Below are 56,930 nucleotides of genomic sequence, written 5' to 3' on the forward strand. Positions count from 1 at the left end.
GACCTGAGGCACCACCTCGCGGGGTCGAGGCTGCGCCCGGATCGGGGATGACGCCCGGAACAGCGGTGCGGCGGAGAGAAGCGACCGCGCGGGTGACGAGCGTCGCGTCCGGGTGGGCGGTGACCACCCGGAGCAGGGCCCGGTGGACGGCCCGGGGATCGACCTGGTGATCGCCCGGGATCCAGGCCGCGGCCGCGATGCGCGGGCCGAGGGAGGGTTCGCGGTCGCGGGCCTCGGCGACCGGGATCTCGCGGGAGCCCAGGCCGAGGTCGCGGTGGAGAGCCAGGCGGCGGCGGAGCAGGGCGGCGTCGTCGGCGTCGAAGGCGACCGCCAGCGTTCCCGAGGCGTCCAGGCCGAGGGCTCCCGGCGGGAGGCCCGCGGCTCGTTCCAGGACTGCCGCGAACTCCGGCCAGAGCCGGACGCTCCGGGCGCCGAACCGCGCGAGGTCCCGTTCCCCGAAGTCGGCTTCCATCGTCGGCCCGAGCATTCCGGCGGCGGCATGCGTCGCCCCGGCCCCCGGCGCCGGATCGAGCACCGTGACCGTCGCCCCGGCGTCCAGCGCCCGCCAGGCGGCGGCAAGTCCGATGATCCCCGCGCCCACGACGACGACGCCGGGCGCACGACCGTGTCCCATTGCTTGCTCCCTTCGCCGGCATGACCCGGATCAGGTTCGACGGTCGGCGCGCCTGCGCCCTCTCAGCCCCGCGGCGGGGCTCCCGTGCATGTGTGTGCAGCAACCATAACTCGCATCCGGCGTGGTTCCGGACGCGGGCGGCGCGGGCGCGGGGTGGTCACGCCCCGGGCCCGCGGGCCGGTCGCGCCTAGACTCCGGTGCCGTGGATCCCAGAACGCGGCTCGCCGACGCCCGGCTGTACCTGTGCACCGACGCCCGGGAGGCGTCCGGTGACCTCGCGGCCTTCCTGCACGCCGTGCTCGGGAACGGGGTCGACGTCGTGCAGCTGCGGGACAAGTCGCTCGACGCCGCGCGGGAGATCGAGCTGCAGGCGCTCGTGGCGCGGGTCGCGGCCGAGCACGGGGCGCTGTGGGCGGTCAACGACCGCGCCGACGTCGCGGGCCTGACCGGCGCGCCCGCCGTGCACATGGGGCAGGACGACCTCTCCCCCGCCCAGGTCACCGCCCTGCTCGGCGAGGGCCCGGCGCTCGGCCGGTCGACGCACGCGTTCGGCGAGGCGATGGCGGCCGAGGCGGATCCCCGGGTGGACTACTTCTGCGTCGGCCCGCTCTGGTCCACCCCGACCAAGCCCGGCCGCCCCGCCGTCGGCCTCGGCCTGCTGCGGGAGGTCGCGGACACGAAGCCCGCGACGCCGTGGTTCGCGATCGGCGGCATCGACGACGTCACGCGGGACGACGACGCCGGGCCCACCCGCCTCGACCAGGTCCTGGAGGCGGGCGCCCGCCGCGTCGTCGTCGTCCGCGCGATCACGCGGGCGGCCGATCCGGGCGCCGCGGCGGCGGCCCTGCGCCGCCGCCTCGACGAGGCCTGAGGTCAGGCGTTCCAGGCCTCGGTGAACTCCGCGAGGTTGATCTTGCCGTCACCGTCGCCATCGGCGTGGACGAAGATCGAGGTGAGGTCGTCCTTGGAGACGTCCTCGCCCTTCTTGGCCATCGCCTGGCGGAACTCGTCGACGGTGATGTGGCCGTCGCCGTCGCCGTCGAACTCGGTGAACGTGGCGGTCAGGTCGTCTTCGGCGGTCACTTCTCCGGTCACTGCGGCAGCCTCCTGAATTGTCCGGGAACGGTCGCAGGAAGGCTACCGCGTCCCGATGCCCGTCAGGATCTGGTCGACGAGGCGCTCGGCGAGATCGGGCGTGCGCAGGTGCGGGTAGTGGCCGTAGATCTGGATCGTCAGCAGCGGGCTGACCAGCCCCGCGGCGACGAGCATCGGATCGAGGTCGGCGCGCAGCTCGCCCCGCTCGATCCAGTACCGCACGAGCTCGATCCCGGCCCGGCGGCGCTCCGTCATCAGGCGCTCCTGCTGCGCGGCGAGCTCCGGGTTGTCCTCGGAGTCGATCATGATGCAGCGCAGGATCCGGCGCTCCCGGGGCGAGACGTCGGTGCGGACGGCCTTGAGCATGCGGATCAGGTCGTCGCGCACCGACTCGTGCGGCAGCTCGAACGCCGGCGGCGCCTTGATGCTCTCGACCGCGGCGGCGACCAGCTCCTCCTTGGTGGCCCAGCGCCGGTAGATCGTGGTCTTGGACGTGCCCGCGCGCGCCGCGACCGCCTCGACGGTGATCGCGCGCATCGAGCCGTGCTCGGCCACGAGGTCGAGCACGGCGGCGAGGATCGCGTTGCTCGCCGCCGTGCTGCGCGGACGCCCGACGACGGGCGCGGGGACGGCCGCGGAGTTCTCCGCTTCCGGGGACGTGGAGGTCATCGGACCATTTTCGCCTGCCGTTCGCCCGCCGGGACGGCCGACACGTCCGCGCCCGCCCGCGCGCCGTCGTCGTCCCGCGACGGCCTGCCGGAGAAGTACCGCCCGACGACGATCATCCCGAGCAGCGCGACCGCCGCCGAGACGTACGCCGTGGTGTGCATCGCGTCGACGAACGCGACGTTCGCGGCGGCCAGCAGCGACTCCGCCGCCTCGGGCGGCACCGCGCCCTCCGTGACCGCGCCGTACGTGGCGGTCAGGGAGGCCCGGGCGGCCTCGGGCAGCTCGGGCGCGACCTCCGCGATCCGGCTCTGGTACGCCTGCGCCATCACCGTGCCGAGCACGGCGACGCCGAGCGCGCCGCCCACCTGCCGCAGCGTGTTGCTGAGCGCGGAGGCGACCCCCGCCTGCTCGCGCGGCACCGACTGCATCATCACGTTCATCGCCGGCGGCATGAGATTCGCCATCCCCGCCGACTGGAGGAACATCAGCACCACGATCAGCCACAGCGGCGTGTCGAGGCCCACCTGGGCGATCGCGAGGAACACCCCGCCCACGAGCGTCAGCCCCGCGAGCCCCACGGCCCGGGTGCCGAACCGCTTGACGAACATGCTCGACAGCGGCGAGAACACGATCATCCCGGCCCCGAAGGACAGGAACATCAGGCCGGTCTGCAGCGGCGTCAGCCCGCGCACGAGCTGGATGTAGAAGGTCATGAAGAAGAACAGCCCGAGCATCGCGAAGAAGATCAGCGCGATCAGCGCCGACGCCGAGGCGAACCGCCGGTCCAGGAACAGCCGCGGGTCGAGCGACGCGTGCGGGGTGCGCAGCTCCCACCGGACGAACCCGGCGAGCCCCGCGACGCCGGCGGCGATCGTGCCCCACACCTCCACGCCCGCCCACGAGCCGGAGTCGCCCGCCTCGATGACGCCGTAGGTGATCAGCACGAGCGCGACGACCGACAGCGCCATCCCGACCAGGTCGGGCCGCCCCTGGCGCCCCTTCGACTCCGGCACCAGCCACAGGATCGCCACCAGGCCGAGCGCCACGATGGGGACGTTGATCAGGAACACCGATCCCCACCAGAACTCCTCCAGCAGCGCGCCGCCGACGATCGGCCCGAGCGCCCCGCCGATCCCGACCGCGCCGCTCCAGATCCCCAGCGCCTTGGGGAACTCCCGCTCGGAGAACACCGCGCGCAGCAGCGACAGCGTGGCCGGCCCCATCGCGGCCGCGCCCGCGCCCATCAGCGCGCGCCCCGCGATGAGCTGGTCCGGGTTCTGCGCGAACGCCGACCCCAGCGAGGCCAGGCCGAACGCCACCATGCCGACGACCAGCATCCGCTTGCGGCCGATCCGGTCCCCCAGCACGCCGCAGACGAACAGCAGGCCGGCGAAGACGAGGGTGTAGCTGTTGATCATCCAGGCGAGATCGCTCTGCGACGCGCCCAGCCCTTCGACGGGATCGGCCAGGGTCTTCAGGGCGACGTTGAGGACGGTGTTGTCCAGGACGGTGACGATGAGGCTCACGACGAGCAGCCCGAGGATGGCCCAGCGGCGGGGGTGGCCGGCGTCCTCGGGGGCTGGTGCGGGAGGGGCAAGGGTTCTGGGGTCGGTGCTCATGCGCACCACCCTACCTTCTTTCGATACGCGACGGTAGCGTTTCGAAAGGAGCGCGGCGGACCGTCTTGCCCTCGGGCCTCCCGCCGTGGTTGGCTGGCACCCCGAGACGAGAAACCGGTTTCCCGCTTCTCGCCGACGATGGCTCACCACCCAGGAGGCAACGATGCCCGCACGCCACCGCCTGTCCGCCCGCACCCGGGTCGCCGTCCCGGCGCTCGTGCTGATCCCGCTGGTCGCGGCCGGTTCCGCACCGGTCGCGCACGCCGCGTGCGGGCCCCGCCCGGACGCCGCCGTCCGGATCGTCGTGGCCGCCGACGGCTCCGGCGACGCCACCACGGCCCAGGAGGCCGTCGACCTCGCCCCGGCCCACTCGGCCGGGCGCGTCGAGATCGTGTTCGAGCCGGGCGTCTACGCCGGCCGGGTCGAGGTGGACGCCGCCCACCCGAACCTGAGCTTCGTGGGCGGCACGGGCGACCCGCACGACGTCGTCCTCACCGACGACCGCGCGGCCGGCACGCCCAAGCCGGGCGGCGGCACCTGGGGCACCACCGGCAGCGCGACGGTCACCGTCAAGGGCGCGGGCTTCCGGGCGCGCGGCGTCACGTTCGAGAACGCCTTCGACGAGGCCGCGCACCCGGAGTTCGGCGGGCATCAGGCGGTCGCCGTCAAGACGGCGGCGGACAAGGTCGTGTTCGACGACGTCCGGTTCCTCGGCAACCAGGACACCCTCTACCTCGACTCCCCGAGCGCGACGACCCCGGCGCGGGTCTACGTCCACGACAGCTACATCGAGGGCGACGTCGACTTCGTCTTCGGCCGCGCGACCGCCGTCGTCGACGACTCGACGATCCGGGCCCTGCCGCGCGACTCGGACCCGAGCGGGTACGTCCTCGCCCCCAGCACGTCCCGGGAGTTCGAGCGCGGGTTCCTGCTGATCGACTCGCGGATCGTCTCGGACGCGCCCGCGGGGTCGTACTACCTGGGCCGCCCCTGGCACCCGTCGAGCGCGCCGGACAACGACCCGCGCGTCGTCGTCCGCGACACGACGCTGGGCGCGTTCCTGAAGGAGGACCCGTGGACGACGATGTCCGGGTACGACTGGAACGAGGGCAGCGCCGCGGAGTACGACAACCACGGCGCGGGCGCCGTCGTGAACGAGCACCGGCCGCAGCTGTCGGACGCGCAGGCCGCGGACCACGAGATCGAGGACTACCTGTCCGGCTCCGACGGCTGGTCACCGCAGCGCTGAACGCGCCCCGGCGGAAGATCTCTCGTTCCCTCGGGTTGTCTTTTCGGGTCGCGGCGACAGATAGTGGCTGTTGACAATGGTGTCAACACGTTTGGAGCGAAAACATGTCGGCTGCCCAAGTCTTCGTGACCGAGATGCTGGGGACGATGATCCTCCTGCTGCTCGGCTGCGGCGTCGTCGCGAACGCCATCCTGCCCGGCACCAAGGGGTCGGGCGGCGGATGGCTTCTGATCAACTTCGGCTGGGGCCTCGGCGTGTTCGCCGGGGTCTTCGTCGCGTTCAGCTCCGGGGCGCACATCAACCCGGCGGTGACCCTCGGCATCCTGGCGAGCGGGGCCGCGGAGTTCGGCCCGGGGATCGCCGCGACCGCCGGGAACGCGGTGATCTACATCGCGGCCCAGCTGGTGGGCGCGATCCTCGGGGCGGCCCTCGCGTGGCTCGCCCACAAGCAGCACTTCGACCTGGAGGCGCCCGCCGCGACCAAGCTGGGGGTGTTCTCCACCGGCCCGGAGATCCGCTCGTACGCGTGGAACCTGATCACCGAGATCGTGGCGACGTTCGTCCTGGTGTTCGTGATCCTGTCGTTCGCGAACTGGCCCGGGGACCTGGGGCCGCTCGCGGCGGCGCTGCTCGTGGTCGGGATCGGCGCGAGCCTCGGCGGGCCCACCGGGTACGCCATCAACCCCGCCCGCGACCTGGGCCCGCGCATCGCGCACGCGCTGCTGCCCATCAAGGGCAAGGGTTCCAGCGACTGGGGGTACTCGTGGGTGCCCGTCGTCGGCCCGATCATCGGCGGCGTCCTGGCGGGCCTGCTGGCCCCCGCCGTAGCGTTCGCCTAGCAGACCTCGATGCCTCGAGCCCACGACGAAGTGAAGGAGATTTTTCATGGCTGACTACGTCCTCGCCATCGACCAGGGCACGACGAGCTCCCGGGCCATCGTGTTCGACCACGCCGGAACGATCGTCGCGACCGGGCAGCTGGAGCACGACCAGATCTTCCCGCAGCCCGGCTGGGTCGAGCACGATCCGGAGCAGATCTGGGACAACACGCGGCACGCCGTCGGGAACGCCCTGACCAGGGCCAACATCAACCACACCGACCTCGCCGCGGTCGGCGTCACGAACCAGCGCGAGACCACCGTCGTCTGGAACCGGCGCACCGGCAAGCCCGTGTACAACGCGATCGTGTGGCAGGACACCCGCACGCAGGCGATCGTCGACGCGCTCGGCGGCGACGCCGGGGCCGACAAGTACAAGAGCATCGTCGGCCTGCCGCTGGCGACCTACTTCTCCGGGCCCAAGGTGAAGTGGATCCTCGACAACGTCGAGGGCGCGCGGGAGGCCGCCGAGCGGGGCGACCTGCTGTTCGGCAACACGGACGCGTGGCTGCTGTGGAACATGACGGGCGGCGTCGAGGGCGGCGTGCACGTCACGGACGTCACCAACGCGTCGCGCACCATGCTGATGGACCTGGACACGCTGTCCTGGCGCGAGGACATCGCCGCGGACATGGGCATCCCGCTGTCGATGCTGCCGGAGATCCGGTCGTCGTCGGAGGTGTACGGCCACGGGCGCGCGCACGGCATGGTGCCGGGCGTGCCCATCGCGGGCATCCTCGGCGACCAGCAGGCCGCCACGTTCGGCCAGGCGTGCTTCGAGGTGGGCACGGCCAAGAACACCTACGGCACGGGCAACTTCATGCTGCTCAACACGGGCACCGAGAAGATCCCGTCGAAGAACGGCCTGCTCACCACGGTCTGCTACAAGATCGGCGACGCCGCCCCGACGTACGCGCTGGAGGGGTCGATCGCGGTGACCGGCTCGCTGGTGCAGTGGCTGCGGGACAACCTCGGCCTGTTCGCCGACGCGCCCGACATCGAGTACCTCGCGGGCAAGGTCGAGGACAACGGCGGCGCCTACTTCGTCCCGGCGTTCTCCGGCCTGTTCGCGCCGTACTGGCGCCCCGACGCCCGCGGCGCCCTGGTGGGCCTGACCCGGTACGTGAACCGCAACCACATCGCCCGCGCCGCGCTGGAGGCCACGGCCTACCAGACCCGCGAGGTCGTGGACGCGATGCGCGCCGACTCGGGCGTGGAGCTGACGGAGCTCAAGGTCGACGGCGGGATGGTCGCCAACCAACTGCTCATGCAGTTCCAGGCCGACCAGCTCGGGGTCGACGTCGTGCGCCCGCAGGTCGCCGAGACGACGGCGCTGGGCGCGGCCTACGCCGCGGGCATCGCCGTGTGCTTCTGGTCCGGGGAGGCCGACGTCACCGCGAACTGGGCCGAGGGCGCGCGCTGGACGCCGTCCCTGCCCGGCGAGGAGCGCGACCGGCTGTACCGCAACTGGAAGAAGGCCGTCACCAAGACCCTGGACTGGGTGGACGAGGACGTGCGGTAGTTCGCGGGAAGGGGGACGACGACGCCGGGGTGGCGGTGACCACCCCGGCGTTCGCGCTGCTCAGGACCGGATCAGGACAGCGTGATGTTGTCCAGCTCGGCGTACCCCGTCCCGCCGCCGAAGTTCGGCGATCCCTTCGCCAGGCGGATCATGTTGTACCCGGCCCGGAGGTTCACCTGGACCTGCACGGTGGAGAACTGCCCCCAGCCCGCCGTCGGCGGGTAGGACACCGTGGAGAACGCGCCGCCGTTGTAGGCCAACCCATGCGTCGACGTCGAACCGGTCCCGTTCGCGTACCGGATCGTCATCGTGTAAGTCCGCGCCGCCGGCACGTTCACCGTGAAGTCGACGAAGCTGTGCGAGCGCATGTCGGCGCTGCCGTCGATCCCGCCGACGTAGTACCCGTTCGACGCCGACGACGACGCCGTGGCGGGCCGGGCGTTGACGGGCGAGGCGTTCTCCGCCTCGTAGACCTGCTGCCACGACGTCGCCGGCCCTGCGGCCGGGGTGACGACGACCTGGTACGCGCCCTCCGCCGTCATCCCGTTGACCGGGACGGTGACGCCGCCGTTCGACACCGACATGGTCGTGCTCGACATGACCGTCGGCGCGGCGACATGGGTGTGCCGCCCGCTGCCCGGGACGGACCGCACGGTCACGCGGACCGAGGACCCGAAGGACGACAGGCCGTTGACGCGCACGGCGTTGTTGCCGGAGTCACCGCCCAGCACCACGTCGACGATCTTGCGCGAGGAGTCGTAGGCGGCGACGCCGTCGAGCCAGCTGGACGGCGTCGTGCGCACGACGTTGCCCGCCATCTGGCCGTACCAGCGGTAGGCCCAGTACGACGCCGTCGGCTGACCCTGCAACGTGAACAGGCCGTCGAACGTGCCGGCCTCGAACCAGTACGCGCGGTGCGCCTCCCGGGCGCCGTGCCGCTCGAGCACCGAGATCCAGTGCACCGCCACGCTCGGGATGTCCATCTGGTTGAGGGAGTTGTACTCGTTGATCGCGATGGGCCGCGGGCTGATGCCCAGGGATCGCTCGATGGCGCGGTAGTCGGCGACGTGGTCGTCGAAGGAGTTCCAGTCCATGTCGCCGAGCTCGTGCCAGACGATGACGTCCGGGACCGTGCCCGTGTTCTTCGCGTGGGTCAGGAACGCGAGCATGCGGTTGTGGCTGTAGTGCGAGTCGCTGGGCCCGACGATCGGCGTCACGGGGTCGAGCGAGCGGATCAGACGGTGGGTGCGGGTCCAGCCGTCGTGCCAGGACCCGGCCGCGGCGTCCCACGTCCAGTCCGGCTCGTTCCAGAGCTCCCAGCCCTGGATGTTCGTGGTCGACGTCGCCGCCAGGCGCTTGCCGACCATGGTGCGGACCTTCGACTCCCAGTCGCCCCAGCCCTGCCAGCGGTAGGGGAAGCTCGGGTAGATGTCGGGCATCCGGATGAACTGCTGGGCACCCGCGCGGGTGAGGTTCGCCGCGACGTGGAGCGAGTCGCAGCAGGGCTCCGTGGCGCCGTTGCCCAGATGGGTCGTGCCGGGCGCTGGCTGGGTGAAGCTGATGGGGCTGAGCGGGAGCAGCTGCTCGGTGGTAGGCCTCGTGTCGGAGCCGACGCCGTACAGGCCGCCCGCGCCCACGTGGGTCACGGGCCGGACGGTGCTCCCGACGTCGACGACGAGCGTGTTGCCCGCCGCGTTCGCCGCGCCGCCGGTCGGGACCAGGGCGGCGGCGAGCACGAGGGCCGTGACGCCGAGCGGTGACAGCAGGCGCCGGGCGACCCGGCGCGTTCGCGGCCCGTGGGGCCAGTCTCGTTTCATGGGGCGATCTCCTCGTTGAGATGCGAACAGGGATGGAGCAGTTGTGAACCGGTTCGACAACCCGGCTCGGTGCGCGACGCTAGTTTCGAACGCCGTTCGATGCAAGACCCTGGCAACCAAGCCGATCGAGGCTTGCGCGATTCCGGCGCGATGTGGTTGAGTGCGAACCGGTTCACAATGCGAACCGGTTCACATCCATCTGGAGGAGGAGCACCGTGGCTACCATCGGCGACGTCGCGCGGCTGGCGGGGGTGTCCCGCAGCACCGTCTCGTACGCGCTGTCCGGCAAGCGCGCGATCTCCGACCAGGCGCGCGCCCGCGTGGAGGCCGCCGTCGCCGAGCTGGGCTACACCCCGAACGCGGGCGCCCGGGCCCTGGCCACCTCCCAGACGATGGTGATCGGCCTGCTGGCGGAGTTCCTCGAGGACGAGTTCGCCCCGGCCATGCTGCAGTACATCCAGGGCGTCTCGAACACGGCCCACGAGCTGGGCTACGACATCCTGCTCGTCACGGAGGCCGAGGGGACGCGCGGCCTGAAGCGGATCACCGACTCGCGGATGGTCGACGGCGTCGTGCTGCTCAACGTGGCGGAGGACGACGGGCGGCTGCCCGTGCTGCGGGCCGCGCCCCAGCCGGGCGCGCTCGTCGGGCTGCCCGGCGACTGCACCGGGGTGGACGTGTTCGACCTCGACTTCGAGGAGACCGGCCGGCACATGCTCGAGCACCTCGCCCGGCTCGGGCACCGCGAGCTGATCCTCGTCTCGCAGCCGGAGCACGTCGAGCTGCGCGGCGGCGCGTACGTGTGGCGGCTGCGGAACGCGGCCGCGCGGGCGGCGCAGGCGCGCGGCATCACGCTGCACGCGGTCTCGGGCGCGTCGCGCCAGCCCGACATCGGCCGCGACCTGCACGCCGCCCTCGACGCCCACCCGGGCGCGACCGGCCTGATCCTCAACAACGAGGCCGCCGCGGCGGCCCTGCCGTCGGTGATGCACGAGCGCGGGCTCGCCGCGCCGCGCGACCTGTCGGTCGTGGGCCGGTACTCGGCCGAGTTCGCGAGCACGTTCTCCCTGCCGTACTCGTCCGTCGAGTCGGCGCCGGACCGCCTCGGCCGCATGGCCGTACGCCAGCTGGTGCGCCGCATCGAGGGCGAGATCACCCCGGACGACCCGTACGTCGTCCGCTTCGTCTCCCCCGAGCTCGTCGACCGCGGCAGCACCGGCGCGCCGCCCGCCGGCTGAGCCCTTCCCCCCGCCGGCCCGCGGCCCTGCCGCGCGGCCCCCGTGTTAACGCTCACCTGCCTTCCTGCTTCCCCGCACGAGATCCGGGCCGCAGGGCCCCTGTTCAAGGAGGAACACGATGTACCGAACCAGGCGCGCACGCCTGCGCACCCTGTCAGCCGGCGTCGCGGCGGTCGCCGTCGCCGGATCGCTCGCCGCGTGCTCCGGGGGCGACGACGCCGGTGGCGGCTCGTCCGACGCCGCCGGCGGGACCTACACCTGGTGGGACCCGTACCCGCAGCACGAGGACGGCTCCGGCTGGGCGGGGCGCGTGGCGGCCTGCGGCGAGGAGGCCGGGGTCACGATCGAGCGCACCGCCTACGACACCACCGCCCTGACCAACCAGGCGCTGCTCGCCGCGCAGGAGGGCACGTCGCCGGACGTCATCCTGCTGGACAACCCGGCGGTGTCCACGCTCGCCGACACCGGCATGCTGACCACCACCGAGGAGCTCGGCCTCGACACGTCCGCGATCGACGAGAACCTGCTCGCGGCGGGCGTCGTCGACGGCGCGACCTACGGCATCCCGATCGGCGCCAACACCCTGTCGCTGTACTACAACGCGGAGATCCTCGAGGACGCGCAGGTGGACCCGGCGTCGATCACCGACTGGGAGTCGCTGACCGCGGCGCTGGCCGACGTGAAGCAGGCCGGCAAGCAGGGCATCACGTTCGCCGGGATCGGCACGGAGGAGGGCTCGTTCCAGTTCCTGCCCTGGTTCTGGGGCGCGGGCGCCGACCTGCGCGAGCTCGACTCCCCCGAGGCCGTCGCGGCGCTGGAGCTGTGGAAGGGCTGGCTGGACGAGGGCTACGCCCCGCAGTCGGTCATCGGCAACTCGCAGAACACCACGTGGGAGGAGTTCCTCACCGGTGACTTCGCGTTCGCGGAGAACGGCACGTGGCAGGTGAACAGCGCGGCCGAGGCGACGTTCGAGACCGGGCTGATCCAGCTGCCGGCCCGCGACGGCGGCGTCGCCCCGGCGCCGACGGGCGGCGAGTTCCTCGTCACCCCGGTGCAGGAGGACACCGCGCGCTACGAGGTCACGCGGCAGATCGCGGAGTGCATGACGACGCCGGAGGGCCTGGTCGAGACCGCGAACACCTTCGCGTACTACATCCCGCCGACGGCCGAGGGCCAGGAGGCGCTGCTGGCCGACAACGAGGACCTGGAGCCGTGGGTCACCGCGGTGCGGAGCGCCAAGGGCCGCACCAGCGACGACCTGGGCACCGACTACCCGATGATCAGCGAGGCCCTCTGGACCGCCGTGCAGAACGCGCTGTCCGGAGCCGAGACGCCCGCCGACGCGCTCACCAAGGCGCAGGCCGACGCCGAGGCCGCCACGAGCTGATGGTCACGCTCGCCCTTCCGGCGGCGCCCCGCGAGCGCCGCCGCCGTTCCCGCCGGAGCCTCCCGCCCCGGTGGACGGCGGTGGCGTTCGCCGCGCCCCTGCTGGTGTACCTGCTTCTGTTCTACGCGTACCCGCTGGTGCGCAACGTCGACCTGTCGGTGCACGACTACACGATCCGCGCCTTCGTGCAGGGCGGCGCCGAGTTCGTGGGGTTCGCGAAGTACGCCGAGGTGTTCGCCTCCGACACCTTCGGGCCGGCGCTGGCCAACACGGCGCTGTTCACGCTGGGGTCGCTGGTGTTCCAGTACGCGATCGGGCTGGCGCTGGCGGTGTTCTTCCGCGCGCACTTCCCGCTGTCGGGGGCGCTGCGGGCCATGTTCCTGGTGCCGTGGCTGCTGCCGCTGATCGTGTCGGCGTCGACGTGGGCGTGGATGCTGTCCGGCGAGAACGGGATCGTGAACTCGGTGCTCGGCGCGTTCGGCGTGCCGCAGATCAACTGGCTGACCTCGCCCGACACGGCGCTGCTGGCCGTGACGACCGCGAACATCTGGCTGGGCGTCCCGTTCAACCTGGTCATCCTCTACTCGGGGCTGCAGGGCATCCCGGGTGAGGTGTACGAGGCGGCGGCGCTCGACGGCGCGGGCCCGTGGCGGCAGTTCTGGGGCATCACGTTCCCGCTGCTGCGGCCGGTCTCGGCGATCACGCTGCTGCTCGGGCTGATCTACACGCTCAAGGTCGTGGACGTCATCTGGGTGATGACGACGGGCGGGCCCGGGGACGCGACCACGACGCTGGCCATCTGGTCGTACCGCGAGGCATTCGGCACGGGACAGCCGGACTTCTCCCCCGCGGCCGCCGTCGGCAACGTGCTCATCGTCATCGCGCTGGTGTTCGGGTTCCTGCACCTGCGGCTGCAGCGTGGTCAGGAGGAAGCATGAGTTCCGGGACCTCGCGGAAGACCTGGTGGAAGACCGCCCTCGGCCTGCTGTTCACGGCCGTCATGCTCTTCCCGGTCTACTGGATGTTCAACGTCTCCCTCACCCGGACCCAGGACCTGCGCGCGAACCCGCCGCACTGGTTCCCGTGGGCGCCCACCCTCGAGGGCTACGAGGCGGTGCTCGCCCAGCAGCTCCCGGCGCTCGGCACGAGCCTCCTGGTGGGGCTCGGCTGCGTGGTGCTCACCGTGGTGATCGCCGCGCCCGCCGGGTTCGCGATCGCGCAGCTGCGCCTGCCGGGCCGCCGCGCGCTGAACTTCCTGCTGCTGACCGCGCAGATGATCCCCGCCGTGGTCATGTCGATGGGGTTCTACGCGATCTACGTGCGGCTCGACCTGCTCAACACCGTCGGCGGGCTGATCGTGGCGGACTCCACGATCGCCGTCCCGTTCGCCGTCCTGCTGTACACGGCGTTCATGTCGGGCATCCCGCGGGAGCTGCTGCAGGCCGCGCGGGTCGACGGCGCGACGGCGTGGCGCACGTTCACCTCGATCGTGCTGCCGCTGAGCCGCAACGCGACCCTGACCGTCTCGCTGTTCGCGTTCCTGTGGGCGTGGTCGGACTTCATCTTCGCCTCGACCCTGGACCGCAACGGCGACCTCGTCCCGATCACGCTCGGGATCTACCGGTACATCGGCAACAACACCACGCAGTGGAACGCGATCATGGCCACCGCCGTGGTGGCGTCCGTGCCGGCGGCGGTCCTGCTCGTCGTCGCGCAGCGCTACGTGACCGCGGGCGTGACCGCCGGCGCGGTCAAGGACTGACCGATGTCGACGAAGGGCTCGCCCGCAGCCGAGCACGAGGAGACGTCAGACGAACGAAAGGTGCACGTGAACCACATCTTCGCGCGGCCCGTCGCCCCCGCCGGGCCGCGGCGCGGCGCCGGCCTCGGCGAGGTCCGGCTCGACGGCGGCTTCTGGGGCGCGCTCCAGGAGACGAACGCGGATGCCACCCTGGCGCACTGCCAGGACTGGATGGAGCGCCTGGGCTGGATCGCCAGCTTCGACCGGGTCGCCGACGGCACCACGGCGGGCGCGGCCCGCCCGGGCTGGCAGTTCTCCGACTCGGAGATCTACAAGCTCCTGGAGGCCCTGGCCTGGGAGCACGGCCGCACCGGCGACCCGGAGGTCAACGCCACCTTCGAGAAGCTCGGCTCCCGCGTCGTCGCGGCCCAGGACGAGGACGGCTACCTCAACACCTGCTACGGCCACCCCGGCCGCCCGCCCCGCTACTCGGACCTGTCCAGCGGCCACGAGCTCTACAACACCGGCCATCTGCTCCAGGCCGCCGTGGCCCGCCTCCGGAGCACGGGACGGGCGCCGGCCGAGGCCCTGACCGATCCCTTCGTGGCCGCGGCGGTCCGGGCCGCCGACCACGTCTGCCGGGAGTTCGGGGCCGGCGCCCGCGAGCAGATCTGCGGGCACCCCGAGATCGAGCTCGGGCTGGCCGAGCTCGGCCGGGCGCTCGGCGAGCCGCGCTACACCGAGCAGGCCAGGCTGTTCGTCGAGCGACGCGGCCACGGGACGCTCGCGCCCATCGCGCTGCTGGCGCCGTCGTACTTCCAGGACGACGTCCCCGTGCGCGACGCCGGCGTGTGGCGTGGCCACGCGGTCCGCGCGCTGTATCTCGCGGCCGCGGCCGCCGACGTCGCCGTCGACACCGGCGACGCCGAGCTGCTGGCCGCGATCGAACGCCAGTGGACCCGCACCGTGGAACGCCGCACCTACCTCACCGGCGGCATGGGCTCGCGGCACCAGGACGAGGGCTTCGGCGACGACTGGGAGCTGCCCGCGGACCGGGCCTACTGCGAGACCTGCGCGGGGATCGCGTCGGTCATGGTGTCGTGGCGTCTGCTCCTGGCGACGGGCGACGTGCGCTACGCGGACCTCGTCGAGCGCACCGCGTACAACGTCGTGGCGACGTCGCCGCGCGCGGACGGGCGCGCGTTCTTCTACGCCAACCCGCTCCAGCAGCGCGTCGCCGGCGGCGAGGTGCTCCCCGACGAGGTCAACCCGCGCGCCGAGGGCGGCGTCCGCGCCCCCTGGTTCGACGTGTCGTGCTGCCCCACCAACGTCGCGCGCACGCTCGCGTCGTGGCAGGCCTACACGGCGTTCACCGACGACGACGCCGTCACGCTCGCCCAGTACGCCCCCGGCACGTTCCGCCTCACCCTGCACGACGGCGCCACGCTCGGCCTGCACGTCACCACCCGCTACCCGCACCACGGGCACGTGCACGTGGAGGTGACCGAGGCGCCCGCCCGCCCGGTCACCCTGCGCCTGCGCGTCCCGTCGTGGGCCGGGGGCGCCACCCTCACCGCCCCGCGCGCCGCGGGCGCCGGGCAGGGCGACCCGCAGGCCGTCGCCCCGGGCTGGGCCGAGGTCCGGCGCACGTTCGCGCCCGGCGACGTCGTCGCCCTCGACCTGCCCACCACCCCCCGCTACACCTGGCCCGACCCCCGCGTCGACGCCCTCCGCGGCACCGTCGCGGTGGAGCGCGGGCCGCTGGTCCTGTGCCTCGAGGCACCTACCGCGGGATCCACCGGGACCGGCACGGCCCCGCTCGACCCGGCCGGCGTCCGGATCGACACCACCACGCCCCCGATCGCCTCCGGCGACGGCGCCGTGATCCGCGCCCAGGTCGACGCTCCCCCGGCCCACCCCGCCGGCACGCCCCCGTTCACGAGCGGCCCACCCGCGCCGTCGTCGTCCCGCACCCGCGAACTGACCCTCATCCCCTACCACCGCTGGGCCGAGCACGGCCCGGCCACCATGCGGGTCTTCGTCCCGGCCCGCGGCACCTGACGTACCGAGACACGAGGAAGGGCTCGATGACGAGAACTGTCCCTGGGAGACGGCGGCCCGCGGCCGCCACCGCCGTGGCGCTGGCGCTCGCGGCGGGAACGATCACCGGCGCCGGCGCGGCGTCGGCCGACGACACGGAGGAAGCGGTGCCCCACCTGCACTACACGATGGACGGGATCGACGGGACGAGGGTCCCCGACGTCTCCGGCAACGGCCTGGACGGCACGCTCGCGGGCGAGGCGTCGGTCGTGGCGGCCGACGGCGGCCGGGCGCTCGACCTGGCGGGCGGCACCGGCGGCGGGCACGTCTCGATCCCGCGCGGCGCGATCGAGGGCGCCACGGACCTGACCGTCTCGGCGCGCGTGCGCTGGGACGGCACCGGCGGCCCATGGCAGTGGCTCTTCGCGCTCGGCACGAACACGGAGAGGTACCTGTTCACGACGCCGTCGAGCGGCGAGGGCACGCTGCGCACCGCCGTCACGACGAGCTCCGCGGGCGGCGAGGCCAAGGTGTCCGGCTACGACGCGCCGCGCGCGGGCGAGTGGGTCACGCTCACCACCACGCTGGACACGTCGGCCGGGCTGGTCACCACCTACCTGAACGGGGCGGCGGTGGCGTCCGCGCCGACGTCGGCCACGGCGGGCGCGCTGCTCGGCGCGGGCGCCGAGCGGGCCGGGTACATCGGCCGGTCGTTCTACCCGGACCCGCTGTTCGACGGCGCCGTGCGGGACTTCCGGATCTACCGCGCGGCACTCGGCGCGGCCGAGGTCGCGGGCCTGGCGGGCGAGGCGGCGACCGCCGTCGGACCCACCACGACGGAGCACGAGCTGCGCACGCTGGTCGGCGCCGCGCCGGCGCTGCCGGAGACGGTCCGCGCGACGTTCTCCGACGGGTACGACCGCGACGTGGCCGCCACGTGGGACGACGTCGACCCGTCGCGGTACGCGCAGGCCGGCACCTACACCGTCCGGGGCACCGCCGCCGGAGCGACCCTGACCGCGCGGGTGACCGTCTTCCGCGGCGAGCTCCGGGTGGACCTCGGCCAGGACACGGGCCCGTTCCACGGCGGGGCCTCGGGGAGCCTGTACGGGCTGTACGGGCCCGGCGTGCCGTCGTCGAACGTCATCGAGGGCATGAAGCTGCGCACCGTGGCGACCAAGGCGCAGGACGGGTCGCAGCACCCCGGCTCCGACGCGCTGGAGGTGGTGGCGCCGCTCGCGGGCGCGACCGGCGGCGACGTCTACGTGCGCGTCACCGACTACTACCGCGGGTTCCCGTACCAGTGGCCGGGTGACACGCCGCAGGAGAAGCTCGCGGACTTCGCGCGCGTGCTCGGCGAGCAGCTGGACAAGATCGCGACGCTGGACCCGGAGCTGCGGGACAACCTCGTGATCGAGCCGTTCAACGAGCCCGAGGGCAACATGTTCGGCACGGGCGAATGGAGCCTGGACGGCACGTCCTGGCTGGACGACCCGGCCGACTACCTCGCCGCGTGGGACGCCTCCTACCGCACCATCAAGGAGCGCTACCCGGACATGCGGGTCGGCGGCCCGGGCACGAGCATCCTGTACGACCAGGTCGAGGGCTTCCTGGAGCACGCCGTCGAGGCGGGCACCGTGCCGGACGTCATCACGTGGCACGAACTGTCGCACCCGCAGAAGATCCGGGAGTCCGTGGCCAGGTACCGCGGCTGGGAGGCGGCGGCGTTCGAGGGGACCGAGCTGGAGGGCACCGAGCTCCCGGTCAACGTCAACGAGTACGCGTTCAACTACCACACGTCGGTCCCCGGCCAGATGATCCAGTGGATGTCCGCGCTGGAGGACTCCAAGGTCGACGGGATGATCGCGTTCTGGAACATCAACGGCAACCTGTCCGACTCCGCCGTCGAGGCCAACCGCGGCAACGGCCAGTGGTGGCTGTTCAACGCGTACGCGCAGATGTCGGGGCACACCGTCGCGGTGACGCCGCCGTTCCCGGGCGAGAACTACACGCTGCAGGGCATCTCGTCGCTCGACGAGCGGCGGCGCGTCTCGCGCACGCTGTTCGGCGGGGCGGACGGCAGGGCGCCGGTCGAGCTGGTGAACGTGCCGCGGGACGTCTTCGGCGACCGGGTGCGCGTGCTGGTGCGGGAGATCCCGTGGACGGGCCAGCTCGGCGACTCCCCGCAGCCGCGGCACGTCGCGGAGCTGACCCTGCCGGTGTCCGGCGCCGATGTGGTGGCGGTCGAGTTCGACGGGCAGCAGCTGCCGCTGCTGGAGGAGTCGAGCGCGTACGAGGTGGTCGTGACGCCTGCGGCGTCGTCCGGCGTCACGGGGACGACGACGGCTGCCGCGCCCTCGCTCTGGACCGGCAGCTACGAGGCCGAGGACGCGGCGCACTCCGGTACCGGGTACAGCCGCAACGGGCCCGAGGGGTCTCCGGCTGACGTCGCGAGGTTCTACACGTCCGGCGGGTACGACGTGGGCGGGCTGCGGACCGGGTCCGACGTCGTCCTCGACTTCGAGGTGGACGTGCCACGCGACGGCACCTACGACCTGTCGGTGTTCGCGAACAGCCTGAACACGTTCGATCTCGTGGCCGAGCAGGGGCCGACCAACGTGTTCGTCCGGGTCGACGGCGCCGCCGAGCAGGAGCTGCACCTGCCGCTCGGCTACAAGTGGGTGGTCTGGGACCACGCCGGCACCACCGTGGACCTGACAGCGGGCAGGCACACGATCTCGCTGGCCGCGCAGAGCCTCGACGGGACCGGTGCGACCGCGGGCGACGCGCTCGTGGACCGGATCACGCTGTCGCTGCCGAACCCGGCGGCCGCCACGTCGGTGTACCAGGCCGAGCACTCGGACCACGGCGGGCGGGCCGTGTACGGCGTCGCGGGAACCGCGGAGCCGGGCGGCGGGGCCGTCGAGCTGGGGGCCGGCAGGTCCGCGACGTTCTGGGTGTACTCGCCCGTCGACGGCGAGGCCACGCTGGGGGCCGACGTCGTCGGGCGCGGGAAGGGAACCGTCGCAGTGAACGGGCACGACGTGCTCAACCTCAACGGGTCGCGGTCCGCGGCCGTGCACCTGTCCGGCGGCGTGAACAAGGTGACGGTGACCGGGCGCTCCGGCGGGCTGGTGCTGGACCGGATCACGGTCGGCGCCGGGAACGGCCGGCTCGAGGTCGTCGAGCTGGGGGCGCGGGACGCGGAGCTCGCCGGTACGGCGTCGGTCCGCGAGCTGTCGCTCGCCGACGACGGCGTCGCGGTCGACGGCATCGGCGGCGCACCGGGCAACGGCAGCACCGCCACGTTCCGGGTCTCCGTGCCGGAGACCGGGACGTACGCGATGGTCGTGCGCTACGCCAACCCGGAGTGGTCGCAGGGCTCGCACTACAACCCGAACCCGCTCGCCCGCCGGGCGGACATCTCGGTCAACGGCGCGGCCGCCACCCCGGTCCTGTTCCCGACGACGTTCCACGCGAACGCCTTCGCGGACCTGACCGTCCCGGTGCGCCTGACCGCGGGCGAGAACACGATCCGCCTCGCCTCGGAACCGGCCCCGAACTGGGACGGCACCACCTGGGCGAGCGACACGTGGCCGGGCGTCCTGCTGCGGGCCTCGCACGCGCCGCTCGTGAGCACGCTGCGCGTCTCGCCCCTGGCGGCCGCGCGGTAGGCGGGTGAAAGCGGGCGACGCGGCGGCTCCGGCCGGAGGCGCCGCGTCGCCCGCGCTCAGGACAGCTCGAGGTGGATCCCGCTGGCCGACTCCGGGCCGCCCGGGCCGTGGTCGCGGAGGATCTCCACGATCACGTCGAACTTCTCCGGGCCGAGGGCGGCGCGGGACGCCGCCGAGTGGGTCCAGCGCAGGATCCAGCCGTTCTCGGGGGTGCCGAAGCCGCCGCGCAGGATGTCGTTGAACGCGTCGAGGTTGCCGGTCCAGGTGTGGCCGTCCAGCAGGCGGGAGAACGCCGCCGCGAACCCCTCGAAATCGGTGAAGCTCGCGCCGTCGAGGGTGCGGACGGGCAGGTCGTCGGTCATGGCCGCAAGGTATCCGTTCTCAGGAAGCGCGGAACCGGGCCCGCGCACGCGCGGGCCCGGTTCACCTCACCGGCTCAGAGCCGGTAGAAGTTGCTGTAGTGGTCCGGGGAGAAGTAGACGACACCGGTGTTCATGTTGCGCACGAGCCGCCAGGCCTGACGCGCCGCGCCGCAGGCCCGCGGGGTCACGTCGAACTCGCGGTACGAGTAGCCGGAGGGCAGCTGGCCCTCGCGGTTGTAGAACGTGCCGCCGGCGAAGTTGCACTGCCCGTCGGGCCAGCTGTACCAGCCGCGCGTACCCGGGTAGCCCTTGGACGCCCAGATCGAGTTCGAGCTGCGCGCCTCGGCGCAGCCGTAGTGGGTGCACGAGCTGTAGACGGTGGCCTCGGCCTCCGGCGCGGCCACGACGACGCCGCTGACGACGAAGCCGAACGCGGCGGTGACGGCGACGAACAGCCGGACCAGGTTGGTCGCGACGCTCTTGGTCTCGGACATACTGATCTCCTCAGCAATGGGGGACGTCGTAGATGGTGGTTCCCTCAGTCGACGCAGGCCCGACCACGGCAAGGCCGAGGGGTGAACTTTACCTGTCCGCTTCGCCGTCTATCAACCAGTTCCCCCGGGACATCGATCCCTGGGCCGCGTGTCCCGGTTGATCCATGCGGGCCCGGACGCCCGGCCGTACCGCTCCCCGGCGGCGGTCAGCCCGCTCAGCCGCGCCCACTGGTCCGCCGTCAGCACCACGTCGAGCGCCGCCACGTTCTCCCCGAGGTACCCGCGCCGCTTGGTCCCGGGGATCGGCACGACGTCGTCCCCCTGCGCGAGCAGCCACGCGAGCGCCACCTGCCCCGGCGTCGCCTCCACCTCGGCGGCCACGGCGCGCACCTCCTCGACCAGCCGCAGGTTCGCGGCCAGGTTCTCGCCCTGCCAGCGCGGCAGCGTCCGGCGGAAGTCGCGCTCGGGCAGCTCGGTGGTGGCCGACGCCGCCCCGGTCAGCATCCCGCGCCCCAGCGGGCTGTAGGGCACGAGCCCGATCCCGTGGTCGCGGCAGGCCGGTGCGACCTGGTCCTCGATGTCGCGCGAGAACAGCGACCACTCGGTCTGCAGCGCCGCGATCGGCGCCGTCGCCGCGGCCCGGCGCACCGTCCCGGCCGACGCCTCCGACAGCCCCAGGTGCCGCACCTTCCCGGCCCCGACGAGCTCGGCCATCGCGCCCACCGTCTCCTCGATCGGCACGTCCGGATCGGGCCGGTGCACGTAGTAGAGGTCGACGTGGTCGGTCCCCAGCCGCCGCAGCGACCGGTCGATCGCCGCGCGCACGTACTCGGGACGGCCGTTCACCTCGCCGGTCGGGTACCCGGACTCGTCGGTGAGGATCCCGAACTTCGTCGCGAGGATCACCTCGTCGCGGCGCCCGGCGAACGCCGTGCCGAGCAGTTCCTCGTTGTGGCCGCCGCCGTACATGTCCGAGGTGTCGAAGAAGGTCACGCCCGCGTCGAGCGCCGCGTGCAGCGTCGCGAGCGACTCGCGCGCGTCCGCCGGGCCGTAGGCGAAGCTCATGCCCATGCAGCCGAGCCCGAGCGCCGGGACGGTCAGGTCGCCGAGCCTGCGGCTCGGAACGGTGGTCGTGGTCATCGCGATCTCAGTTCCTCTCGGTGGATGTCGGTAGGCACGACGCCGGCGCCCGGCCGGCCGCCGGGCCGTCGTACCTGTCGATCTTGAAGTCGACGATCGCCAGCGCCCAGCGCATGTCGGCGAGCCGTTGCCGGACGCGCTCGCGGTGGGCCAGCAGGATCCCGAGCCGGTCGGGAACGGTGTGCTCGCCCTCCTCCACGAGCCGGACGTACCGTTCGATGTCGCGGATCGGCATGTCCGACGCGCGCAGGCGCGAGATGAACACGACCCGCCCGATCGCGGCCCGGTCGTACAGCCGGTGCCCGGAACTCCGCCGGGGCACGCTCACCAGCCCGGCCCGCTCGTAGTACCGGAGCGTGTCGGCGCTCACCCCGACCAGCTCGCTCACCTCGGCGATGGTCAGCTCGCTCTCGCCGTCGAACCGCGCGTCGAACAACCCGACGACGGTCTCGAGCATGGCGCGCGGGTCCCCGTCCGCGTCGCCCGCCATCAGGTCCCGGAACTGCTCCAGCGCCGTGGTGGTCATGACAGCGACCGTAGGAGTTGGAGCGCACTCCAAGTCAAGCCGGGTCCGGCGGAACGGCTCGGCGCGGCCCGGCGGCGATCCAGGCCGCCGCGGACCCGGCGGTCTCGTGCCGCCAGGTGAACCCCGCCTCCCGCAAGGACGCAGGTGCGAGCCTCCGGGACGCGAGCAGCTCGGCGGCGAACCCGCCGATCGCCGCACGCAGCGCGAACGCCGGCGCCGGGACGACGGCGGGCCGCCGCAGCCCGGCCGCGAGCGCGCGCGTGAGCTCGAGGTTCGTGACGAGCCCGGGCGCGACGGCGTTCACGGGGCCGCTCAGCACGGGGCCGCCGGCGGCGTCGTCCCCGATCGCCCTGCGCAGGACCGCGATCTCGTCCGGGAGGCTGATCCACGGCCACCACTGCCGGCCGCTGCCGAGCGGCCCGCCGAGGCCGAGCCGGAGCAGCGGCAGGAGCCGCGCGAGCGCGCCGCCGTGCGGCGCGAGCACGATGCCGGTGCGCAGGTGGACGACGCGGAGGCCGGCGTCGGCGGCGGGCGCGGCGGCGTCCTCCCAGTCGCGGACGACGCCGGCGAGGAAGTCGTCGCCGGGCGCGGAGCTCTCGGTGAGCGGTTCGTCGCCGCGGTCCCCGTAGTAGCCGACGGCCGACGCCTGCACCAGGGCGGGCCGCGAGCCGAGCTGCGCGACGGCCCGGGCGATCAGCCCGCCGGCGCGGGTGCGGGACTCACGGATCGTCCGGCGGTAGGCGGCGGTCCAGCGCCGGTCCCCGACGCCGGCCCCGGCGAGGTTGACGACGGCGTCGACGCCTTCGAGCACGCGCGGGTCGAGCTGCCCGGCGGCGGGGTCCCAGCCGGCCTCGGTGACGCGGGACGCGCCGTCGTCGTCCGCCGTTCGCGAACGGTCGGGGCCCGTCCCGCGCCGGACGAGCCGCCGCACGGCGTGCCCGCGGGCGGCGAGATCGGTCACCAGCGCGGACCCGATGAACCCGTGACTTCCGGCGACGGCGATGTCCATGCCTCGCAGCGTAACCAAGGCCGCCGCGTCCCCTGGTGCGGCCCGCCCGGTGAGGGAATGTGCGCGCACCCGTGGCACGTTGGCCTGGGCATGGACTTCAACCAGCAGATCATCGACACCTTCCGCGCGAACGGCGGAGAGGTCAACGAGCCGATGCCGTTCGGCCGCGCCCTCGTGCTCGTGCACGTGCCGAAGAAGGACGGCGGCGAGCGCATCGCGCCGCTCGCGGCGGTGCGGGACGACGGCGCGTGGCACGTCGTCGGCTCGGCGGGCGGCTCGCCGAAGCACCCGGCGTGGGTCTACGGCCTGCGCCGCGCCGAGCAGGTCGAGCTCGAGGTGCCTGCCGACGAGACCAACACGGTCGAGACCGTCACGACGGCGGTCACGGAGCTCGAGGGCGAGACCCGTGAGGTGGTCTGGGAGAAGTTCAAGGAGTTCTCCTCGGGCTTCGCCGACTACGAGAAGACGGCGCAGGGCCGCGTCTTCCCGATCTTCCGCCTGACGCCGGCGTGACGCGGCGGGGATCTCCGGCCGTGAGCCGGAGATCCCCGCCCGGCGGGGGGCCGGTCAGAACGGGGCCGGGAGCTCGGGCCGCAGTTCGTTCGTGGCCCGCGGGTCCGCCGGGGTGAAGGGCTTGGCGCCCTCGCAGACCGTGCCGTCCTGCGCGGCGAGGGTGAGCAGGTAGTCCGCGATCGCCGCGTGGGCGCACGGGCTGGCGGCGTTCTGGCTGGTGTGGCCGTAGCCCTCGATCGTCAGGGTGCGGGCGTCGGGCCACAGGGAGGCGTACGGGGCGGTGTGGTCGTAGTGCGTGGCCGGGTCGAAGCGCGTGCCGATCACCAGCACCGGCACGTGGGCCGACTGGATCCACGGGCCCTGGTACGCGTCCTCGTCCTCGACGGGGAGGAAGGCGCAGTGCACGCCGACCCAGCCCCGCAGCAGCCCGAAGTGCGGGTACCGCTCGTTCAGCTCACGGACCTGGCGCGGGTAGGTCAGCGGGTTGCGCGGGACCTCCACGTCGGCGCACAGCGTCCCGAGCGCGGTCCCGACCGAGGGGTAGTCCTCGCGGCCCAGGCGGAACTCGGGCACGTCCGGCGCGGCCGTCCGGGAGCGCGTCGCCGGCCCGATGCCGAGCAGGCCCGCGAAGTACGTGTAGACGTCGGCGACCGGCTCGTACCCGGCCACGGTGTAGAGGCTGAAGAACGTCTCCAGCAGGAGCATGTCGTAGGTGTAGGTGATGGTGCCGCCGTCGGGCATCGGCACCTCGGCCGGCGTGCGGCGGATCTCGGTCAGGACCTGCTCGGCGACCGTCGCGGCGTCCCCCAGCCCCGCCGTCGAGCACTCCGCCGGGCCCGCCTGCTCGCAGAGCCGCCACAGCTCGGCGAACGCCTCGTGGCCGCCGCGCGCCTGCAGCAGCCGCGTGCCCAGCAGCTCGCGGGAGCCGACGCCGGACCACTGGCGCGGGTCGAGCGGCCCGTCGAGCACCATCGCGCGCACGTTGCCCGGGAAGAGCATCCCGTAGGTGGCGCCGAGGATCGTGCCGTACGAGTAGCCGACGTACGTCAGCTTCTCGTCGCCGACCGCCTGCCGCAGCAGGTCCATGTCCCGCGCCACGTTGGCCGACGACGCCGTGCCGAACCGGTCCGGCGACATGGTGGCGCAGGCGAGGCCCACCTGGGCGGCCTCGGCGAGGAACCGCCGCTCCTGGCGGCGGTCGTGCGGCAGCGCGAGCATGCCCGCGAGGGCCTCGTCCTCGGACTCCTGGTCCGGGTAGCAGGTCGCCGGGTCGGATGCGCCGACGCCCCGCGGGTCGAACGCCACGATGTCGAACTTCTCGCGGACGGACGGCTCGAACAGCTCGTGCCCGATGGCGTGCAGCGTGGAGACCCCCTCGCCGCCGGGCCCGCCGAAGTTCACGAACACGCTGCCGAGACGCTCGCCCGGGCCGGTGGCGGGCAGGCGGGTCACCGCGACCGTCGTCGTCGGGCCGTGCGGGCGGTCGTAGTCGCTGGGGAGCTCGACGGACGTGCAGTCGAACGCGTCGGCGCCGTCGGGGCAGTCGCGCCAGTCGAGCTCAGGGGCCGCGACCGCGGGCGCCCGGGCGGCGTCCGCGCCGGGGGCGGCGGGCTCGGCCATGGCGGGCGCGGCCGCCGTGGTCATCAGGGCAAGTGCCGCGACCAGCGCGGCCGTGCGTCTCGTGGTCATGCCTCCCATCAAAGATCCCGCGCTGACCTCGCACAATGGTCCGGAAGTCGGAACCGGGTCCCCCGCGGGGCGGAGGGGCGGTTCCCCCCTGCGGGCGAGAAGGCGCGCAAGGTATGTGGTTTTCCCTCTTGCCGGTATTGAGGCCCACGCAGTAGGTTGCCATTACTTACCGGCCAGTCAGCTACCTGACCGCGCCCCGCGTCTGCAAAGGAGCAGCTCATGCGCGCCTCACCGCTCGCCCGTCGTCCCCGTGTCGCCGCCCTCGTCGCCTCCGTCTCGATCGCCGGGCTGCTGGCGACCGGAGCGGCCGTCGCGGCGAACGCCGTCGTCCCCGCGCGGACGAGCGCCGGCACGGCCGCCGCCGACCTGTCCGCCGCCGCCCTGACCTGGTCCGACGAGTTCAACGGCGCCGCGGGCGCCGCTCCCGACGCCACGAAGTGGAACCACGAGACCGGCGCCGGCGGCTGGGGCAACGGCGAGCTCCAGAACTACACGACGAGCCGGAACAACTCGGCGCTGGACGGCAACGGCAACCTCGTCATCACCGCGCGCCGCGAGGCGGACGGCGGGTACACGTCGGCGCGGATGACCACCAAGGGCAAGTACCAGCCGCAGTACGGCCGCATCGAGTCGCGCATCAAGATCGCGCGCGGCCAGGGCATCTGGCCCGCGTTCTGGATGCTCGGCGGGCAGTTCCCGGGCACGCCGTGGCCGAACTCGGGCGAGATCGACATCATGGAGAACGTCGGCAAGGAACCGCACCGGGTGCACGGCACCCTGCACGGCCCGGGCTACTCGGGCGCGGGCGGCATCGGCGCCGCGTACACGCACCCGCAGGGCTGGTCGTTCGCCGACGACTTCCACACCTTCGCGATCGACTGGTCGCCGGACCGGATCAGCTGGTCGGTGGACGGCACGGTCTACCAGACCCGCACCCCGGCGGACGTGCCCGGCACCTGGGTCTACAACCAGCAGTTCTTCATGATCCTCAACCTCGCCGTCGGCGGCGCGTGGCCCGGCTACCCGGACGGCACCACCCAGTTCCCGCAGCAGATGGTCGTCGACTACGTGCGCGTCTACGACGGCACGGGCGGCAGCGGCGGGACCCGCACCGGCACGGTGACGGCGTCGAACGGCCTCTGCCTCGACGTCGCGGGCGCGAGCACCGCGAACGAGACGCCGATCCAGCTCGCCCACTGCAACGGGAACGCGGCGCAGTCGTGGACGTTCGCCGGCGACGGCTCCGTGCGCGCCCTGGGCAAGTGCCTCGACGTGGCGGGCGCGGGCACCGCGGCCGGCACACGGGTCCAGCTCTACGACTGCAACGGCACGGGCGCCCAGCGCTGGACGCACGACGGCTCGACCGGCGCGCTGCGCAACCCGAACTCCGGCCGCTGCCTGCAGCCGGCGGGCCGCGTGCAGAGCGACGGGACCCGCACGGAGATCGCGAACTGCGACGGCTCGTCCGTGCAACGCTGGCGGATCCCGTGAACCACCCCCGGATTGTCGGCTGAACGGGCAATCCCGCACCTACACTCGGGCTCGTGAACTCGTACGGCAGCAACGGCTCCCTCACGGGCGCGGCGCGCGGCGGCGCGCGCCGCGCCCGCCTCGCCCTGACGATCGCCGGCGTCGTCGCGCTGGCCTGCGCCGGCTGCACCTCCCCGGCGGCGGAGTCGTCCGAGGCGACCGCCACCGCCTCCGCCCCGGGGGCGACCCGCGCGTCGGTCGAGCCCCCGCAGCCGGTGAAGTTCACGATCGCCGCGGCCGGTGACATCCTCCCGCACGACCCGCTGAACCAGAGCGCGGCGGCGAACGGGGACCTCGACTACACCCCGCTGCTGGCCGGGCTCGACCCCTGGGTCAAGGGTGCGGACCTGGCCCTGTGCCACATGGAGGCGCCCGTCGTGCCGCCGGGCCAGGAGCCGAGCGGCTACCCGATGTTCGCCGCCCCGCGCAAGCTGGTCACCGACGTCGCCGAGCAGGGCTGGGACGGCTGCTCGACGGCGTCGAACCACTCGGTGGACCGCGGGTTCGACGGCATCACCGCCACGCTCGACGCCCTCGACGAGGAGGGCCTGGGGCACGTCGGCACGGCGCGCAAGAAGTCCGAGCGCACGCCGCAGGTCTACACGCTGGCGCGCGAGGGACGCGAGATCGACGTCGCGCACCTGTCGGCGACGTACGGGCTGAACGGGCTCGTCGTGCCCGAGGGCAAGCCCTGGTCCGTCGATCTGCTCGACGCCGACCGGATCATCAAGGAGGCCAAGCAGGCCCGCCGCGACGGCGCGGAGCTCGTGGTGGTCAGCATGCACGCCGGGGTCGAGTACACCGAGGACCTCACCGACCAGCAGGAGACCGTCACCAAGCGGCTGGCCGCCTCCCGGAAGGTCGACCTGATCATCGGGCACCACGCGCACATCCCGCAGCGGATCGCGCGCCTCGACGGCGGGCCGGACGGCAAGGGCATGTGGGTGGCGTACGGGCTGGGGAACATGATCTCCAACCAGAGCTCCGAGTGCTGCGACGCGCGCACCTCCAACGGCGTGCTGATGACCGCGACGGTCACGCAGGCCGCGCCGGGCAAGCCGGCCCGGGTCACGGCGGTGAAGTGGACGCCGACGACGGTGGACCGGGCGGCCGGCCACCGCCTCCGCGCCCTGCGGGACGCCCTGTCCGATCCCGGCAAGGGCACCCTCCCGGAGGCGGAGCTCCGGGCCCGCTACGCGGCGGTGCGCGACGCCGTGGGCGACACCGCGCAGGAGCGCACGAAGCCCCCGGTCCCCACGGGCAAGCCCCCGGCCTTCTCCCGCTGATCCGCCCGCCCGAATTAACCGGCATGAATTGCCTTAACGTCATTTCAAAACCCACGGGCGACACGGGTCTTGTGAGGTAGATCGGCGGGCATGAAGCATTGTCGAGAAATGGTGGATCAAATCTTTTCCGGTGTGCGTTTCCGCTAGGGCATGGCAAACTCGTTTTAGGGGAGACCGTGCACCTATTACGGGTCCCCTTGAATGTGGGAGGCCCTCATGGAAAGACGCTTTGGCAAGCCCCTGACCCGCAGAGACGCCCTGATCCTGGGCACGGCAGCCTCCCTGGCGATCGCCGTCGGCACCCCTGACGACGCAGCCGCCGCACCCCTCGGCCACGGCGGCCTCCAGCCCTCGAGCGACTTCGACGCCCTGCGGGACCGGTGGACGACCCACCTCACCGGGGGCGCCGGAATCGGCCTCGCGTCCGTCGCGATCGCCACGAAGATCGACGAGCTCTCCCGGTCCGCCGCCCGCCACTACGACACCGCCGACCACTCCCCCGCCTCGGGCGGCGACATCTGGCCGGACCTGCCGATGCAGGGCCCCGCGCCGGCCGCGGTCACGACCACCTACCGGCGCATCCTCACCGTCGCCACCGCCTGGTCCACCCCGGGGGCCGCCCAGTACCACGCGCACGACGTCGAACGCGCGCTGGTCACCTGGTACCGGCACATGACGGACTCCTGGTACAACCCGTCGACCCCGCCGTCGGGCAACTGGTGGTTCTGGGAGATCGGCATCCCGCGCGTGCTCGGCGACCTCACGCTCCTGCTCGCCCCCGTCCTGCCGCAGGACGACGCCGAACGCGCCGTCGGCGCCCTGCGGCACTTCACGCCCGACCCGAACCGGATCGAGGCGAGCGACCGCCCGGCCACGGGCGCGAACCGCGCCGACAAGTGCCTCGCCTGCCTGCTGCGCGGGATCGCCGCGCGCTCCGCCGACGACATCGCGGCGGCCCGCGACGCGCTGTCCGACTCCGCGGGCGGCGGGGCCAACAGCCTCTTCGCCTACGTCACCTCGGGCGACGGCTTCTACTCGGACGGCTCGTACCTCCATCACGAGCGCCTCCCCCAGGCCGGCACCTACGGCAAGTCCGCGCTCGCCGCCCTCGCCCCGTCGGTCATGCTGCTCGACGGCAGCCCGTGGGACCTGCCCCGCACCACCCTGCGGCCGCTGCTGGACAGCGTGGAGCGGACGTTCGCGCCGTTCCTGTGGAACGGCCGGATGATGGAGACGGTCCGCGGGCGGGCGGTGGCCCGGCAGCACGAGACCGGTCAGCGCGACGGCTGGGACACGGTCGAGGCCGTCATGCTGCTGGCCGGTCACGTCGACAGGTCGTACCGGGAGACCTACCTCGGGCTCGCCAAGGGCTGGCTCGAGCGGTCCAGCGGCAACTACCTCGCCTCGGCGACCACCCTGTCGGACCTCAAGCGCGCCGAGGCCCTCCTGGGCGACCACCACATCGCCCCGGCCCCGGAGCCGCTCGGGCACGTACGCACGCCGTACCAGGAGCGCATGGCCCACCGGGGCGCCGGCTGGGCGTACTCCGTGGCGACGTCGTCGGCCCGGATCGGCCGCTACGGCTGGGGCAACGGCGAGAACCGCTACGGGTGGCACCAGGGTGACGGCGCGGCGTACCTCTACCTGGACGACGACAACGACCAGTTCGCCGACGACTACTGGCCGACCGTCGACCCGTACCGCCTGCCCGGCACGACGGCGTCGATCGCCCGGCGGATCCCGGGCCCGGACGCGGGCACGCCCGTCCCCCGGGCGGACAACGTCTGGGGCGGCGGCGTCAGCCTCGCGGGACGCTGGGGCACCGCCGGGATGAACCTGACCAACGAACTGGGCGACGTGCGGGGCAAGAAGTCGTGGTTCCTGCTGGAGGACGGCGTCGTCGCGATCGGGTCCGGGATCATCGTCACCGGCCCGGGCGCGGAGACCACGATCGAGAACCGCGCGTTCCGCCCCGGCCCGGCGCCCGGGTTCGTCGTCGACGGCAGCCCGCTCGGGACCGGCGAGCGGCGCGAGCTGGACGCCCCCGCCTGGGCGCACCTCGACGGCGTGGCCGGGTACGTGTTCCTCGGCGACTACGCGGCGCGCGCGGTGCTCGGGGACCGCTCGGGCTCGTGGCGGGACATCAACTCCGGGCCGGACACGGCAGGTTCCACGGACACCCGTACCCGGACCTACGCGACGCTCTCGCTCGTGCACCCGAGCGGCACGGGCGGGGACCGGTACGCGTACGTGATCCTGCCCCGCGCCTCGGCGGCGCAGACGCGGGCGCACGCGATGGACAGCCCCGTGCAGGTGCTCCGCAAGGACCCGCTCGCGCACGTGGTGCGCGTGCAGCGGGAGGACCGCTGGTACCTGTTCGCCCACCTGTGGGAGGCGGTCGACGACGGCCCGGTGCGCGCCGACGGCCCGTGCGCCCTCCTGGTCACGGGAAGCAGCGACGAGGCCCGCATCGCCGTGTCCGACCCGACGTGCTCGGTCTCGCGGCTGGTGATCCGCTTCGAGGTCCCGCAGCGGTACGACCGGGTGGCCTGGTCGAGCAGCCGCCTGCAGGTCGGCACCGGCGACCCGATGACGGTCGCCGCCGACCTGGCCGGCTCGCGCGGGGCCTCCTTCACGGCTCGCGTCGTCTGAGCCGCGCACCCGCAAGCTGCCGGGGTAGTGGCACGGGCAGGCGTGCCGCTGCCCCGGCCGGCCGCGGCCCGGGTCACTGGTAGCCGCGGATGTCCTTGAAGGCGGAGGCGATCGAGTTCCGCGCGGCGTCGAAGGTGCGGCCGCCGGTCAGCTCGGCCAGGCGCGTGACGTCGGCGACCGCCTGCCGGTCGTCGCCCAGCATCACGACGAACACCGGGACGCCGAGGTCCGCCCAGCCCTCCTGCTCGAAGGCGGCCTCGAAGGCGGCCAGGCTCCTGAGCGACGCGCCGGCGTTGTTCTCGCCGTCGGTCATCAGGACGATCGAGGTGTAGTAGCCCTCGGCCGTCGTGGTGTCGGACGCGATGTCCCGGTAGGCCACCGCGAGCGCCTCGTAGATGGCGGTCGCGTCGCCCTCGGCGCTCATCCTGGTCCGGACGTAGTCCCGGATCGGGTCGAGCTCGGCCGGGCTCGACTCGGGGTCCTCCAGCGGGAACGTGTCGATCGTCCCGGGCTTGCGCGCGTACGGCATGATCGAGATCCGCTCGCCCTCGCGGAAGCGCGCGAACTGGCCGGTGACCGAGGTGTCGTTGCCGGTCAGGTCGCCGAAGGCCTGCTGCAGCTGGTTGATCCGGGTGCCCGCCATGGAGCGCGAGTCGTCCAGCACGTAGATGGTGTTCGCGGGATCGCGGTAGTCCTTGAGGTAGTTGTCGATGAGGCGGTCGGCGGTGTTGAGGTCCTCGGGGAGGGCGACCGGGTTCGGGTCGGCCTTCGGGATCGCGGCGTCCGGCAGGGCGTCGCTGGCGGACTGCGGGCGCCGGTAGGACACGCGGGTGAGCAGTTCCTGCGTCGCGGTCTCGTCGAGCCAGGAGTCGATGCCCGCGAAGGTGTCGCCGTGGGCCGCGTCGATCTGGGTGAGCGGGTAGTCGGCGTAGACGACCTCGTCCGGGTAGACGATCACCAGGTTCTCCGTGAGGTCGCCCGACTGGTTCAGCGCCACGAGCTCCGACTCGTAGTTGATGAGGGCGTCCGCCTCGTCCTGGCTCGCGGTGAACTCGCGGGACAGCCAGCCGGAGCTGCCCGCGGTGCGGACCAGGCCCGAGAAGAAGCCGGTCAGCGCGGCGTCGTCGATCTCCTCCACGGTGATGGGCGCGGCACTGTCGTGGAACGCCGAGGCGACGCTGACCAGCGCCGAGAAGCCCGAGTTGGAGGCGGCGGGGTTCGTCATGAAGAACGACAGCTCGCCGGCCTCGGCGGCGTCGGCGATCTGCGTCCACGGGACCGTGCTGCCCTCCTCCCAGCCGAGGCGCTGGGCGGCCGCGGGCTTGACGCCGAGGACGACGGGAGAACGGCCGGTCTCGCCCGTGGACGCGGCCCAGGGACGGCTGGCGGAGGGGTTCTCGGCCTTGCGCTCCTCGAACAGGAGGTTCATGTAGCGGTCGGAGGAGAACCAGGCGAGGTCGCAGTCGACCTGCTTCCCGGCGCCGTCGTCGCACTTCGGGGAGCCGCCCACGACGGACTCCGCGCCCTGCAGGGTGCCGGCGTACGTCGGCACGAGGGTCACGCCGGTCGACCGCCGCAGGCTCTCGGCGACCTCGGGGTTCTCGACGACCGACCGGAGCTCCGAGCCGGCGAGCACCGTGAGCGTGACGGGTTCCTCGGGGTTCCGGGCGTTCGTCACCCCGACCCACACGAGGAAGCCGGCGACGCCCGCCAGCACGATCCCGGCGAACCACAACGCCCCCCTCTTACCTGCGGTCTTCTGCCGCGTGGCCGTGTTGCCCGTGGCGTTGTCCATTGCGCTGGGACCTCCCTGTGGGACCTGGCGCGCGTCCGGCCTGTCGTGCCCGGACGCACACCCTGACCTGCGCGATGATCCCAGACGGATATGCCAGGCGATGCCCGACATGCCTGCGTCTGAGAATGGTTCACCTGAAGTTCACCGTGCGGCGCGAGCTTTCCAATACCGGCGAAAGCCTACTGACGCAACATATACAAGAAGGCGGTTGCTCCGGTCTCGGCAGGGCTCTCATCATGCCGCCATGCTGACACCGCAGACCCCAGCCCCCGAGATCCTCCCGCCCGGTTCCGCCGCCCCCGGGGCCGTGCCGCCGGGCCCCACCGGGGGCCGCGCCCTCGCGACCGTCGAGACCGTCGCGGGGATCACGCCGGTCCCCGGCGCGGACGCGATCGAACGCGCCCGGGTGCGCGGCTGGGACGTCGTCGTACGGGCGGGCGAGCTCGCCGCCGGCGACCTGTGCCTGTACCTCGAGGCCGACTCGTTCCTCGACGTCGCCGACCCCCGGTTCGAGTTCCTGGCCGCCCGCGGCCTGCGGACGCGGGGCGACGGCGTCCGCGGGCACGTCCTGACGACCGGACGGCTGCACGGCCGGTACTCGCAGGGTCTCGCGCTGCCCGTCGGCCTGTTCCCGGAGGCCGAGGGCCTCGCGCCCGGAACCGACGTCACGCGGCGGCTCGGCGTCGTGGCGTGGGAGCCGCCCCTGCCCGCCGCGCTCGCGGGTGAGGTGCTCGGGCCGCGCCCGCCGTGGATCCCGGTGACAGGTGTCGCCCGCCTGCAGAACGTCCCGGAGATCCTCGGGGCGCGCGACCTCGGGTGGATCGCCACGGAGAAGATCGACGGCGCCTCGTCGACCTTCTACGTGGACGGCGTCCAGGACACGGCCGGGGTCTGCGGGCGGAACGGGGACCTCGTGGAGAGCGAGGAGAACATCCTGTGGCAGATGGCGCGCGGGCACTGGCTGCTCGAGCGGATCGCGCAGGAGTGGCCCGGCCGCCGCGTCGCGCTCCACGGCGAGGTGTTCGGCGAGGGGATCCGGGCGAACCCGCTGCGCGTGCTGGGCCGGCACCTGGCCCTGTTCGGCGTGCACGTCGACGGCGCCGACCTGCCGCGCGCGCGGTGGCCGCGCTGGGTGCTGGAGCTGTCCGTACCGGTGCGTGACGACCTGACGTTCCCGGAGTCGGTCGAGCAGTCGCTCGCCGAGGCCGACCACCTGGGCTCCGCGATCGGCATCTGCCGTCCCGCGGAGGGCGTCGTCTGGCGCGCCGCCGACGCCGCCGCCCGGGTCCGGCTCCCCGGCGGCGCGGAGCGCCGGGCCGCGTTCACGGTGGTGTCCAACGGGTACCTGCTCCGGCACGACCGCTGACGGCGGCCGGCGCCCTACGCGTCCGTCGTGCGGTCGCGGTGCGGGAGCGTGTCGAGCCGTTCCAGGATGACGCCCTCGCGCAGGGCCCACGGGCAGATCTCGAGTTCCGCCAGGTCGAAGATGTCCATGCAGGCCTCGGCCACCAGCGCGCCCGGCACGATCTGGTGGGCGCGGCTCGGGGACACGCCCGGGAGGTCCGCGAGCTGGTCGCGGGTCATGGCGCTCAGCTTCGGGATCCATTCGCGCAGGCCCGCCAGGGGCAGGCCGCGGCGCACCAGCATGCCGTCGGCCGCGGGGGCCGCGCCGCAGATGCGCGCGAGCGAACGGAAGGTCTTCGAGGTGGCCACCGCGCGGTCGGGGCGCCCCCCGCGCAGCAGGTTGCCGGCGTCCTGGGCGATCTCCCGGCGGATCCGCCGGCGCAGCGCGCGGATCTCGCCGTCGTCGGGTGACGGCCCGAGCGACCGCGCGAGCCGCGCCGCGCCGAGCGGGAGCGACCAGGCGACGTCGGGCAGCTCGTCCTTGCCCGCGGCGATCTCCAGCGAGCCGCCGCCGATGTCGAAGACGGCGAGCCTCCCGGCCGACCAGCCGAACCACCGCCGCACGGCCAGGAACGTCAGGCGCGCCTCGTCCTCGCCGTGCAGCACCTCCAGGCGCGTCCCGGTGCGCTCCGTCACGGTGTCGAGCACCTCGTCCGCGTTGACCGCGTCGCGCACCGCGGACGTCGCGAACGCCAGCAGGTCCGCGCAGCCCTTGTCCTCCGCGACCTGCATCGCCGCGGCCGTGAACCCGGCCAGCGCGTCGATGCCGGACGGCGTCACCGCGCCGTCGTCGTCGAGGTGCTCGGCCAGCCGCAGCGGCTGCTTGAACGACGACGCCGGGAGCGGCGCCGCGCCGCCGTGCGCGTCGACCACGAGGAGGTGTCCGGTGTTGGAGCCAATGTCGAGCACCGCGAGTCGCATGGATGAACGGTACAACCAGCGGCCCGGCCCGGCCCGGCCCGGCCTCGCCCGGCCCCGCGGCCCTCAGCTCCCCGGGCCGCCGGGCTTGCGGAGCAGCACGGTCGCGGCCCCGATGATCCCGCCGAGCAGGGCCACGCCACCGGCGAGCGTGAAGCTGTTGTCACGGGTCTGGAGCCCGATCAGCCCCAGCGCCACGCTGCACAGCACGCTCAGCACGAGCAGCGGCCAGAGCACGCCGCTGCCGAACCGGTCGACCAGCACCTTGGCGAACGCGGCGAGCAGCGCGACGGCCACCCCCACGAACATCTCTGCCGAGATCACGTCGACGTCCATTTTTCCCTACCGTCCTCGCGCAGGTCAGAGTCAGCTTCCGTACCGCGTCACGCAGTATTCCACCCCTGTCCGACATCCACGGGCGGCGGGAATCGTGTCCGCGTCAGCGCCGGGCGGCGGGCTCCGCCGCGGTCCCCAGGCGCCGGCGCAGCAGCTCACGCACCTGGGCCAGCGCCGTCTGACGCCCGACGACCCGCACCTCGTCCCACGGCCAGGCCGCCGGCCCCGCCGCCGGCGCGATCCCGGACCGGGCCGCCCGCCACCGCCGCACGTGCCGCGCGAAGCCGTGCTCGTTCACCACGCGCCCGCGGTCGGCCTGCCCCGCCAGGGCGTCGGCAACCGGGACGTCGAGCACCACGAGCACCGGACGCCACCCGTACGCGCGCGCGAACCGGGCCAGCGCCCGCTGGCCCGCCCCCCGGGTCGTGGCATGGACCAGCAGCGCGTCGGCCCCGTGCCGGGGGCCGAGCATCACCTGCAGCAGGGTCCACAGCGCGTGCACCGCGTGCACCGCACCGCGGTACGCCCGGTACGGCACGCGGGGCAGGCGGCGCGCGAACCACCGGCGCAGCAGATCGGAGTCGAGCACACGAGGCGCCGCGCCGGCCGGGTCCAGCTCCGGGCCGTCGGCGAGCCGGGCCAGCAACGTGGACTTGCCCGCACCGGGCAGCCCTGCGACCACGACCAGGCGATTCTCGGGCGTGACGTTCATCCTCCGGCTCCCTTCCCCAGGTTCGTCCGGGCCTCACCTGGGATGACGACAAGCATCACCCGGCTACGTCGGAGAACTCCGGGGGCCGCCTGAGAAGATGCTGTGCAGGTCGCCACGGGGCGCGGGCGGGCCCGGGAATTCACCCGTCCGGGACCGTCGATGAGAGCTGTTCGGTAACGTTGGCCCGGGCGACCATCGTTCCAGCGGTTGGACCCGGTTTGCCGCCGGGCCACGGCATGGTGCAATGTCTGGCCACGAAGCCCCTTCACCTCACCCAAGGTGGCCCCGTGCATCTGTTCGACCGCCTCCGCGGCCTGCTGGCCGGCCCCGACCCCGACCCTCAGCCCTCCCGGCTCGACCTCCTCGACGGCGTCACCCACCGGGAGCCGCCGCGCGTCGTCGCCCCCGAGCCGTCCGCGCCGTCCGCCTCCTCGTCGCCGGCGTCATCGATGCCGACGGCGGCCCCGTCCTGCGTCCACCGGGGCTGACGCCCGGGAACACAGCACCGCCGCCGGGCACTGGGTGCCCGGCGGCGGCTCACTCACCGATCATCAGCTGCAGTAGTGGACCGCAGACTCGGCGTGACCGATCTCGATGTCGGCCAGACCCTCGAGCTTGACGACCACGGCCGTCACCTCGATACCCGTGCCCTCAGCCGCCGGAACCTGCCGGTTCACGACGATCTCGCCGCCCGGAATCTCGATCGAGAGGTTCGGGTCGTCGACGAGGATGACCTCGTCGCCCACGCGGAGCGTGAGGTCGACGTCGCCGGTGGCGCCGTCGCACGAGCTGGCGGCCGTGGCCGTCAGGTCCTCGACGACGATCGCCGGCACGCCCAGCAGGTTCAGCGAGACCTCCTCGATCGTCGTCTTCGCGACCGACGTACCCGCCGCGGCGTCGACGACGACGCTCGGGCACAGCACGGCCGCGTCCAGCACGATCGCGCTGACCTCAGCGGTGCAGTCGACGTCCGTGGCGAGGCTCTGGGAGGTCTCGATCTCACCGGTGTTCGGCTGCGGGGCCACGACGATCGGCCCGAGCAGCGGCAGCTCCACGGTCGCGGAGATGCCGTGCGCCTGCCCGGTGTAGTAGCCGGCAGCCGCCGGACCGACCTCGGACTCGGCGGCCTGCGCGGGCGCGGCCACCAGCCCTCCGGCGGCCAGCAGTGCCACGACCGGGAGCAGCTTGATCGAACGCATATGGGTTCCTCCCCATTGGATCACTTTCATGGACTGCTGCTCCACGGCATCACGGACGGGGGGAACCTGGGCGTTGTTCATCCGCACCGGGGGCAGCAGGAACAGTCTGCGGCCGACGGCGCCGATCGGCTTATCACGGGCAAGGTTTCCCAAAACTGGACCTGTCGGCCAAGCATTGCAAGAGGTGCCCGGAACGGGGTGCTGTCAGAGTTCTGCCGTGGGCTCCGCGTCCAGGACATCGATTCCCGGTAGCAGGCGCAGGTACGGCGCGAACACCTCCTCGATCTGCTCCGGCCGCAGGCCGTACCGCGCGATGTCGTAGCGGTGCGGGCGCGTGCCCGCGGGCTTGGCGACCACCTCGCCGAGCCGCGCCTCGTCCTCCGGCGTCCAGGTCGCCCCGATCGCGGCGTACAGGCGCGGGACCTGGGTGTGCGGGTCGGCGGCGAGCGTGTGGTAGGGCACGTCGACGATCGCCGAGGGCGGCAGGTCGAGCCGGGCGTCCAGCCCTCGCTCCACCCACGTGGCCATGGTCTCCAGCACGAACGCGCCGATCTCCAGCGGATCCGGATCCTTCTGGTACTGCGACCAGACCGTCTCCAGCAGGCTGCACGTGGAGCCGACGACGGACGCCGGGTCCCGGTGCGTCCACACGAACGTGGCGTCCGGGAACACCTCGCGGATCGTGGTCATGTCGGCCACGTGCCCGGGGTACTTCAGGACCCAGCGCCGGGGCACCCGGCCGTGCTGCAGCACCTGCAGGCCCTGCTTCAGGCACAGGTAGTCCTCGAAGAGCTCCTGCCGGCTGCGGCCCGCGTACCACTGGCGGTAGGCGGGCATCGCGCCGTACAACAGCGGCCAGAACGTCCCGTGCGGGAGGAGCAGGAGCGACTCCTCGGGCTTCTCGGCGCTGGTCGGGTGCATGTGCAGCAGGCCGGGAGAGAAGAGGTTCATGATCAGCCGGGTGCCGACGTCGAGCTTGCGGATCTCGCTCCGGGCGGCCGCCGGGTTCTCGAGGTCCGTGCGGGTCATCTCCCACAGCATCGGGCCGCGGTGGTCGGCCGAGGCCGCCAGGACCCGGTGGGTCAGCGTGGTCGCCGTGCGCGGCAGGCCGAGCACGAACACCGGGGCGGTGATCTGCTCGTCGGCGATCTGCGGGTGCTCCCTCAGCAGGCGCTTGATGCGCAGCCGGTTCGCGTACCGGTCCTTGATCGAGGCCAGCGCGAAGAACCAGCCGAGCGGGGTGAGGCGGGGTTCCTCGCCGATGCTCCGGGCCACGATGCCCAGGCCGGCGGCGAACTCCGGGTCGCTCGTGCCCGCTTCGGCCTCCACCGCGGCGGCGGCCTTGGCCCACGCGCCCTCCGGGTTCCGGTTCCCCCGGACCACGGGGGCGAAGACGGTGTTGAGAACCCTGGATACACGCGTCGTGCGCGTCACGATGTCCCTTCCGGTGCGTTCTCGGGGTGAAAGACGACCGGCAGCGCTTCCAGGAGCCGGAACCGGAGGTCGGGCGTCCAGCGGAGTTCCTCCGGCCGCAGGGCGAGCGTGGGCGTGAGGCGGTGGTGCAACGTCTCGACCGCGGTGCGGACGATCAGCCGGGCCAGGCGCGGTGCCGGGCACGCGTGGGCACCCGCCCCGAAGGCCAGGTGGGCGCGGCTGCCGGACGTGTCGCCCTGGGCGCGCAGCCCCGGGTCGGAGCCCAGCGCCCCGACGCCGAGCAGGACGGCGTCGCCCTGCTGCACGAGCTTGTCGCCGAGCAGGAAGTCCTCGGCGGCGATCCGGGGGGCGAGCGCGCTCACCGGCGACGCGGCCCACAGCACCTCGTCGAGCGCCTCGTCGATCCCGAGCTGGCCGCCGGTGAGGCGGCTCGCGAAGCGCGCGTCGGTCAGGGAGAGGTGCAGCGTCTGGCCGAGCCAGGCCCGCAGGCCCTGGGAGGCCGTGGCGACCAGCGACAGGAGGCCGAGGGCGGCCTCCGCGGTGCTCTCGTACGCGGCGTGCCGCGCGAGGCGCCCGGCGGGGCCCGTCTTCTGGCCCGTGAGCAGGAAGCTCACCTCGTGCACGGCGGACGCGTCGCCCGCCCCGGCCCGCGCGGCGGCGTCGAACACCTGCCGCGCCGTGGCGGGATCGAACCCCATGACGACGCCGAAGGTCAGGTGCGGGATCGGCTCGACGTACTCGCGCACCAGATCGGCGACGCCGGTCGCCGCGAACCTGCCGGCGAGGTCCTCGCACGTGGCGCGGGTGATCCGCGCGGCCTCGGACTCGTCGACCGAGCCGAACACCTCGTCGATCGGGGTGCGGAGCCGCTCGTGGAGGGTGCCGTCCGCCTGCCCCACGATGGGACGGCGGGAGGCCACCAGCGGCTGGAGCAGGGGCGAGGCCGCCGCGCCCGGCCGGCCGGTGTGGCCGCTCCAGGTGCCGGCCGCCGCCGACAGCGGGAAGCGGCCGCGCGCCATCTCGACGATCGTGCGGTACTCCGTGACCAGCCAGGCGCGGGCGCCGGGGGCCAGCTCGACGGGTGCGGCGTCGCCCCACTCGTCGCGGAGCCGGGCGACGTCGTCGTGCGCCGTCCAGAGTCCGGTGACGGCCGGAACGGACGCGGGATCGCCGAGCCGCAGCGGCCGTCCTCCCCGGCCGCCGGCATCGGCGGCGCTGCCCGCGACGTCATCACGGTCGTCGAGAGTGATCGAGCTGCTCATCGGTGCACCCGTCGGTCAGTGTGGCACTGCTGCCGGACATATAGGAGTGTGTCGCTCTAAGTCCGGCACCATACCATCTCTTTGCGCCCCCGAGGGTCGCCGCACAACCCGCGAGACCGCCCGGCTAGCGCGCGGCGGAGCGGAGCAGGGCCGCCCCGTGGGGCGGCAGATCGAGGCGGAGGGCGGCGCTGCCCGGCGCCACGCCGCGGGCCGCGTCGGACTGGACGGCGATCGGTTCCAGCGGGACCAGGTCGCCCGTCCAGAGCTCGCGGACCTCGCCCGCGAGCGGGAAGCCGAGGTCGCCCGCGTCCAGCACGGCGTCCATCGGCTCGTCGCCGAGGTTGAACACGGCGGCCCAGCGGACGGCGTCGTCGGACTGCGTGCTGCCGTCTGTCGGCGTGCCGCCGGCGGCCGCCGTGCTGCCGGCGCCGGCGGCGCTCGCGCCGTCCGTCCCGGCGCTCTCCGCCGCCCAGACGACGAGCGGGCCCTCGCGGAAGAGCTCGCGGTTGCCGCGGGAGCCGGAGTGCACCGCCAGGACGTCGGGGTTCTGCAGGAGGGCGATGGTCTCCGGGTCCGACGACGGGAGGTCGCCGCCCACCATGAGGGGCGAGCGGGCCATGACCCAGAGCGTCAGGAGGGAGAGGCGTTCGGGGCGGGTGAGGCGGTCGTCGCGGGGCTCGCCGCGTTCCGCACGGAGCCCGATGCGGCCGAGCGGGAGCATGTCGCCGTCGGGCCAGCCGGCCGGGCCCGCGTGCGGGGCCCAGCGGGCGAAGCGGGCGAAGTTCGCCTCGACGTCCTCCCAGCGGTCCCAGAGGTCGTCGCAGATGCGCCACATCGTGGCGTGCTCGCGCAGGTCGTCCAAGCGGGCGAGCGAGAGGTCGCGGCCGGGCGAGAGCGAGAGCTCGATCCGGCGGCCCGTGCGCCCGATGGCGCGGGCGTAGGCGGCGACGTCGTCGGCCTGGTACGGCCAGAGCATGTCGTCGGCCTTGACGAAGTCCACGCCCCAGGACGCGTACAGGGCGAGCGTCGAGTCGTAGTACGCCTGCGCGGCGGGGTGGGCGTGGTCGAGGCCGAGCATGTCGGGGTTCCACTCGCAGACGTTGGTGTCGTCGGCGACGGCGTCGGCCGTGACGTCCGTGCCGAGGACCGGCGTGCGCGCCGCGACCGCGCGGCGGGGGATGCCGCGCATGGTGTGGATGCCGAACCTCAGGCCGAGGGCGTGGACCTGGCCGGCCAGCGGACCGAACCCGGCGCCGCCCGACGACGACGGGAAGCGCGCCGGGTCCGGGATCAGGCGGCCGTGCGCGTCCATGGCCAGCGGCGCCTCCGCGTTGTAGCCGTGGGAGCGGGCGGTGGGGTCGGACCAGTCGATGTCGACGACGACGGTGTCCCAGCCGTACGGGAGCAGGTGCTCGGCCAGGAAGCGGGCGTTGGCCAGGACCTCGTCCTCGGTGACGGTGGTGCCGTAGCAGTCCCAGCTGTTCCAGCCCATCGGCGGGCGCGCGGCGGAGAAGTTCTTCATCGTTGCATCTTGGCAGGCGGAGCAGGCGGGGGAATAGTCGCGGGCCCGGCGGGCTTCGGACTGGGGACACCGACGAGGGGAGCATCATGGCAACCGTCGAGCTCACGGACGAGACGTTCGAGCAGGCGATCAGCGGGAACGACATCGTCCTGGTGGACTACTGGGCGTCGTGGTGCGGCCCGTGCCGCCAGTTCGCGCCGATCTTCGAGGCGAGCTCCGAGCAGCACGCCGACGTCGTCCACGCGAAGCTGGACACCGAGGCGCAGCGCGGCATCGCCGCGGCGGCGGGCATCACCGCGATCCCGACCCTGATGGCGTTCCGCGACGGCATCCTGGTCTTCAACCAGGCGGGCGCCCTCCCGGCCCCGGCGCTCGCGCAGGTGGTCGACGCCGTCAAGGGCCTGGACATGGACGAGGTCCGCGCCAGGATCGCCGAGCAGGAGAAGGCTCCCGCGGCGGAGTCCTGACCTCAGGGTCCGGCGAACGGATCTCGGCATGGTCCACGAAGGTCAGTGCCAGGGCCGTCGTGGACGATCATGTCGAGCGGCCGCGATCCAGCGCTGTTCCGGGCCCGGGACAGCACCAGATCGCGGCCGTTCGATCGAAGGGGAGATGTCAGACGCGGTCGAGGAGGTCCGCGATCGAGTCGAGCACATGGCTCGGGCGGAACGGGTACCTCTGGACCTCGTGGGTCTGGGTGGAGCCGGTGAGGACCAGGAAGGTCTCCAGGCCGGCCTCGATGCCGCCGACGATGTCCGTGTCCATGCGGTCGCCGATCATCGCCGTCTCCTCCGAGTGCGCGCCGAGCCGGTTGAGCGCGGAGCGGAACAGGATCGGGTTCGGCTTGCCGACGAAGTAGGGGGCGCGGCCCGTGGCCGCCGTGATCATCGCGGCGACCGAACCCGTGGCGGGCAGCGGGCCCTCCTGGGACGGGCCGGTGACGTCCGGGTTCGTCGCGATGAAGCGGCTGCCGCCCTTGATGAGCCGGATCGCCTTGGTGATCGCCTCGAACGAGTAGGTGCGGGTCTCGCCGAGCACCACGTAGTCCGGGTCCGATTCGGTCAGGGTGTAGCCCGCCTCGTACAGCGCGGTGGTCAGGCCTGCCTCGCCGATCGCGTAGGCGCTGCCGCCGGGGATCTGGTCGTGCAGGAACTGGGCCGTGGCCAGCGCCGACGTCCAGATCGACTCCTCGGCGACCTCGATCCCGCTGGTCGCCAGGCGGGCCCGCAGGTCACGCGCGGTGTAGATCGAGTTGTTCGTCAGGACGAGGAACGGCACGTCCGTGTCCCGCAGCCGCTTGACGAACTCGGCGGCGCCGGGCAGGGCCGTGCCCTCGTGGACCAGGACGCCGTCCATGTCGCTGAGCCAGGACTTGATCACGCGCTCGGACATCGTGCTGTTGCTCCTCGTGGGTCGTGTGGCGGACCGCGGTGACCGCCGGTCAGGCCCACCCTATTCGCACGGGCCCGCACCGGCGTCCACGTCCCGCCAGGTGGCGGCCGGCCCGCGCAGACGATCCGCCACGCTGCTGGCGGACCGCTCCCCCGCGCGGGCCCGGCCGGGTCCGCGCGGACCCAGCCCGGTCCGCGTGGGCCGGCGCCTCAGACGGCCGTCACGTCGATCGCCGCGATCGTCTCCGGGTCCGCGACCGCGTCCAGGGCGGCGATCCTGTCGCCGTCGTCGGACAGGGTGACCAGGTAGATCGCGCGCATGGTGTCGCCGGCGGCGTAGCCGAAGGCCCAGTTGTAGTCGGCCAGCACCACGGTCGCCTTGGCGGCGCGGCCCAGGAAGGCGTGGGCCACGGCCTCGGCGCCGGTGAGCTCGGGTGCGAGCAGCGGTGCGCCCGCGGAGGCCAGAGCCTGGGTGGCACGCACCACGGCGTCGTCGGCCCGGAGCACGACCTTCGGGTCGAGCAGCCCGAGCAGCCGCTCGAAGCGGCCCTCGCGCGCGGCCTCGAGGAACGCCTCCACGACCTCCCGCTCCCTCGCCCGGTCCGGCTCCGGGGCGCCCGCGCCCCGCACGCGCCGCCGCGCCCGGGACGCAAGCTGCCGCGCCGTGGGTACGGAGGTGTCGACGATGCCGGCGATCTGGTCGAACGGCACGGCGAACACGTCGTGCAGCACGAAGGCGAGCCGCTCCGCGGGCGCGAGGGCGTCCAGGACCACGAGGAGCGCGGAGCCGACGGCGTCGGCCTCCGCGACGCGTTCCGCGGGACCGGGTTCGGCCGCCGCGGGCTCGGGCACGGCTCCGTCGTCGGGTCCGACGGCGACGCCGGCGACCTCCCGGCGGGCGGCCCGGGATCGCAGCATGTCGAGCGACACGCGCGAGACGACGGTGGTGAGCCAGCCGCCGAGGTTGTCGATCGCGGACGTGTCCGTGGCAGACAGGCGCAGCCACGTCTCCTGGACGGCGTCGTCCGCCTCGGCGGAACTGCCCAGCAGGCGGCGCGCGACCGCCCTCAGGCGGGGCCTGCGCTCCTCGAACAGCTGGGCAAGTTCGCTGGTCAGCGACGAGTTTTCCATCATCTGTCACATTCTCCGTCCGGCATCCGACAACACGGTGTCACACCCGTGACGTACGGACCCACCAGAACGTGACAGGAGTCCACTCGATGGAAGCCCGCCTCAAGAAGATCCACAACTACCTGCCCACCTCCCTGGAGACCCTGCAGGCCGCCGCCGCGCTGCCGCAGGGCCACGGCGTGCCCGGCTCCACGCTGGAGCTCGTCCACCTGCGCGTCAGCCAGATCAACGGCTGCGGCTGGTGCCTGGAGTACGGGCTCGGGCACGCCAAGGAGTCCGGGCTGACCGACAAGCAGCTCGTCACGCTCGCGGGCTGGCGCGAGTCGCCGCACTTCTCCGACGCCGAGCGGGCCGCGATCGCCCTGGCCGAGGAGGCCACCCGAATCGCGGACAACCCGCGCGCCGTCCCGGACGACGTCTGGGACGAGGCCGCCCGCCACTACGACGAGGAGGCCCTGGCCGCCATCGTGCTGCATGTGGCGATGGTGAACCTCTGGAACCGGCTGAACGTGACGACCCGCCAGGTCGCCGGAACCTGGTGACCGCCACGCGGCGTCGTCCCGCGGCCCTTGGGCCCGGGACGACGCCACGGCCGCAGGGCGCGCTACTCCTGGTCCGGCACCCTCGGCCCGTCCGCGCGGCCGGTCGCCCCGGAGATCAGCTCATGGATGTCCACGCCCGTCAGCTGCTTGATGACACCCCGCCCCTCGCTCAGCACGCTTGCGACGTTCTTGGTGAGCGCGGACGCACCATCGGTGGAGATCACGGTCATGCCCTGCACGTTCCCGATCGGCTCGGCGGCGGCCCGGACGATCTCCGGCAGACGCTCGATGAGTTCCCGGGTGAGCGCGGCCTCACCGTACTTGCGCAGGGCCTCGGCCTTGGCGTCGGTCGCGATGGCTTCCGCCCGGCCCTCGGCCTCGGTCGCGGCGGCCCGCGCCTCGCCCTCGGCCTGCAGACCGGCGGCGAGTGCCACCTGCTTGTCACGCTCGGCCTCACCGGCGCGGCGCATGGCCTCGGCGGCCGCCTCCGCGTCGAGCAGCGCGGCCTTCTTGTTCGCCTCGGCGATGGTGGTGCGCTTGAAGGCGTCGGCCTGCGTGGCCGCGTTGGCCGCGTCGCGGCGGGCGTTCGCCTCCTGGACCTCGGCGTACGCGCGGGCCTCGGCGGGCTTGCGCACCTCGATGTCCAGGCGCTCCTGCTCGACCCGGGCCTTCTCCGCCATGGCCTCGCGCTCCTCGACGGCGACCCGCCGGTCCTGCTCGGCGCGGGCGAGCTGGCCGGCCGCGTCGGCCTCGGCACGCGCACGGTCGGTCTCGGCCTGGATCAGGGCCGACTTCAGGTCGAGTTCCTTCTGCCGCTCGGCGATCTGCTCCGCCGCCGCGATGGCGGCGAACTCCGAGGCGCGCCTCGCCTCCGCCTCGGAGATCTCGGCGAGCTGCCGCACACGGGCCGCCTCGGCACGGCCGAGGTTCGCCAGGTAGTCCGAGCCCGGCGTGGAGATATCCGAGATGTTGAGGATGTCGATCTGCAGGCCCTGTTCGGCCAGGTCCAGCTTGGTGGACTGCACGACGCGGTCCGACAGGCCCTTGCGGTCGGAGATGATCTCCTCGATCGTCATGTCACCGACGATCGACCGCAGCGACCCCTCCAGGGCCTCCTTGATGATGTCGGTCAGGGCGTTCTGCTGCGACAGGAAGCGCTGGGCCGCCCGGCGCACACCCTCGTCGTCGCCCCGCACCTTGAAGTTCACCGACGCCTTGATCGCGATCTTGATGCGGTTCGAGTCCACGCCCTCGATCGTGATCCCGATCTGCCGCTGCTCCAGCGAGATCGGGAAGCCTTGCTGCAGCACGGGCCAGACGACCGTGCGGCCGCCGATCACGACCTTCTGGTTCGCGAGATCGGCCTCGCGCTTGCCGGCGCCGCGCCCGACGACGATCAGCGCCTGGTTCGGCGGCACGCGCCGCACGCGGCTGGCCGCGAACGCCAGCAGGACGACGAGCGCGACGACGACGCCGAGCGTCACGAGCGCTCCGGAGAGCAGGGGGTCCAGGGGCATGCTTTCACTCCTTGGTCTGGGGTGGTGTGGCCGGGTTCGTCAGCGGGTGCGGCGCGACCTTCACCCGGCCGCCGTGCTGTTCGACGACGACGATCCGGGTCCCTCGCGCGATCGCGGAGTCGGCGACCGCGATCCGGGTCTCCAGCTCCCCGTCGAGGGACACCTCGCCGTGCGGCCGGGACTCGTGCGCGGGGGCGATCCCGGACGCGACGATCCCCTGCACACCTTCGACGGTGCGCGGCAGGGCGTCGTCCTCGCGGAGCCTGCGGAGCATCGTCGTCATCACTGCGATGACGCCGATCCCGATCACGATGACGCCGATCGCGCCGGCCAGCGCCACTCCGGCGTTGATCGATCCGTCGGGCATACCACTCCTCACGAGACGGTCCGGGGTAAGAACGGTACTCCGTCCATGACCGTCACCAGCGAAAACCCGCAGCATTTCACCCGCCGCCCGGGCCGGCGGGCGGGGCGGCGCGGGCCCGGACACGCCGGTCGCGGGCCGCGGGATGTGCGGCAGGATGGGGCCATGCCTCTTGCCTCCCGCTATCTCGCCGCCGAGGATCGCTACGATTCGATGACCTACCGCCGCACCGGGCGGTCCGGCCTTGACCTGCCCGCGCTGTCGCTCGGGCTGTGGCACAACTTCGGCGACACCACCCCGTTCGACACCCAGCGCAGCGTGCTGCGCCGGGCGTTCGACCTGGGGATCACGCATTTCGACCTGGCGAACAACTACGGCCCGGCCGCGGGCTCGGCCGAGGAGAACTTCGGCCGTCACCTGGCGGCTGACCTGGCGCCGTACCGTGACGAGCTGATCATCTCCAGCAAGGCCGGCTACGACATGTGGCCCGGGCCGTACGGCGACCACGGGTCGCGGAAGTACCTGGTCGCGAGCCTGGACCAGTCGCTGCGCCGGATGGGGCTGGACTACGTCGACATCTTCTACCACCACCGGCCGGACCCGGCCACGCCGCTGGAGGAGACCATGGGCGCGCTCGCCCAGGTGGTCCGCCAGGGCAAGGCGCTGTACGCGGGCGTCTCGAACTACAGCCCGGCGCGGACCCGCGAGGCCGCCCGGATCCTCGCCGACCTGGGCGTGCCGCTGCTGATCCACCAGCCGTCGTACTCGATGTTCAACCGGCACGTCGAGGACCCGGCCCACGTGGACGGCTACGACGGCGAGCAGAGCGAGTCGCTGCTCGACGTCGTCGGCGATCTCGGCGTCGGCACGATCGTGTTCTCGCCGCTCCACCAGGGGATGCTGACCGGGCGCTACCTGGGCGGGTCGGCGCCCGAGGGCTCCCGCGCGGCGCGGCCGGACTCGCCGTTCCTGTCCTCGGGCAACCTCACGGAGGACTACCTGACGCGTGCCCGCGCCCTGAACGAGATCGCCGCCGGCCGCGGGCAGACCCTCGCGCAGCTGGCCCTGACCTGGGTGCTGCGCGACGAGCGGGTCACGTCGGCCCTGATCGGCGCGTCCTCGGTGAAGCAGCTGGAGGACAACGTGGGCGCCCTGACGGCCGCCCCGCTCACCCCGGAGGAGATCGCGGCCGTCGAGCCGCACGCCCGCCCCCTGTGACGAGCGACGTCGCGCCCCACCGTCGTGGGGCGCGCCGCCGCTCGCGGGGGCCGGTCAGTCGTTCGGGGCCTCGACGACCCTGATCGACGGGGCCGGCGGGGTCGACATGCCCTGACCCAGGTAGTACGACGTGTGCGGCGGCTGGTTGTAGGCCATGTTCTGGCCCGCCACCTGGACGCGGTACGCCGGGTCGCTCAGCAGGGTGCGCAGGCGGTGGCTCGTCACGTCGGTCGTCGTGAAGATCCGCAGCGCGTCCGACGACGTCGTCCGGTACACGAGCTCCTCGCGCCAGTCACCGAACAGGTCCGCCTGGATCGCCGGGTTCCGCTTGGTCCCGTTGTTGGTCAGCGTCCCGCTGAAGGTGCGCAGCGTCGTCAGGGACGACGACGAGGGGTTCCACTTCCCGACGAACGGGGTGCCGCCGTCGGCGATCTCCCGCAGCAGGTCGCCGTCCCACCAGGTGACGAAGTTCGCCACGGGCGCCGACCCGCTGACCGTCGCCCCGGAGACCGAGTGCACGTCCGACGTCGTGGAGTCCCACGCCTCCGCGCCCACGGTGCGCCCGTCGATGTCGGCGGCCGCGCCCCGCCCGGTGTCCGCGCCGGCCGACGTCGACCAGATCACCGCTCCGGTCCGCGCGTCGCGGAACGTCGAGCCCCGGTTGCCCGAGCAGCTCATGCACTCGTGCACCGCGAACACCTCCAGGCCCGCGCGGCCCGGGTTCAGGTCGCCGACGTGCAGCGCGTCGCCGTGACCCAGGCGCGTGGTGTAGAGCGGGCTGCCGGTGTCGTCGAGCGTCATCGAGCCGTAGACGATCTCGTCGCGGCCGTCGGCGTCGACGTCGGCCACCGAGAACTGGTGGTTGCCCTGACCGGCGTACTGGCTGCCGGACACGTCCGAGTCGAACAGCCAGCGCCGGGTGAGGTTCGTGCCGTCGAAGTCCCAGGCCGCGACCGTCGAGCGGGTGTAGTAGCCGCGGGCGAAGATCGCGCTCGGCCGGGAGCCGTCGAGGTACGCGACCCCGGCGAGGAACCGGTCGACCCGGTTGCCGTACGAGTCGCCCCAGTTGCTGACGGTCCCGCGGCCCGGGCTGTAGTTCTCGGTGTCGATCGCCGCACCGGTCCGCCCGTCGAACACCGTGAGGAACTCGGGCCCCGACAGGATGTAGCCGCCCGAGTTCCGGTGGTCCGCCGTGGAGCTGCCGATCACCTGACCGGTCCCCGAACGGGTCCCGTCGGCGGTCTTCGCCATGACCTCGGCGTAGCCGTCGGAGTTCAGGTCGAAGACCACCAGCTGCGTGTAGTGGGCACCGGCGCGGATGTTGCGCCCCAGGTCGATGCGCCACAGCCGCGTGCCGTCCAGCTTGTACGCGTCCAGGTACACGTTCCCGGTGTAGCCGGACTGGCTGTTGTCCTTCGCGTTGGACGGGTCCCACTTCACCACGTACTCCAGGACGCCGTCGCCGTTGAGGTCGCCCACGGCGACGTCGTTCGCGGAGTAGGTGTAGGACACGCCGTCCGGCGTCGTCCCGCCCGACGGCTTCTGCAGCGGGATGTCCTTCGACCCGCCCGACGCCCACGGTGTGAACGACGGCGTCGCCCATGACTCCACCCCGTCCACCACCTGCGCGATGCGGTACGACGACGACGAGCTGCCACCGGCGTCCAGGTAGTTCGTGGCGCCGGTGACCGTGGCGACCGCCGTCGAGCCCCGGTAGACCTTGAACTGGATGCCCGAGGGGTCGTTGCCCAGGAAGCGCCAGCCGACGTAGACGCCGCCCGAGACCGGGACCGCGACGGGCGCGCGGTCGAGGTCCTCCGCGGCGCGGCCGGTGCCCGGGGACGACGGCGTCGGGGTCGGCGTCGAACCGCCGCCCTGACGGGTGATCTCGACCGCGTTGAGGATGTTGGTGCGGCCCCCCACGAGGATGTCCAGGCGGCCGTCCGTGACCTGCAGGTCGTCGTAGGTGGTCGTCGCGACCGTGGAACCGCTCGCGGTGAGGCGGCGGCTCCCGGTGGACTCGGTGACGAAGTCCGTCTCGGCCGAGCCGCCGCCCTCCGCGACGGTCAGCTTCACGTCGTAGGTGCCGGCGGGCAGGTCGACCCGGAAGTACCAGTCCTCGCCGTAGCCGATCCAGTCGCGCGCCACCCCGGCGGGCGTGCCGCGGTCACGCGTGATCTGGCCCGTGGACGTGATGCCGTAGCCGTTGCTCGCGTGGAGCGTGGTCAGGTTGACGCCCGTCCAGCCGGACTCGACGGGGTCGGACGCGCCGCCCAGGTCGAAGCGGTAGACGCCGGTGTCGTCCCCGGGGACGGCCGCCGTCGCCGATCCGACCGCGATCACCCCCAGGGGCACGGCCACCGCGGTGGCCGCGATGAGTGCGGTCAGCGACCGCCTTCGTGTACGCATGATGCTCTCCCGATCGCCATTGATGTGTGGGACGAGGTAATGAAAGGATTCAAAACCTCGTGCACGAGTGTGGCGGAGGGCGCAAGAATCCCCAACCGGCTAAACGTTACGGATGACGCCTTCGATGCCATATCAGCCGTCACGACACGCTGCCTTGGCACACCACACCGTGCGCGCGGGGCAGGCCGAAGGCACCCGGGGCACCCCCTCGGTGCCGCCGCGCACAGTTCCCGGCACGCCGTGCCGGGAACCGCCCCGTCGGCTTCAGTGAGGGGCACCGGGGCGGCTCCTTCGCCCCGTGCGGGAGGAGATCGTGATGGACAGCAAGGCCCGGCGGATCGTCGCCGCCCTCGGCGGCATCGCCAACGTCGCCGGCGTCGAGGGACGCACGCCCCGGCTCCGCGCGGACATCACGGACCTGGGCAAGGTCGACCTCGCGGCCCTGCGCGCCGCCGACACGCACGGCCTGTTCAAGTCCGGCTCGACCCTCGAGATCCACGTCGGGGACGACGCCGGCCGGGTGGCCGCCGAGATCGCGCAGATGCGGTGAGCGCAGCTGCGGTGACCGGCACCGCCGGCACCGGCCCTGCCCGGGTCAGTCCGCGGGCCCCCCGCCCACCCCGTCCGCGATGAGCGGCTCCAGCGAGATCCCCGGCCGGTCGCGCTGCACGCTGCGCATCCGCCACACGTCCCGGAACAGCGCGAGCAGCGTCCCGTCGGCCCGCCGCACGATCTCCGTCCCCGCGGCCTGGGCGACCACCGGCGCATCTTCCGCCGACACCAGCCGCGCCACCGACAGGTCCAGGTGCTCCAGCACCACCGGCGCGCCGAACTCGTGCTCCATCCGGTGCGTCGCCACCTCGAACTGCAGCGGCCCGACGGCGGCCAGGATCGGCGTCGCATCCCCGCGCAGCTCGCTGACCAGGATCTGCACCACGCCCTCCTGCTGCAGCTGCGCGATGCCCTTGCGGAACTTCTTCGACTGCCCGGGGTCCTTGACCCGCGCGAGCGCGAAGTGCTCCGGCGCGAACGCCGGCATCGGCGGGAACCGCACGGCCGGGCCGTCCGGCTCGAACAGCGAGTCCCCCACCGCGAGCACGCTGGCGTTCACGAGGCCGACGACGTCGCCGGGGAACGCCTCCTCGATCGTCTCCCGGTCCCGGCCGAACACCTGCAGCGCGTACTTGGTGGCGAACGGGCGCCCGCTGCGCTCGTGCGTGACGGTCATCCCCCGCTCGAACCGGCCGGAGCACACGCGCACGAACGCGACGTGGTCCCGGTGCTTCTTGTCCATGCCGGCCTGCATCTTGAACACGAACCCGCTGAACGGGGCGTCCAGCTCGCGCACTGCGGCGCGCTCCGCGGCGCCGTCGCCGCGCAGGTCGGGACGGGCCGACGGCGCCGGGGCGAGCTCGACGATCGTGTCCAGCAGCTGCCGCACGCCGATGTTCGCCAGCGCCGCGCCGAACAGCAGCGGCGTCGTCCGGCCGGCCAGGAACGACGCGACGTCCGGGGCGTCCAGCAGCCCGGCGCCGTCGGCCGCGTCGGCGTAGTCCCCGCCGAACTGCTCGCGCGCGGCGGCGGCGGGGATCCGCGTCTCGGCGGCGATCTTCGCGCCGCCGGGCGCGCGCTCGTAGGTGTGGACGTCGCCGGTGGGTATATCGAGCAGCCCGAGGAACCGGCCCGCCTCCCCGATCGGCCAGTTCAGGGGCGTGGGCGGCAGGTCGATGCGCTCGGACAGCTCGTCGCAGAGCTCGAGCGCCTCCTTGCCGGGCCGGTCCCACTTGTTGATCAGGGTGATGACGGGCACGCCGCGGCGGCGGCACACCTCGAACAGCTTGAGGGTCTGGGGTTCGAGGCCCTTGGCGGAGTCGAGCAGCATGACGGCGGCGTCCACCGCGGTCAGGACGCGGTACGTGTCCTCGGAGAAGTCCGCGTGGCCGGGCGTGTCCAGCAGGTTGATGATCACGTCGCCGTACGTGAGCTGCAGCGCGGCCGACGTGATGGAGATGCCGCGCTCCTGCTCCATCTCCATCCAGTCCGAGACGACGCCGGCCCGGTCCCCCTTGCCGTGCACGGCACCGGCGGTCTCGATCGCCTTCGCGTGCAGGGCCAGCGCCTCGGTGAGCGTGGACTTGCCGGCGTCGGGGTGGGAGATGACGGCGATGCTGCGCCGTCGCGCCGCCTCGTGCAGCACCACAGGGAACCTCCTGGAGAGAGAACTGGGGAGAGAAGCGGTCCGGAGCGGACCGGCACACCAGCCTACGCGGCCGTCCGCGAGATCAGGCGCCGGCGCCGGTGCCGGGCTGCCCGAGCAGGGCGATCGCGTCCGCCAGGACCGTCTCGTAGCGGCCGGGATCCGCGGCGTGGGCCGCGCGCCAGAGCGCGACGGCCTCCTGGCCCGCGGCGGCCGCCTCGTCGGGGCGGCCGAGCGCCCGCAGCGCGCGCGTCCGGTAGGTCAGGACCTCCGCGCGCAGGGTGCCCGCGGGGTCGAGCCCGAGCATCCGGGCCGTGATCGTCCGGACCTGCCCGGCCGGGAGCTCGGGCTGCTGCACGAGCAGGTGCAGGACCCCCAGCAGCGCCTCGCCGTCGGCGGGCATCTCGTCGACGACCCGGTCCAGCACGCGCTCGGCGTCCTCGGGCGCGAATCCCGGCGGCGGCACGGCCAGCAGGCCGGTCATGATGAGCGCGACGCGGTGGGCGACGTCCGGCGCCAGCTCCCGCAGCCATTCGACGACGAGCCACGGCGCCGTCGCGATCTGCCGGGCGACGTGCTGTTCGATGAGGCGGTGCGGCAGCCCGACGACCAGCCCGACCGGCCCGGGGCCCGGCCCGAGCCGCGTCACGTCGGCGCGGGCGGGCAGCACGCGGTTCAGCACGTGGACGACGGTCGTGCCCGACGTCGTGCCGAGCATGACGCCGACGGCGACGGCGTCGTCCATCCCCGCCGGATCGATGCCCGGGATCGGCGCCTCGCGGAGCCAGCGGACGCGCTCGCTGTCGAGCAGCATGCCGACGGCGACGTCGGGGTCGGCGGGCACCGGGTCCCCGTCGCACGGTTCGGGCCACCGGTCCGCGGACTCCAGGACCGCGGCGAGCGCGGTCGCGTGCAGGTCGAGCGGCAGGGCGCCGTGGTCGGGCGGAACGGCGACGACGCCGGCCCCGCCGACGCCGAGCGCCGAGCTGAACGCCCGGACCGCCGGGCGCACGAGCGACACGGCGTCGTCGTGCCCGAGCGGTTCGAGGTGCTGGTCCGAGACCCGGGAATCCGCGGCGGCGACCAGGCCGGAGGCCCACCGGAGCCGGGACCACCAGTCCCCCGCCACCCGCGACATGAGCAGCACGCGCAGCTTGCCGTGGGCGGGCGCCCGCAGCGCGTCGAGCACGCGCACGAGGTCGGTCCGGGCCATGGCGTCATCGACGACGACGAGGGTGTTCCGGCGGGCGACGTCGGGCAGCACGCGCGCGGGGTCGATGCCGGGGCGGATCCACACGCAGTGCCAGCCGGTGCGCGTCAGGCGGCGCGACGCCTCCACCGCGAGCCGGGTCTTGCCCACACCGCCCGGCCCGGTGACGAGTCGCACCTGGACCGCGGGCCGTTCCCGGCACCAGCGCAGCAGGGCGGCGAGCTCGGAGCGCCTGCGCCGGTACGGGACCCGCCGCAGCTCGGGTGCGAGCAGGCGCACCACGCTCCCGCCGCCCAGGGCGGCGCCGATCATGCTCACCCTGGCCGCACGGCCCGGACTCCAGGGCCGGCGGGGTCCGGCAGGTTCCTGCACGGCCGTCTCGTCCTCGCCAGTCCTGCTCATGTGAGAACAGTCAACCGTGCCGCGGGTGATTCTCCAAGTCGCGCCGCTGGTCCCGCCGCTACCCGCCCCACGTCCAGAGCTGTCCGGCGCGTTCACCGCAGTGCGTCCCGGCGACGGTCGCGACGTCGTAGGTGAGATGGACCGTCACGCACTCCCCGGACCCGGCGTTCCGCAGCCCGAACCTCGCCCCGTAGTCGACGACGTACCAGCCCTGGAGAGCGGACCCGTCGCACGGCACGCTCGTGAGGTTCCGGTAGCCGTTCACGCTCAGGCACTCGCCCGTGGCCGGATGGCGGATCTGGTCCCCGCCGGCGGCCAGCGTCGTCGTCTCCCAGGCCGGTGCGTTCTCGCACCGCGTCAGGGACGGGTCCCTGCCCGGCACGTCGGTCAGGCACCTGCCGACGGTGCCGTGCACGTAGGTCACGGATGCCGTCGCCGGGGGCGGCTCCTCGGACGGCCCGGGGTCGGTGGGTTCCGCGGGCGACGTCGGCTCGCCGGCCGATCCCGCGGGCGGTTCCGAGCCGCCCCCGGCGTCGGCCGGCGGTGTCCTCGTCGCGTCCGGGAACGACGCCGGGTCCGGTAGCGCGGTCGCGTCGCCGCCCGGGGACGGCTCCGCGGAGGGACCGGCCGCCGTCGGACGCGCGGTGGGTGACGCGCCGGGCTTCTCGCCCTTGTCGCCGCGCTCGCCGGCAGCCCTCTCGATGTGCGAGACGCCGTGCACGGGCGCGGGCCGGGCGTCCGCGAGGATCCGCTCGTCGAGGAGCCTGGTCTCCCCCGGCTCCCACGGCGCCCAGGCGATCAGGCCCGCGGCCGAGCCGGCGAGCGCCGCGATCGTCGCCACCCCGACGGCGAGCTGGCCCCGGGAATAGCTGTTCTCGTCCTGCCCGGCTCCCGCGGCGGGCACCGCCGCCGCGGTGTACCGGGCGAGCTCCGCGCCCTCGGGAGCGTTCGCGAGGCCGGGGCCGACGAGGTCGAGGACCTGCGCGGCCGACGGGCGCTCGGCGGGCACACGGCGCAGGCAGGCCTCCAGCAGCGGGAGGAGCCACTCCGGGCCCCCCGCGGTGTCCGGCCGCTCGTGCACCACCTGGTAGAGCAGCGAGGCGGTGTTGTGCCCGGTGTACAGGTGCTTGCCGGTCGCGGCGAACCACGCCAGGGCACCCAGCGACCAGATGTCCGACGACGCCCCCACCACGCCGTTCGACGCCTGCTCGGGCGACATGCACGCGGGCGTGCCGATGGGCGTGCCCGTGGTGGTGAGGCGGGTGGCGTCCTGCACGCCGACGACGCCGAGGTCGATGAGGCGCGGGCCGTCGGGCCCGAGGATCACGTTGCCGGGCTTCACGTCCCGGTGCACGAGGCCGGTGGCGTGCACGTCCATCAGGGCGTGCGCCACCCCCCGGACCAGATCCAGGACCGCGGCGGGCGGCAGCGGGCCGTTCCTGCCGACGGCCTGCGACACGTTGGGGCCGTCCACGTACTCGGTGGCCATCCACGGCGGGTTCGCGTCGGCGTCGGCCTCGACGAGGCGGGCGATCCAGCGGCCGTGCACCTGGGAGGCGGCCTCGACCTCGCGCCGGAACCGGGTCCGGAAGGCGGGGTCGTCGGTGAACTCCTCCCGGAGGAACTTGATCGCCACGCGCCGCCCGCGGCGGTCGGCGCCGAGGAACACGGTCCCCATCGCGCCCGCCCCGAGCCTGCCCCGCAGCCGGAACCGGCCCGCCCGGCGCGGGTCACGGGGACGCAGCGCCTCGAGTTTCGTGGTGCCGTCGAGCACCGCCGCGCGATCTGACGGCATCAGCGTCCTTTCACCTCGGATCGCCGCCGGGCTGGTCCCGGGACGATCGGTCCAAACGTACGGCCGGGCCGCAGGGCCCGCACCGGGACAGCGCGGGCAAGCCGCCGATCACCCCTCAAGGCTAGTTGCCCCCCTACGCGAAGAACTCGCGCATATGTATCACCATTGTGGTTCGGACCGATTTCACCCGCGCACAGGTCCGGGCCCGCTCCGGTCCCGCTGGCGTCCGCACGCCCGTTATCACCCTTCACCCGATTGACAGGCGGCGACGATGTTCGGCTAGGTTGCTGCGAACTCATCGTTCTCGCCCGGACAAGGCCGTCCGGGCCCGGCGGTGCCCTCCCTCAGCGTCGAAGGATCCTGGAAATGCCTACCTGGAAATCGTTTGCTAAGCCGGCCGCCCCCGCCCTCGCGGCCGCGCTCCTCACCTCCTCCCTCGCCGGGTGCGGCACCGGCGACCCGGGCCGCGGCGCCCCGCCCCTCGACACGCACCGGGACGTGACCGTCTACACCTGGTGGTCCACCGGCTCGGAGAACGAGGGCCTGATCACCCTGGTGGAGGTCTTCCGGCAGCAGCACCCGGAAATCGATTTCGTCGATGACGGCATCACGGGCGGGGGCGGCGGGTCGGCCAAGGAGCACCTGCAGTCGCGCCTGGAGACCCAGGACCCGCCGGACACGTTCGTCGCCCACGCGGGCGCGGAGCTGGACGACTACATCGCCGACGGCTACATCCAGGACGTCTCCGCCCTCTACGACGCGTACGGCTGGACCGACGTCTTCCCGGCCGAGCTGATCGACCTGCTCGCCACCGAGGACGGCAAGATCTACTCGGTCCCCTCCAACATCCACCGGGCCAACGTCATGTGGGTCAACCCGGCCGTGCTGCGGGAGCACGGCCTCGACCCCTCCGGCAGGTACGACACCCTGGACGCCTTCATCGCGGACCTGGCGGCGCTCCGCGAGGGCGGCGTCGAGGTCCCCCTCGCGCTCGGCACCACCTGGACCCAGGTCCACCTGCTGGAGACCGTCCTGCTCGGGGGCCTCGGCCACGAGGCCTACTCCGGGCTCTGGGACGGCACCACCGACTGGAACGGCCCCGAGGTGACGGCCGTCCTGGAGGACTTCCGCACGATCCTGGGGTACTCCACGCCCACCCGGATGGACCACGACTGGGACCACGCCATCGGCAAGGTCGCCGACGGCGAGTCGGCCTTCAACATCATGGGCGACTGGGCGGTGAGCGGCTTCGGCAACGCCGGCAAGACGTTCGGCGAGGACTATCTCGCCGTCCCCTCCCCCGGCTCCCACGGCGTGTTCGACTTCCTCGCCGACTCGTTCACCATGTCGACCGGCATCCTGGACGAACAGGACGCCGAGGCCTGGCTGCAGACGATCGGCTCCAAGG

General features: G+C 73.2%; 48 protein-coding genes and 1 riboswitch (2 of these 49 only partly in view). Of the genes, 21 read left to right on the forward strand and 27 right to left on the reverse strand.

Annotated elements, in window-relative coordinates:
• Positions 1-634, reverse strand: partial view of an FAD-dependent oxidoreductase gene (locus tag ABD208_RS15140; RefSeq protein WP_344104397.1) — the 5' end (the start) only. Its footprint begins 761 nt before the window's first position; the window shows 634 of its 1,395 coding nt (coding positions 1-634); the start codon lies at positions 632-634; its stop codon lies off the left edge, out of view.
• Positions 625-730: riboswitch (TPP riboswitch) on the reverse strand. (Overlaps the previous gene by 10 nt.)
• Positions 731-836: 106 nt before the next feature.
• On the opposite strand from ABD208_RS15140, the gene thiE reads away from it, so the two are divergent.
• Positions 837-1,505 carry a thiamine phosphate synthase gene (thiE, locus tag ABD208_RS15145; RefSeq protein WP_344104400.1) on the forward strand — a complete coding sequence of 223 codons (669 nt, stop codon included), beginning with the start codon at positions 837-839 and terminating at the stop codon, positions 1,503-1,505.
• Positions 1,506-1,507: 2 nt separating this feature from the next.
• Here thiE and ABD208_RS15150 read toward each other — a convergent pair whose 3' ends face one another.
• From ABD208_RS15150 to ABD208_RS15160, 3 genes are read right to left on the reverse strand one after another with little or no spacing between them, the layout of a single operon-like run.
• Complete coding sequence (locus tag ABD208_RS15150) at positions 1,508-1,729, reverse strand: EF-hand domain-containing protein (protein WP_344104403.1); 222 nt, start codon at positions 1,727-1,729, stop codon at positions 1,508-1,510.
• Between the two features lie 42 nt (positions 1,730-1,771).
• The gene (locus ABD208_RS15155) at positions 1,772-2,398 is read right to left on the reverse strand and encodes a TetR/AcrR family transcriptional regulator (RefSeq protein WP_344104405.1); all 627 of its coding nucleotides are present in this window, start codon (positions 2,396-2,398) and stop codon (positions 1,772-1,774) included.
• Positions 2,395-4,017, reverse strand: coding sequence for an MFS transporter (locus ABD208_RS15160; protein ID WP_344104407.1), 1,623 nt, complete (start codon positions 4,015-4,017; stop codon positions 2,395-2,397). The genes ABD208_RS15155 and ABD208_RS15160 overlap by 4 nt, the downstream gene beginning before the upstream one ends.
• A 163-nt stretch (positions 4,018-4,180) precedes the next feature.
• Between ABD208_RS15160 and ABD208_RS15165 the strand changes: the two genes are divergently transcribed.
• The 3 genes from ABD208_RS15165 to glpK all read left to right on the forward strand — a co-directional run bounded on the left by ABD208_RS15165 (position 4,181) and on the right by glpK (position 7,666).
• Positions 4,181-5,266: a pectinesterase family protein gene (locus ABD208_RS15165; RefSeq protein ID WP_344104409.1), complete on the forward strand. Its 1,086-nt coding sequence runs from the start codon at positions 4,181-4,183 to the stop codon at positions 5,264-5,266.
• Between the two features lie 104 nt (positions 5,267-5,370).
• Complete coding sequence (locus ABD208_RS15170; protein WP_344104411.1) at positions 5,371-6,105, forward strand: MIP/aquaporin family protein; 735 nt, start codon at positions 5,371-5,373, stop codon at positions 6,103-6,105.
• A 46-nt stretch (positions 6,106-6,151) separates the two neighbouring features.
• Positions 6,152-7,666, forward strand: a complete 1,515-nt coding sequence (glpK, locus tag ABD208_RS15175) for a glycerol kinase GlpK (protein ID WP_344104413.1) — start codon at positions 6,152-6,154, stop codon at positions 7,664-7,666.
• A gap of 71 nt (positions 7,667-7,737) precedes the next feature.
• Here glpK and ABD208_RS15180 read toward each other — a convergent pair whose 3' ends face one another.
• Positions 7,738-9,483 carry a carbohydrate-binding protein gene (locus tag ABD208_RS15180; protein WP_344104416.1) on the reverse strand — a complete coding sequence of 582 codons (1,746 nt, stop codon included), beginning with the start codon at positions 9,481-9,483 and terminating at the stop codon, positions 7,738-7,740.
• A 215-nt stretch (positions 9,484-9,698) separates the two neighbouring features.
• On the opposite strand from ABD208_RS15180, the gene ABD208_RS15185 reads away from it, so the two are divergent.
• The 6 genes from ABD208_RS15185 to ABD208_RS15210 all read left to right on the forward strand — a co-directional run bounded on the left by ABD208_RS15185 (position 9,699) and on the right by ABD208_RS15210 (position 19,563).
• Positions 9,699-10,721 (forward strand): LacI family DNA-binding transcriptional regulator, encoded by a 1,023-nt coding sequence (locus tag ABD208_RS15185; protein WP_344104418.1) that lies wholly within the window; start codon positions 9,699-9,701, stop codon positions 10,719-10,721.
• Positions 10,722-10,839: 118 nt separating this feature from the next.
• Entirely contained in the window at positions 10,840-12,108 is a 1,269-nt protein-coding gene (locus tag ABD208_RS15190) for a sugar ABC transporter substrate-binding protein (RefSeq protein ID WP_344104420.1), read from the forward strand.
• Positions 12,108-13,046 carry a carbohydrate ABC transporter permease gene (locus ABD208_RS15195; RefSeq protein WP_344104421.1) on the forward strand — a complete coding sequence of 313 codons (939 nt, stop codon included), beginning with the start codon at positions 12,108-12,110 and terminating at the stop codon, positions 13,044-13,046. Before ABD208_RS15190 ends, ABD208_RS15195 begins: the two co-directional genes overlap by 1 nt.
• Positions 13,043-13,870 carry a carbohydrate ABC transporter permease gene (locus tag ABD208_RS15200; RefSeq protein WP_344104423.1) on the forward strand — a complete coding sequence of 276 codons (828 nt, stop codon included), beginning with the start codon at positions 13,043-13,045 and terminating at the stop codon, positions 13,868-13,870. The genes ABD208_RS15195 and ABD208_RS15200 overlap by 4 nt, the downstream gene beginning before the upstream one ends.
• Positions 13,871-13,873: 3 nt before the next feature.
• Positions 13,874-15,910 carry a glycoside hydrolase family 127 protein gene (locus tag ABD208_RS15205; RefSeq protein ID WP_344104425.1) on the forward strand — a complete coding sequence of 679 codons (2,037 nt, stop codon included), beginning with the start codon at positions 13,874-13,876 and terminating at the stop codon, positions 15,908-15,910.
• 26 nt (positions 15,911-15,936) lie between these two features.
• Complete coding sequence (locus tag ABD208_RS15210) at positions 15,937-19,563, forward strand: LamG-like jellyroll fold domain-containing protein (protein ID WP_344104427.1); 3,627 nt, start codon at positions 15,937-15,939, stop codon at positions 19,561-19,563.
• A gap of 56 nt (positions 19,564-19,619) precedes the next feature.
• On the opposite strand, the gene ABD208_RS15215 is transcribed toward ABD208_RS15210, so the two are convergent.
• The 5 genes from ABD208_RS15215 to ABD208_RS15235 form a co-directional block, all read right to left on the reverse strand.
• A complete protein-coding gene (locus tag ABD208_RS15215; RefSeq protein ID WP_344104429.1) occupies positions 19,620-19,925 on the reverse strand; it encodes a barstar family protein in 306 nt (101 codons plus the stop codon).
• A gap of 74 nt (positions 19,926-19,999) precedes the next feature.
• Positions 20,000-20,419, reverse strand: coding sequence for a ribonuclease domain-containing protein (locus tag ABD208_RS15220; RefSeq protein ID WP_344104431.1), 420 nt, complete (start codon positions 20,417-20,419; stop codon positions 20,000-20,002).
• 111 nt (positions 20,420-20,530) lie between these two features.
• Positions 20,531-21,559, reverse strand: coding sequence for an aldo/keto reductase (locus ABD208_RS15225; RefSeq protein WP_344104433.1), 1,029 nt, complete (start codon positions 21,557-21,559; stop codon positions 20,531-20,533).
• A gap of 7 nt (positions 21,560-21,566) precedes the next feature.
• On the reverse strand, positions 21,567-22,085 hold the full coding sequence (locus ABD208_RS15230; protein WP_344104435.1) for a MerR family transcriptional regulator: 519 nt from the start codon (positions 22,083-22,085) through the stop codon (positions 21,567-21,569).
• Positions 22,086-22,119: 34 nt separating this feature from the next.
• Positions 22,120-23,094: a TIGR01777 family oxidoreductase gene (locus ABD208_RS15235; protein WP_344104437.1), complete on the reverse strand. Its 975-nt coding sequence runs from the start codon at positions 23,092-23,094 to the stop codon at positions 22,120-22,122.
• Positions 23,095-23,184: 90 nt separating this feature from the next.
• Between ABD208_RS15235 and ABD208_RS15240 the strand changes: the two genes are divergently transcribed.
• Complete coding sequence (locus ABD208_RS15240; protein WP_344104438.1) at positions 23,185-23,607, forward strand: nitroreductase/quinone reductase family protein; 423 nt, start codon at positions 23,185-23,187, stop codon at positions 23,605-23,607.
• 54 nt (positions 23,608-23,661) lie between these two features.
• On the opposite strand, the gene ABD208_RS15245 is transcribed toward ABD208_RS15240, so the two are convergent.
• Positions 23,662-25,296 carry an alpha/beta fold hydrolase gene (locus ABD208_RS15245; protein ID WP_344104439.1) on the reverse strand — a complete coding sequence of 545 codons (1,635 nt, stop codon included), beginning with the start codon at positions 25,294-25,296 and terminating at the stop codon, positions 23,662-23,664.
• A 219-nt stretch (positions 25,297-25,515) separates the two neighbouring features.
• On the opposite strand from ABD208_RS15245, the gene ABD208_RS15250 reads away from it, so the two are divergent.
• The 3 genes from ABD208_RS15250 to ABD208_RS15260 all read left to right on the forward strand — a co-directional run bounded on the left by ABD208_RS15250 (position 25,516) and on the right by ABD208_RS15260 (position 30,764).
• Positions 25,516-26,787, forward strand: coding sequence for a family 16 glycosylhydrolase (locus ABD208_RS15250; RefSeq protein ID WP_344104441.1), 1,272 nt, complete (start codon positions 25,516-25,518; stop codon positions 26,785-26,787).
• A gap of 53 nt (positions 26,788-26,840) precedes the next feature.
• A complete protein-coding gene (locus ABD208_RS15255; RefSeq protein ID WP_344104443.1) occupies positions 26,841-28,112 on the forward strand; it encodes a CapA family protein in 1,272 nt (423 codons plus the stop codon).
• A 216-nt stretch (positions 28,113-28,328) separates the two neighbouring features.
• Positions 28,329-30,764: a polysaccharide lyase 8 family protein gene (locus ABD208_RS15260; RefSeq protein WP_344104445.1), complete on the forward strand. Its 2,436-nt coding sequence runs from the start codon at positions 28,329-28,331 to the stop codon at positions 30,762-30,764.
• A gap of 73 nt (positions 30,765-30,837) precedes the next feature.
• On the opposite strand, the gene ABD208_RS15265 is transcribed toward ABD208_RS15260, so the two are convergent.
• Entirely contained in the window at positions 30,838-32,559 is a 1,722-nt protein-coding gene (locus ABD208_RS15265) for a vWA domain-containing protein (protein WP_344104447.1), read from the reverse strand.
• Positions 32,560-32,803: 244 nt separating this feature from the next.
• Between ABD208_RS15265 and ABD208_RS15270 the strand changes: the two genes are divergently transcribed.
• Positions 32,804-33,925 carry an RNA ligase (ATP) gene (locus tag ABD208_RS15270; RefSeq protein WP_344104449.1) on the forward strand — a complete coding sequence of 374 codons (1,122 nt, stop codon included), beginning with the start codon at positions 32,804-32,806 and terminating at the stop codon, positions 33,923-33,925.
• A gap of 14 nt (positions 33,926-33,939) precedes the next feature.
• On the opposite strand, the gene ABD208_RS15275 is transcribed toward ABD208_RS15270, so the two are convergent.
• From ABD208_RS15275 to ABD208_RS15285, 3 genes are all read right to left on the reverse strand, one after another.
• Entirely contained in the window at positions 33,940-34,884 is a 945-nt protein-coding gene (locus ABD208_RS15275) for a Ppx/GppA family phosphatase (protein WP_344104451.1), read from the reverse strand.
• 63 nt (positions 34,885-34,947) lie between these two features.
• Positions 34,948-35,217: a hypothetical protein gene (locus ABD208_RS15280; protein WP_344104453.1), complete on the reverse strand. Its 270-nt coding sequence runs from the start codon at positions 35,215-35,217 to the stop codon at positions 34,948-34,950.
• 103 nt (positions 35,218-35,320) lie between these two features.
• A complete protein-coding gene (locus ABD208_RS15285) occupies positions 35,321-35,929 on the reverse strand; it encodes an AAA family ATPase (RefSeq protein ID WP_344104456.1) in 609 nt (202 codons plus the stop codon).
• Between the two features lie 287 nt (positions 35,930-36,216).
• Here ABD208_RS15285 and ABD208_RS15290 point away from each other — a divergent pair, with 287 nt between their 5' ends.
• The gene (locus ABD208_RS15290; RefSeq protein WP_344104458.1) at positions 36,217-36,417 is read left to right on the forward strand and encodes a hypothetical protein; all 201 of its coding nucleotides are present in this window, start codon (positions 36,217-36,219) and stop codon (positions 36,415-36,417) included.
• Between the two features lie 63 nt (positions 36,418-36,480).
• Here ABD208_RS15290 and ABD208_RS15295 read toward each other — a convergent pair whose 3' ends face one another.
• The 4 genes from ABD208_RS15295 to ABD208_RS15310 all read right to left on the reverse strand — a co-directional run bounded on the left by ABD208_RS15295 (position 36,481) and on the right by ABD208_RS15310 (position 41,346).
• Positions 36,481-37,128: a choice-of-anchor P family protein gene (locus tag ABD208_RS15295; protein WP_344104460.1), complete on the reverse strand. Its 648-nt coding sequence runs from the start codon at positions 37,126-37,128 to the stop codon at positions 36,481-36,483.
• 204 nt (positions 37,129-37,332) lie between these two features.
• A complete protein-coding gene (locus ABD208_RS15300; protein WP_344104462.1) occupies positions 37,333-38,562 on the reverse strand; it encodes a sulfotransferase family protein in 1,230 nt (409 codons plus the stop codon).
• The gene (locus tag ABD208_RS15305) at positions 38,559-39,824 is read right to left on the reverse strand and encodes a cytochrome P450 family protein (protein WP_344104465.1); all 1,266 of its coding nucleotides are present in this window, start codon (positions 39,822-39,824) and stop codon (positions 38,559-38,561) included. Before ABD208_RS15305 ends, ABD208_RS15300 begins: the two co-directional genes overlap by 4 nt.
• A 124-nt stretch (positions 39,825-39,948) precedes the next feature.
• On the reverse strand, positions 39,949-41,346 hold the full coding sequence (locus ABD208_RS15310) for a glycoside hydrolase family 27 protein (protein WP_344104467.1): 1,398 nt from the start codon (positions 41,344-41,346) through the stop codon (positions 39,949-39,951).
• A gap of 86 nt (positions 41,347-41,432) precedes the next feature.
• On the opposite strand from ABD208_RS15310, the gene trxA reads away from it, so the two are divergent.
• The gene (gene trxA / locus ABD208_RS15315) at positions 41,433-41,813 is read left to right on the forward strand and encodes a thioredoxin (RefSeq protein ID WP_344104469.1); all 381 of its coding nucleotides are present in this window, start codon (positions 41,433-41,435) and stop codon (positions 41,811-41,813) included.
• Between the two features lie 148 nt (positions 41,814-41,961).
• Here the strand turns inward: trxA and ABD208_RS15320 are convergent, their stop codons facing one another.
• Positions 41,962-42,738, reverse strand: coding sequence for an HAD-IIA family hydrolase (locus ABD208_RS15320; protein ID WP_344104471.1), 777 nt, complete (start codon positions 42,736-42,738; stop codon positions 41,962-41,964).
• Between the two features lie 209 nt (positions 42,739-42,947).
• On the reverse strand, positions 42,948-43,871 hold the full coding sequence (locus tag ABD208_RS15325) for a sigma-70 family RNA polymerase sigma factor (protein WP_344104474.1): 924 nt from the start codon (positions 43,869-43,871) through the stop codon (positions 42,948-42,950).
• 86 nt (positions 43,872-43,957) lie between these two features.
• On the opposite strand from ABD208_RS15325, the gene ABD208_RS15330 reads away from it, so the two are divergent.
• On the forward strand, positions 43,958-44,410 hold the full coding sequence (locus ABD208_RS15330; protein ID WP_344104477.1) for a carboxymuconolactone decarboxylase family protein: 453 nt from the start codon (positions 43,958-43,960) through the stop codon (positions 44,408-44,410).
• Positions 44,411-44,472: 62 nt separating this feature from the next.
• Here ABD208_RS15330 and ABD208_RS15335 read toward each other — a convergent pair whose 3' ends face one another.
• Together ABD208_RS15335 and ABD208_RS15340 are read right to left on the reverse strand one after the other, a co-directional pair.
• Positions 44,473-45,927 carry an SPFH domain-containing protein gene (locus tag ABD208_RS15335; protein WP_344104479.1) on the reverse strand — a complete coding sequence of 485 codons (1,455 nt, stop codon included), beginning with the start codon at positions 45,925-45,927 and terminating at the stop codon, positions 44,473-44,475.
• Between the two features lie 4 nt (positions 45,928-45,931).
• On the reverse strand, positions 45,932-46,294 hold the full coding sequence (locus tag ABD208_RS15340; protein WP_344104481.1) for a hypothetical protein: 363 nt from the start codon (positions 46,292-46,294) through the stop codon (positions 45,932-45,934).
• A gap of 162 nt (positions 46,295-46,456) precedes the next feature.
• Between ABD208_RS15340 and ABD208_RS15345 the strand changes: the two genes are divergently transcribed.
• A complete protein-coding gene (locus tag ABD208_RS15345; protein ID WP_344104483.1) occupies positions 46,457-47,509 on the forward strand; it encodes an aldo/keto reductase in 1,053 nt (350 codons plus the stop codon).
• A 54-nt stretch (positions 47,510-47,563) separates the two neighbouring features.
• Here ABD208_RS15345 and ABD208_RS15350 read toward each other — a convergent pair whose 3' ends face one another.
• Positions 47,564-49,918: a rhamnogalacturonan lyase gene (locus tag ABD208_RS15350; protein WP_344104486.1), complete on the reverse strand. Its 2,355-nt coding sequence runs from the start codon at positions 49,916-49,918 to the stop codon at positions 47,564-47,566.
• A gap of 316 nt (positions 49,919-50,234) precedes the next feature.
• Between ABD208_RS15350 and ABD208_RS15355 the strand changes: the two genes are divergently transcribed.
• Positions 50,235-50,468, forward strand: a complete 234-nt coding sequence (locus ABD208_RS15355) for a PTS sugar transporter subunit IIB (protein WP_344104489.1) — start codon at positions 50,235-50,237, stop codon at positions 50,466-50,468.
• Positions 50,469-50,513: 45 nt separating this feature from the next.
• On the opposite strand, the gene ABD208_RS15360 is transcribed toward ABD208_RS15355, so the two are convergent.
• The 3 genes from ABD208_RS15360 to ABD208_RS15370 all read right to left on the reverse strand — a co-directional run bounded on the left by ABD208_RS15360 (position 50,514) and on the right by ABD208_RS15370 (position 55,522).
• The gene (locus tag ABD208_RS15360) at positions 50,514-52,115 is read right to left on the reverse strand and encodes a peptide chain release factor 3 (protein ID WP_344104813.1); all 1,602 of its coding nucleotides are present in this window, start codon (positions 52,113-52,115) and stop codon (positions 50,514-50,516) included.
• Positions 52,116-52,200: 85 nt separating this feature from the next.
• Positions 52,201-53,727, reverse strand: coding sequence for a P-loop NTPase (locus ABD208_RS15365; protein ID WP_344104492.1), 1,527 nt, complete (start codon positions 53,725-53,727; stop codon positions 52,201-52,203).
• 58 nt (positions 53,728-53,785) lie between these two features.
• Positions 53,786-55,522, reverse strand: coding sequence for a serine/threonine-protein kinase (locus ABD208_RS15370; protein WP_344104495.1), 1,737 nt, complete (start codon positions 55,520-55,522; stop codon positions 53,786-53,788).
• Between the two features lie 366 nt (positions 55,523-55,888).
• On the opposite strand from ABD208_RS15370, the gene ABD208_RS15375 reads away from it, so the two are divergent.
• Positions 55,889-56,930, forward strand: partial view of an ABC transporter substrate-binding protein gene (locus ABD208_RS15375; protein ID WP_344104497.1) — the 5' portion only. Its footprint extends 299 nt past the window's final position; only the first 1,042 of its 1,341 coding nucleotides appear in the window; the start codon lies at positions 55,889-55,891; its stop codon lies off the right edge, out of view.

This window comes from Myceligenerans crystallogenes (assembly GCF_039529775.1).
Taxonomy (GTDB): Bacteria; Actinomycetota; Actinomycetes; order Actinomycetales; family Cellulomonadaceae; genus Myceligenerans; species Myceligenerans crystallogenes.

Coding starts and splice junctions, on each gene's coding strand:
- ABD208_RS15370 (WP_344104495.1), bottom strand. CDS start 55,522: ATGCCGTCAGATCGCGCGGCGGTGCTCGACGGCACCACGAAACTCGAG.
- ABD208_RS15305 (WP_344104465.1), bottom strand. CDS start 39,824: ATGAGCAGCTCGATCACTCTCGACGACCGTGATGACGTCGCGGGCAGC.
- ABD208_RS15155 (WP_344104405.1), bottom strand. CDS start 2,398: ATGACCTCCACGTCCCCGGAAGCGGAGAACTCCGCGGCCGTCCCCGCG.
- ABD208_RS15200 (WP_344104423.1), top strand. CDS start 13,043: ATGAGTTCCGGGACCTCGCGGAAGACCTGGTGGAAGACCGCCCTCGGC.
- ABD208_RS15345 (WP_344104483.1), top strand. CDS start 46,457: ATGCCTCTTGCCTCCCGCTATCTCGCCGCCGAGGATCGCTACGATTCG.
- ABD208_RS15280 (WP_344104453.1), bottom strand. CDS start 35,217: ATGGACGTCGACGTGATCTCGGCAGAGATGTTCGTGGGGGTGGCCGTC.
- ABD208_RS15250 (WP_344104441.1), top strand. CDS start 25,516: ATGCGCGCCTCACCGCTCGCCCGTCGTCCCCGTGTCGCCGCCCTCGTC.
- ABD208_RS15310 (WP_344104467.1), bottom strand. CDS start 41,346: ATGAAGAACTTCTCCGCCGCGCGCCCGCCGATGGGCTGGAACAGCTGG.
- ABD208_RS15275 (WP_344104451.1), bottom strand. CDS start 34,884: ATGCGACTCGCGGTGCTCGACATTGGCTCCAACACCGGACACCTCCTC.
- ABD208_RS15230 (WP_344104435.1), bottom strand. CDS start 22,085: ATGACCACCACGGCGCTGGAGCAGTTCCGGGACCTGATGGCGGGCGAC.
- ABD208_RS15270 (WP_344104449.1), top strand. CDS start 32,804: ATGCTGACACCGCAGACCCCAGCCCCCGAGATCCTCCCGCCCGGTTCC.
- ABD208_RS15190 (WP_344104420.1), top strand. CDS start 10,840: ATGTACCGAACCAGGCGCGCACGCCTGCGCACCCTGTCAGCCGGCGTC.
- ABD208_RS15320 (WP_344104471.1), bottom strand. CDS start 42,738: ATGTCCGAGCGCGTGATCAAGTCCTGGCTCAGCGACATGGACGGCGTC.
- ABD208_RS15295 (WP_344104460.1), bottom strand. CDS start 37,128: ATGCGTTCGATCAAGCTGCTCCCGGTCGTGGCACTGCTGGCCGCCGGA.
- glpK (WP_344104413.1), top strand. CDS start 6,152: ATGGCTGACTACGTCCTCGCCATCGACCAGGGCACGACGAGCTCCCGG.
- ABD208_RS15165 (WP_344104409.1), top strand. CDS start 4,181: ATGCCCGCACGCCACCGCCTGTCCGCCCGCACCCGGGTCGCCGTCCCG.
- ABD208_RS15335 (WP_344104479.1), bottom strand. CDS start 45,927: ATGCCCCTGGACCCCCTGCTCTCCGGAGCGCTCGTGACGCTCGGCGTC.
- ABD208_RS15170 (WP_344104411.1), top strand. CDS start 5,371: ATGTCGGCTGCCCAAGTCTTCGTGACCGAGATGCTGGGGACGATGATC.
- ABD208_RS15350 (WP_344104486.1), bottom strand. CDS start 49,918: ATGCGTACACGAAGGCGGTCGCTGACCGCACTCATCGCGGCCACCGCG.
- ABD208_RS15260 (WP_344104445.1), top strand. CDS start 28,329: ATGGAAAGACGCTTTGGCAAGCCCCTGACCCGCAGAGACGCCCTGATC.
- trxA (WP_344104469.1), top strand. CDS start 41,433: ATGGCAACCGTCGAGCTCACGGACGAGACGTTCGAGCAGGCGATCAGC.
- ABD208_RS15210 (WP_344104427.1), top strand. CDS start 15,937: ATGACGAGAACTGTCCCTGGGAGACGGCGGCCCGCGGCCGCCACCGCC.
- ABD208_RS15245 (WP_344104439.1), bottom strand. CDS start 25,296: ATGACCACGAGACGCACGGCCGCGCTGGTCGCGGCACTTGCCCTGATG.
- ABD208_RS15180 (WP_344104416.1), bottom strand. CDS start 9,483: ATGAAACGAGACTGGCCCCACGGGCCGCGAACGCGCCGGGTCGCCCGG.
- ABD208_RS15235 (WP_344104437.1), bottom strand. CDS start 23,094: ATGGACATCGCCGTCGCCGGAAGTCACGGGTTCATCGGGTCCGCGCTG.
- ABD208_RS15220 (WP_344104431.1), bottom strand. CDS start 20,419: ATGTCCGAGACCAAGAGCGTCGCGACCAACCTGGTCCGGCTGTTCGTC.
- ABD208_RS15225 (WP_344104433.1), bottom strand. CDS start 21,559: ATGACCACGACCACCGTTCCGAGCCGCAGGCTCGGCGACCTGACCGTC.
- ABD208_RS15265 (WP_344104447.1), bottom strand. CDS start 32,559: ATGGACAACGCCACGGGCAACACGGCCACGCGGCAGAAGACCGCAGGT.
- ABD208_RS15205 (WP_344104425.1), top strand. CDS start 13,874: ATGTCGACGAAGGGCTCGCCCGCAGCCGAGCACGAGGAGACGTCAGAC.
- ABD208_RS15355 (WP_344104489.1), top strand. CDS start 50,235: ATGGACAGCAAGGCCCGGCGGATCGTCGCCGCCCTCGGCGGCATCGCC.
- ABD208_RS15365 (WP_344104492.1), bottom strand. CDS start 53,727: ATGAGCAGGACTGGCGAGGACGAGACGGCCGTGCAGGAACCTGCCGGA.
- ABD208_RS15285 (WP_344104456.1), bottom strand. CDS start 35,929: ATGAACGTCACGCCCGAGAATCGCCTGGTCGTGGTCGCAGGGCTGCCC.
- ABD208_RS15240 (WP_344104438.1), top strand. CDS start 23,185: ATGGACTTCAACCAGCAGATCATCGACACCTTCCGCGCGAACGGCGGA.
- ABD208_RS15195 (WP_344104421.1), top strand. CDS start 12,108: ATGGTCACGCTCGCCCTTCCGGCGGCGCCCCGCGAGCGCCGCCGCCGT.
- ABD208_RS15325 (WP_344104474.1), bottom strand. CDS start 43,871: ATGATGGAAAACTCGTCGCTGACCAGCGAACTTGCCCAGCTGTTCGAG.
- ABD208_RS15340 (WP_344104481.1), bottom strand. CDS start 46,294: ATGCCCGACGGATCGATCAACGCCGGAGTGGCGCTGGCCGGCGCGATC.
- ABD208_RS15330 (WP_344104477.1), top strand. CDS start 43,958: ATGGAAGCCCGCCTCAAGAAGATCCACAACTACCTGCCCACCTCCCTG.
- ABD208_RS15160 (WP_344104407.1), bottom strand. CDS start 4,017: ATGAGCACCGACCCCAGAACCCTTGCCCCTCCCGCACCAGCCCCCGAG.
- ABD208_RS15215 (WP_344104429.1), bottom strand. CDS start 19,925: ATGACCGACGACCTGCCCGTCCGCACCCTCGACGGCGCGAGCTTCACC.